This window comes from Rhodanobacter sp. PCA2, assembly GCF_013620825.1.
Classification (GTDB): Bacteria; Pseudomonadota; Gammaproteobacteria; order Xanthomonadales; family Rhodanobacteraceae; genus Rhodanobacter_A.
This window is the reverse complement of record NZ_NJIC01000010.1, coordinates 80,033-122,306: the sequence shown is the minus strand read 5'-3', so window position 1 is coordinate 122,306 and position 42,274 is coordinate 80,033. Positions and strand designations below refer to the sequence as shown.

Below are 42,274 nucleotides of genomic sequence, written 5' to 3'. Positions count from 1 at the left end.
TCGCTGAAGATGTCGGTGTAGGTGGGTTTGGCGGGTGCGCCCTTCTTCACCAGGCCGCCGCCGACGAACGCCTGCTGGGCATCACGCCCGCGATGCGCGAAGGCTCGGGGCTGGTGCGCTTCTCCAAGGAATACCCCGAGCGCTACTTCGACGTGGCGATCGCCGAGCAGCACGCGGTGACGCTGGCCGCGGGCATGGCCTGCGAAGGCGCCAAGCCGGTGGTGGCGATCTACTCCACCTTCCTGCAGCGCGCCTACGACCAGGCGATCCACGACGTGGCGCTGCAGAACCTCGACGTCACCTTCGCGATCGACCGCGCCGGCGTGGTGGGCCCGGACGGCGCCACGCATGCCGGCAGCTTCGACCTCAGCTTCCTGCGCTGCCTGCCGAACATGGTGATCATGGCGCCGGCCGACGAGAACGAATGCCGGACGATGCTCAGCACCGGCTTCCAGTACGCCGGCCCCGCCGCCGTCCGCTATCCGCGCGGCACCGGCCCCGGCGTCGCCATCCACCATGAGCTCGATACCTTGCCGATCGGCAAGGCCGAGCTGCGCCGCCGCGGCCACGGCCTCGCCCTGCTCAGCTTCGGCGCGATGCTGGCGCCCGCCGCGGTGATCGCCGGCGAGCTCGACGCCACCCTCGTCAACATGCGCTTCGTGAAGCCGCTGGACGAGGCGCTGATCGTCGAACTGGCCAGGACCCACGACGCCTTCGTCACGCTGGAGGACAACGCCGTCGCCGGCGGCGCCGGCTCCGCCGTGGCCGAATGCCTCGCCGCGCACGGCATCGTGAAACCCATCCTGCATCTCGGCCTGCCGGACGCCTACCTCGAACACGGCAGTCGCGAGGAAGTGCTCAGCATGGCCGGCCTCGACCTGCCCGGCATCCGCCGCGCGATCCACGCGCGCTTCCCGCAGTCGATCGGCAGCAGCATCGCCCACGCGAGCTGAGTTCGCCCGCTGGTCATGCAAAGCCGCCCCGCCTGCGCGGGGCGGCTTCGTTCAAGGGATCGCCCAGCGACCGCCGCTCACCCGGTCGCGCGCTTCCAGATCCTGCGCGGTGAACACCTGGACATAGCCTGCCTCGCGCAGCAGCGCACGCGCGGCTGCGCCCTGGTTCCAGCCATGCTCGAACAGCAGCCAGCCGTCGGCGTCGAGATGCCCGGGTGCGCCGGCGACGATGCGCCGGATGTCGTCGAGGCCGTCGGCGCCGGAAGCCAGCGCGGAAGCGGGCTCGAAGCGCAGGTCGCCCTGCGCGAGATGCGGATCGGCGGCCTCGATGTACGGCGGGTTGGAAACGATCAGCGCGAACCGCTGGCCCGCCAGCGGCGCCAGCCAGTCGCCCTGCGCGAAACGCAGGTTGCCGACGCCGAGCCGCTGCGCGTTGCGTCGCGCCACAGCCAGTGCATCCGCGCTCGCGTCCGTGGCCAGCACCTGCGCCTGCGGGCACTCGCTGGCGATCGCCAGCGCGATCGCGCCGCTGCCGGTGCCGAGATCGGCCACGCCTGCCGCCGCATCGCGCGTCAGCCGTTCCAGCGCCAGTTCCACCAGCAACTCGGTCTCCGGCCGCGGGATCAGCGTGGCCGGCGTCACTTCCAGCTCCAGCGTCCAGAAACCGCGGCGACCGGTGAGATAGGCCACCGGCTCGCCGGCTTCGCGCCGCGCGACCAGGGCCTCGAAGGCCGTCTGGACCTCCATATCCACGGCATCGTCCGCATGCGCGAACAGCCAGCCGCGCGACTGCCCGAGCGCATGCAGCAGCAGCGCCTCGGCATCGGCACGCTCGCCGAGACGGTTCGCGGCAGCCCTCAGCATGGCGCGCGCATCAGCCACCCGGCGACTGCTCCTTCGAGGGCGGCAGGGGCGGCACCGGGGTTCCCGCTTTCGGTTCGCGCTTGCGCCAGTAGCCGCCGTGCGTCCATGCGGCGAACGCCCACTGCAGCCAGCCGATCAGGGTGAAGGCCAGCCACAGCGCCCACGCCAGGATGGCCAGCTTGTAGAACCACAGCGAGACGCTGAGCACGCCGCCGACCGGCAGCACGCCGTTGCCCTGGTCGGCGAACCAGCGCAGGCGCCATGCGTGGGAGCCATTGCCGACCACGTGCATGTCGGGTACGCCCAGCAGCCCCTTGGGCACCGCGGCCACCAGCACGGCCAACGCCACCACGGTGAGCAGGGCCAGTCCGAGCTGCACGAGGTTGAACCGCATCGCCGGTAGCTTTTCCGCCGGCGTCCAGCGTGCGCGCAACCCGGTGAGGATCAGCCACGCCACCACCAGCGCGAACGCGCCCCAGGCGAAGGCGGAGAAGCCCAGCCCCAGCAGCAGCCAGTGGCGGAAACGCAGCGGCGTGGGCGCATAACGGGCCAGCAGCCATGCAACCAGCAGCAACACCACCAGCTGCGACCAGTACGTCACCGCCGGGCCGGTGGTCGGTCCCCACGTCCATAGCACCCAGCGGTCCTGCGGCAGATGGAGTTCGCTGCTGATGTTCGCCACCGGCGCATCCAGCGCGAACGATGGCGTGACGATGCGCGTCGCCACGCCCTGCGGCACGCGCAGCCGGATGCGGTAGTAGTGCGAGCCGGGCAGCAGCGGCAGCCCGAGCTTGCCGTTGCGCACGGCAAGGTTCACCGGCGCATCGTCGCGGCTCGCCTCCAGCAACTCCGCGCCTGCCGGCAGCGCGATCGCGTGCTCGCCGCCGCGCGTGCTGCGCGCGGTCAGCGCGAGCGTAGTTTCGGTGCTGCGTTCGCCCGTGTCGGCCTGCACGTCCACCGCATCGAACGCGAGACTGCCGCCGTCGATCGCCACCGGCTGGCTGAAACCGAGTTGCAGCGTTTCGCCGGGCAGCGGCTGGAAGCGCAGGCCGTCGTCGCTGGCGCTGGTCGGCACGCCTTGCGCATCGACGTGCCACATCGGTGCGGCGACCACCTCCCAGACTTCCGCACGCTCGCCCAGCGCCGGCGCTGTGAGCGCGAGCCTGGTGGCGTGATCGAGCCGGCTGGTCCAGCGTACCTGGCGGCTGCCGGTGTTGAAGGCGATGTCGATGCGGCCGTTCTTCACCAGCGCGCCGTCGCCCTGCGGATGCTCGCCGGGAAGCAGCGGCAGGCTGAGGCTGAAGCCGCCGTCCGCGGGCGCGATGCGCTCGACGGTGTTTTCCACCTGCCAGTCCACGCCCAGCAGCAGGCGGCGGGTCAGGCGCACGTAAGGCGGGAAATCCTGGGCGGCCAGCGCCTGCTTGCCGTTGTCGTCGACGCGCACGCGCTGCAGCGCGAGGCTGTCGCCCAGCATGCGTCCGGCATCCACGCCGTCCAGCGACCAGCCCTGCCCGCTGAACGCCACGCGTTGCGGGCGCAGGGCGAAACGCAGGCTGGCGCTGTCCGCCGCGCCGATGCGATAGCGCAGGCCGATGCGATGCACGCCGCGGTCGAGGCGAAGCACGGCGGTGTCGTCGTCGCGGGCCAGCACCGCGGGGTGGCCGTCCACGCTGGCATCCAGCCATTGCAGCGCCGCGTCGGGCTGCGGCAACGGCAACGCCACGGTGGCGCCGGCGTTCACGTCCAGCGCCACTTCCAGCGCGTCGCCGCTGGCCTTCAGTTGCGCCTGCGCCACCGCGGCGCAGTCCGGCGCGCATTTCGGCGCCTCGGTGAGGCGAGCCTTCAACTGGTCCAGCAGGCGCTGGTCGGGCAGGTTCTGTGCGTGCGAAACCGACGGCAGCAGCGCGATGGCGAGCAGCAGCGCACCTGCCGCGTTGGCACCACGCGCGGCAGGCCTGGCAACGCGCCACGGACGCAGGCTGGCGAGCAGTTTCGCCAGCAGGGCCGCCAGCAGGGCGACCATCGCCACGCGCAGCAGGCGCACCAGCCAGCGCGGTGCGATCAGCAGGCGCGTGGTCTGCTCCGCGCTCACCGGGCCGGACCAGCCGAGCTGGTAGTTGTTGCCCTGATCCCAGTTCGGCGTACCGGCGCCGGCCTGGATGGGGCTGCGGCTGTCGAAGTCGGCGAGTCCGGGGCCAGACAGTGCGTTGGCCGAGACGGCGATGGAATCCAGCTTCGCAAGCTTGGCTGCGCTCATACGCAGCGACGACGGGGCGGGAGCAGCCGCAGGTGCGGGCGCCGATGCTTGCATTGCCTTATCAGCTTCCTCTTCCTGTGCTTGCGCTTCCTGCCTCGACGGCTGGCGCAGTTGCGCTTCGGCATACAGCCCTTGCGCGAAGGTCCCGCCCTCCAACGACGGATGCAAGGCGTACTGCAACTGTCGCGCCGCAAACGGCAGCGCCCACAGCACCGCCAACGCAAACAGCGCGAGGGTGGCGCCGCGTACCACCACGCGCAGGCGTCCTTCCGGCAACGCACGCAGCAGCAGCGCCAGCAGCAGTCCTGTCGCCAGGGTCCACAACGGTGCACCGCCTTCATGGCGGCCCAACGCCAGGTACAGCGCCGCCAGCAGGGCCCAGCGCCAGCCGAGCAGGCGGCCGGCCAGCAAGGCGACCAGCGCGAGCACGAACAGGTCGAGCAGGCTCCATTGCGCGACCCAGGTATCCGGCGCGCGATCCGCACCGGGCGCCGCGACCAGGCGGTAACCGGAAGGCAGATGCAGGTTCGCATCGATGCCCTCCAGCGGCAGCTGCCAGCCGGAACTGGGGATGGCGCCGCCGTGTGCGGACAGGCGCAGGCCGGCGTCCAGATCGAGCTTGCTGGTGCGCAGTTCCACGCCGCTGCGGCCGTCGCCGCCCTTGCTGACCAGCAACGGCTTGCCGCCCTCGCTGGCGTGCTGAAGCAGCCACGGCGCGCTCGCCTCCAGCCGCTGATGATGACGCAGCTCGCCGCGCAGATGGTCGGCCGCGCGCAGGCCGCTGCCGTCGAAATCCAGCCACAATTCGCGCCGCAGGCGGATCTGGTCGCCCTTGCCGCCCTCGTTGCCGCGTGCGCCGGCAGCGATGGTCAGGCCCGTGTCGTCGTTCAAGGCGAACGCGGGCAGATCGCTCCAGTCGCCGGGCACGCCGGCCTGCGCAGCGTCGACGGCCTGCCCTTCGGCGCGGCTGCCGCGCAGCGCCGGATCGTCGCGATAGCTCCAGGTTTCCTGGCGCGGCCAGGGCGCGGCGGGCAGCTTGAGCGCCACCTTTTCCAGCGGCGCGGTGGCGCGCGCATGCAGGGTCAGCACCCAATGCCCCGAGCGCAGCTGCACGCGCAGGCGGCCGTCGTTTTCCAGCCGCGCCGGCAAGTCGCCGTCGAGCGCGGTGGCAACGAAGCCTGCAGGCAGGACCGGCCCGAGCAGGACCTCGCGCGCGCTGCCGGCCACGTCGAGCTGCAGTTGCGTCTGCAGCGTGGCGGGCAGGCCGTCGCCGAGCTCGCGGTAGACGCGCAGCGACAAGGCATCGGCGGTGCGTTGCGCGGCGGCGGCTTCGCCCAGCGTAAGTTCGTCGCCGTTGCGTTCCACGTGCGACACCGCCGCGCCGTCCAGGCTCAGCGCGACCAGGCCGATCTCCGCCGGCACGCGCAGGCGCGACGGCCGTTCCGTCCACGGCAGCGAGCCGCGCAGCTGATAGTCGCCGGGCGCCAGCCACAGCATCGGCCGATCGTCGTGCTGCAGCACCACGGCAGGCTGGTTGTTCGCCGTCACCGACTGCGGCCACGCGTGCTCGTCGCCCGGCAATGCCACCCAGCTCGGCGCGTCCACGTGCACATCGAGGCTGAAGCGCGCGCCGTCCTTGCCGGCATCCAGCGCAAGCCAGCCGGGCCATGCGCACTGGCTGCCGTCGGCGCCGGGCGCGTGGCCGGCGGGGAACGGGCAGGCATGCTGCGGCACGTCGTGCAGCACCCAGCCTTGCCAGTCGCGCAGGGGCGCCGGTACGTCCTGCGCCGGCAAGGGCGCGGCCAGCAGCAGCCAGAGGGCCAACAATCCTGTCAGTCGAGCAAGCATGCGTTTCTCTCCATGTGTCACGCGTCCGTCAAGTGTAAGGGCCTGTGCGATACATCTGCACGGTGCGTGCCGCTTTGTCGCGTCGCAACCCGAAGACCCGGGAGTGGCTTTTGCCGAAGTGAGGGGGGGGGGGGGCGACAGCCAGGGAATATCCGACTTTGCCCGTCATCCCGGCGAAGGCTGGAATGACGGGCAAGCCAGTCGATTGATCGGACCATCCCTGGCTGCCGTTGCTACCGGCTCATTCCGAAACCGCCAGCACGCATTCGTCGGCGCCGAAGCTGCGGCAGCAGACGGGAAAGATCGACAGGCCGCCCGGCGCGATGGCCGGCCCCAGCAGGCCCTCCAGGAAGCCGCCGAAGAAGCTGCAGCCCGAATGGTCGTTTTCGGCGCACAACGGGCTGTGCCTGATGTGCAGCCGGCCGCCCTGCTGGTCGATCTCGGCGAACGCATGCAGCGCAGGCACGCCGATGGAAGCGAGCGCCGCCCCCAGGCCCAGCCCGGTGTCGAGCGCGTATTCGCGTGCGAACAGCCATGCACCGACGCGCTGCCCTGCCAGTTGCAGCGAGGCTTCGCGTGCTCCGGCAGGCACGGCGCGATCCAGCGCCAGCAGGCGCGGCACGATGCGCGGGTAATCCTGCTCCAGCGCGGCAAGCGCCTGGTCGACGGCCGGCACATCCGCCGGAAGCACCGGCACGTCGATGAACGGCTCGGGCGCCGGTTCGGCAGGCAGGGCGGGCGACGGCTGGCGCGGGCGCACCACGATGAATTCCTCGAACGATTCGGGCGTGGTCGCGTCAACCGCGGCTGCGGGTGGCAGCGACGGCGGCGCGTCACCCTTGTCCACCACCGGCGTATCCGCATCGGCTGTCTCCACCGCCCCGGCGGAAACGGGTTCCGGCGGTGGCGCCGGCGGCGGCGTGTAGTCGGTGTCGATCCGGCGCGTGGCGGCGAAATGCGGCCGCGGCTCGCCGTCGACGGCAGGTTCGAGTTCGAAGCTGACGAGTCGTTCGCAACTGGCCAGCGCGGCACGCAGCGTGCGCTTCTTGAACCACGAGCCGCGCACGACCATGGACAGCAGGGTTCCGTGCGGGTCCTGCACCAGCCGCTGTCGCACCAGCGTGTAGCCGCAGGTACCGGCCAGACGGCCAACCTCGACGAGCAGGCCCTCGCGTTGCAGCGCGAGCGCCTGGATTTCCAACTCGATCATGCGTCCCCCTGTAGACGATGTCGGTGGGTTGATTGGGCGCCCATGCTACGACAACGGCCGTGGCAATGGCTTGCATCGCGGCGCGCCGGACGGACGCGCGAACGCCCGAAACGACAGGCCCCGCCGAGGCGGGGCCTGTCGCCATGCCTGCACGCAAGCGATCAGCGCGTGATCGATGCCGGGTCCTGCTTCGCGGTCAGCGCCGTGCACAGCTCGATCGACTCGGTGGTCTGTGCCAGGCCGCGGGCGATGCCGGCGGCATCATCCACGCGCGGCTTGAAGAAGGCCTGCAGGCGCTGCGCCTCGGCCGTCGAGCAGCCGCCGCCTGCGGCCAGCATCGGCAGGAAACCGCCGGCAAAGCTGCCGGTGCGCTTGATGATCTGCGTGTAGTGGCCGTTGAACCAGGTCCACATCGCATCGCGGCGGGCCAGGGTATTGCGGCCGGCGCGCAGCAGCGAGGCCATCTCGCCCACCTTGACCGGCTTGGTCAGCGCGAAGTCGCGCACCTCGTCGGTGAGCGCGGGATCGTCCACGCTCGCGAGGCCGCCGAGGATGCCGTTGCGCAGCGCCGGATCGCTGGTCTGCGGCAGTTCGGCGATCAGCGCATCCACCGCCGGCTTGCCCTGAGTCTGCACGGCCACGCCCAGCGCGTCGCCCAGCAGGTCGGGGTTGGCGGCGGCGAGATTCAGGCGGCCGTCGGCGTTCTTCTGCAGCGCGGCCTCGCCCTGCTTCAGCAGTTCCGCGCGCACCTCAGGCAGCTTGAAGTCGAGGCCGAGCGCAGCGGCGAGCGTGCTGCGCAGCAGGGAATCGTCCTCCGACTCGCCGGCCTTGCGCTGGTAGCCGAGCTGTTCGAGCTTCGGCAGGTAGGCGGCCTTCGCCCAGTCCGCGATATGCGCGCGCTGGGCGTCGGTCTTGGCGATGCGGTGATAGATCCATTCGAGCTGGCTCAGCGGCGCGGTGAACACCTGGCGCGTCTTCGATTCGGTGAGCGGCCTGAGCGCGGCCAGCACCTGGCCGGCGTCGAGGTCGCCGTGCCTGAAGCTGGCGTCGATCGCGTCGGCATAGGCGAGCTGCTCGGTATCGCCGAGTTTGGCGACCTGTTTCTCCAGCGCGGCGAGCTCGCCCTTGTCGAGGCTGAAGCGGTAGTAGCCGGCGGCGTTCGCGTTCGGCATCACCCACGTGGGCTTGCTGGCGCCGGGCAGCGCCACCGAGCCGGAGGCCTTGTCGAGCATGTCGCAGGCCACCTTGCTGGACGGCGCTCCATCCTTGCCGCTGGCGGGAGTGCCGTAGCGCACGCACACCGGAATGCCCCAGACGCGCTGGCTGTCGCCGCGGCTGCCCAGCGGCAGGTAACGGCTCTGCTTCAGCTCCAGCACGGCCTGACCGTTCTTCTGTGCCAACCTGGTCTGCACGTAGGGCACGCCGGACTGGTCGAGGAAGCTCTTGAACGCGTGCTTGAATGCATCGCCCTTGCCTGCCGCGGTGGCGATTGCGCCGACCAGGTCGTCGGCGGTGGCGTTGCCGAACTTGTGCGCCTGGATGTAGGCGCGCATGCCCTTCTGGAAGGTCTGCTCGCCCACGTAGTTCTCGAACATGCCGATCACCGCGGCACCCTTCTGGTAGGTGATGCCGTCGAACGCAGTCATGATGTCGCCGTTGCCGGTGATCGGCTGGCGGATCTCGCGCGCGCTGACCAGGCTGTCGCTGCCCATCGCACCCTGCGCGCCATGGATGCGGTCGAGGTCGGCGCGGTATTCGGGATGCACTTCCTCGGTGACCTTCTGCTGCATCCAGGTGGCGAAGGCTTCGTTGAGCCAGATGTCGTTCCACCAGGCCAGCGTCACGGTGTCGCCGGTCCACTGGTGGGCCAGCTCGTGCGCGGTGACGTTGAACGAGCCGCGCACGTTGCGCGCGGGCGAATCCTTGTCGAGCAGCAGCAGCCAGTCGCGGAAGGTGACCAGGCCCGCGTTCTCCATCGCGCCGGCGGAGAAGTCGGGCGCGGCGAGCACGTCCAGCTTGTCCCACGGATAACCGAAGCCGTAGTAGTTCTCCAGCGCGTGGATGATGCTCGGCGTCTCGGAGATCACGTGGCTCATGCGATGCGCCTCGCCGGCGGCGGCGATGCCGCGCAGCGGCAGCGGCGTGCTGCGGTAGGTGTCGGGCGCGATTTCCGAGGTCCTGGTGATGTCCCACGGGCCGACGGCGAAGGCCACGAGGTAGGTCGGCAGCGGCAGGGTCTGCGCGAAGCTCACCGTCTTCCAGCCCTTCCCGGCCGGCTGCTCGCTCACCTGCTGGGTGTTCGCCACCGCCACGTCCTTCTCGGGCAGGGTGATGGAAATGTCGAACGGAGTCTTGAAGCCGGGCTCGTCGAAGCTCGGGAACGCGAAGCGCGCGCTGATCGGCTCCATCTGCGTCATCGCGTAGGACTGGCCCTTCGCGGTGACCTTGTACAGGCCCTGCAACTGCGCGTTGAGCGGCGCGGTGTATTCGAACCGCAGCGTGATCTCGCCGGGTTGCAGCGTGCTGCCGAAATCCACGCGCACCACGCCGGCCTTCGGGTCCACGTCCACGTATTTCGCGTCGTGCGTCGCACCCTTGGCGTCGGCGACCGTCACCTTCGACACCTTCAGCTCGGCGCCGTCCAGCCACACGTGGTCGGAGGCCTGGCCGAGCTTCACCTTGATCGTGGTGGTGCCCGAGAAATCCTGTTGCGCCGGGTCCACCTTGAACGCGATCCGGTAGGACTGCGGCACCGCCCACGACGGCAGGCGCCCACGGGGCGCCTGGTCGGCGCCGGCGGCAAACGCCAGCCCGCAGCCGGCGGCCAGGGCGGTGAACAGGAGAGGGCGGATGTGGCGATGCATGTGCGGTTCCCCGGAAATCTGTACAGGAGCCAGCCACGCTAGGCGGCACATGACTTTCCACACAGTGCCATAAGGCATGTCCGGCCGCCCGCAGACCACCCTGGCCCTCCCGTCTCGGCGCGCGGGCATACAGGGTCGGCGCAGGAAATTGCTATAGTCCGACCATATGTAGCTCGTCGCCGGACCCGCCGATGTCCCAGCCCCCCAGCACCGTCCGTACCGGCACGCAGCCACTCCGCATCGCCCTGCTCGAAGACGATGCCGAACTGCGCGAACGCATCCTGGTGCCGGGCCTGCAGGACTACGGTTTCGACGTCACCGGCACCGGCACCGCCGCCGACCTGTACCGCAGCATGCTGACCCGGGCCTTCGACATCGTGGTGCTGGACATCGGCCTGCCCGGCGAGAGCGGCCTCACCGTGGCACGCCACCTGCGCGACATCTCGACCATGGGCATCGTCATGCTGACCGGCAACCACGGCAGGCGCGACCAGGTGCATGCGCTGAGCGTGGGCGCGGACGCCTACCTCTCCAAGCCCGTGGACATCGAAGTGCTGGCCGCCACCCTGCACAGCCTGGGCCGGCGGCTGGCGGGCGCCGCCGGCGCCCCGCCCCTGGCGCCGGCAGCCACCACTCCTGCCCCGGCAGCATGGCAACTGGACACCGATGGCTGGCGGCTGGCCTCGCCCAGCGGCATCCCGCTCGCGCTGACCGCTCCCGAACGCTCGCTGCTCAAGGCGCTCGTCGCGGCGGAAGGCCAGCCCGTGGCGCGCGACACGCTGATCGCCGCGCTGTGCTCGGACGTCTACGACTTCGATCCGCACCGCCTGGAAATGCTGGTGCACCGCCTGCGCCGCAAGGCGCTCGACGCCGGCACCGGCGAGCTGCCCCTGCTGACCGCCCGGGGCTTCGGCTACCTGTTCGTCAGCCGGCCCTGACCGGCATCAGCGCGACACCCGCGCCATCGCCCGCACGCGGCAGGCGGATGTGGAAGCTGGTGCCGCGCCCCGGCACGCTGTGCGCGGCAATCGTGCCGCCCGCCGCCTGCACCAGGTCGCGCACCACCGCCAGCCCCAGCCCGGTGCCGCTGCCCGTGGGCTTGGTGGTGTAGAAGGGCTCGAACATGTGCTCCTGCACCTGCGCCGACATGCCGTGGCCGGTGTCCTCCACGTCGAGCTCCACGACATCGTCCAGCAGATGGACGTGCAGGTGGAAACAGCCGCCGTCCGGCATCGCGTCGCGCGCGTTGGCCGCCATGTTCATCAGGGCCAGTTCCAGCTGGCCTCGATCCATGCGCACCCAGGCAGGCGCCTCCGCCTGCACCTCGACCTGGATATCCGCCTCGAACAGCTGGCGCAGCATCGGCTGCAGCTCGCGCAAGGCCTGCGCCGCGTCGAACAGCACCGGCTTCGGCACTTCCTGCCGGCCGAAGCTCAGCAGCTTGCGGCTGATCGCCAGCGCGCGCCGCGCGGCCAGTTCCACGCCGCCCATGGCCTCGACCAGGGCCGGCACGCCGCGATCGGCAAGTCGCTCGCGGCGCATCGCGTAACCGAGCACCACGTTCAGCACGTTGTCGAAATCGTGCGCCACGCCGCTGGCGACGCGGCCGACCACTTCCATCTTCTGCGCGTGGACGAGCTGCTGCTGCGCGCGTTCGCGTTCGGCCATCTCGCGTTCCAGCCGCTCCGTCTTGGCGATCGACTCGGCCAGGGCCTCGCGCAATGCGGTGACGGTGCGGTCGACGATGATCGCGATCAGCAGGTAGGCGCCGGTGGTGGCGATGATGATGCCCGTGGCGACCAGCGCGGGCCGCTTCTCCGGCACGAAGCCCAGCAGGTTGCTGGCCAGGCAGATCAGGTAGCCGAGCACCTGCAGGGCGGCGATCGTCCACAGCGCGCGGCGGCCCAGCACCAGGCCGCCCAACGCCAGCACCATCATCGGGAACACTTCCACCGAGACGTTCTTCACGTCGACCACGGCGTAGATGGCCACCATCGCCACCAGCGCCGTGCCCAGGAACAGCGAAACCGCCGGGCGGAAACGCCCGCGCCGGATCATCCACACCGCGACGCCCGCGGCCACGCACATCAGCAGGTCGGTGGCGGCATCGAAGGCCAGCGCCGTGCGCCCGTACCAGCGCCCGCTGAGCACGGCCCACAGATAGAGAGCCTTGTTCAACGGCACGAAGACGCAGAAGAACAGCAGCAGCACCTGCACGAAGGGCGCATTGCGGCGATCCACCGGGTCGGTGATGGGCGCGGCGCCAAGCCAGCGATGGATCGATGCCAGGACGGACTTGATCACGCCGCCCGCGCCCCCGGACCATGCTTCGCGCACGGGCGATCGGCTGTCGCCGCCGCGCCAGCCGTGCGAAACGAAACGGCCCCGGCAGACGCGCCGCGCCGCGTGGCCCCATCCGCAACAAGGGTGCGTGCCGCCCCTGAGCGGATCCCGCCTGAAAATTGCCTGCTCACCATCGAACCTCTGCGATCCCCACCCGCTTTGTCTCATTTGGCGACGCTGCAATCAAGCGTGAGATTCGGTGAGGCTCACCGATACGCACGAAACCGCGCAAGGAACAGTGCGTGACTTGCCCGCGCCACCTGGCGAATGCTCGTCCATAAGCGACGCCATGGCCCATAGCCGTCTAGGCGTCCAATCGCGATGCGCGCCACGCATGGGGATGCGGGTGCACATCGCCGTGATGCCGTCCGCATTGAGCGGCGCCACGCCATGGTCGTGCGATTACTCATCAGATGGGGAGCAATACGTGAACAAGATTTACAGCAAGGTCTGGAGCAAGTCGCTCAACGCACTGGTGGTCGCCTCCGAATTCGCCCGCGCCAACGGCAAGGCCCGCGCATCCCGCCGCCTGCGCGCATCGCTCGGCGCGCTGGGCCTGGCGACCGGCATCCTCGGCAGCGCCCACGCTGCCACCGTCGACCAACCGGCGGGCGCCCAGACGGTCGCAGCACCCGCCCCCATCGACGCCACCCCCAGCGAAACGGCCAATCCGGTTGATGGCAGCTTCGCCACCGGCAGCGGCACCGCCACCGGCGCAAACGCCACCGCCGTGGGCAAGGGCGCCACCGCCACCGGCAACGGCACCACCGCCGTGGGCGGCGCCAGCAAGGCCAGCAAGATCAGCGCCTCGGCCTTCGGCAGCAATGCCAACGCCGCCGACACCAACACCACCGCCTTGGGCGCCAACACCCAGGCGCTGGCGGCCACCGCCAGCGCGATCGGTTCCAACGCCCAGGCGCGCGCCAGGGGCGCCACCGCCGTGGGCTACGACAGCCGCGTGCTGGATACCGCCGACAATGGCACTGCAGTCGGCAACGCCAGCCGCGCCAACGCGAAGAACAGCGTGGCGCTCGGTGCAGGCAGCATCGCCGCTCGCGAGAACAGCGTGTCGGTGGGCATGGTGGGCGCCGAACGCCAGATCGCCAATGTTGCGGCGGGCACGGAAGCCACCGACGCGGTGAACAAGGAGCAGTTGGACGCAGTGGCGAATGCGACATCGGCATCGAGCCACTACTTCGCCGCCAACGGCAACGGTGACGGCAGCGACGACGCCCAGGCGCTGGGCGACTACGCCACCGCCATCGGCTCGGGCAGCTTCGCCATGGCCGCCGGCACCACCGCCGTCGGCAGCGGCGCCAACGCCATCGGCCTGTTCGCCACCGCCACCGGCTACGGCAGCGTCGCCCAGGGCGCCCACAGCGCCGCCTATGGCGAGAACGCACAGGCCACCGCCGCCAGCAGCATCGCCATCGGCTCGAACAGTTCCGCACAGGGCCCTTCCAGCATCGCGATGGGCTCCCTCAGCCAGACCCAGAGTTCCGGTGCGATCGCCATCGGCCCGTCTTCCGTCGCCGCCGGCATGGGCGCTACCGCCGTCGGCATGTTCGCCACGGCCAAGGGCTTCCAGAACACCTCCGCCTTCGGCATGGCCGCCACCGCCACCGCCTGGGAAGCCACCGCGCTCGGCGGCGGCTCCCTCGCGAGCGGCCTGTTCTCCACCGCCGTGGGCGCGGAGAGCCAGGCCACCAACCTCGGTACCGCCGTCGGCCAGAAAGCCATCGCCGGCACCGCCGGCGCCGCCTTCGGCGTGCAGGCCGTGGCCGGCGTCACCGGCATCGCGATCGGCAACAACAGCGTCAGCGACGAGGCGGGCACTGCCGTCGGCTTCAATGCGCTGGCCGGCAAGGACGCGAAGAGCGCGACCGCCGGCAAGGCATCCACCGCCGTGGGCAACGAAGCCTGGGCCACCGAGGACGGTGCCAGCGTGCTCGGCTACAACAGCTATGCGCAGGCCGTGAACGCCACCGTGCTCGGCTCCAACGCCTGGGTCACCAAGGACGCCGTGAACAGCGTCTCGCTGGGCGCCAACTCCCTTGCCGACCGCGCCAACACCGTCTCCGTCGGCGCCTCGCACGACTGGACCGATACCGCCGGCGTGGTCCACGCCGCCAACACCCGCCAGATCGCCAATGTTGCCGCCGGCACCGAGGGCACCGACGCGGTGAACGTGCAGCAGCTGCAGGATGCGGTCGGCGGCCTCGATGGCCAGATCGCGAATGCGGTCGCCTACGACGACACCGGCAAGGCCAAGGTCACGCTGGCCGGCAGCAACGGCACCACGCTGGCCAACGTCACGGCAGGCATGCTGAGCGCCACCAGCATGGAAGCGGTCAATGGCGGCCAGTTGTTCAAGCTCGCCGACGATATCGCCCAGGTGCTGGGCGGCGGCGCGAGCATGGGCGCAGCGGGCTTCCTCGGACCCGTCTACACCCTGCAGAGCGGCAGCTACTACAGCGTGGGCGACGCGCTGGGCGCGCTGGACGGCGCGATCGGCAGCCTCAGCGGCCGGCTGGACGGCATGCAGACATCGCTGACCGGTGGATCGTGGAAGCTTCCCGAGGGTATCGGCAACGGCATGGCCATCGGCAACAGCAGCGTGGCGAAGGACGGCGGCGACATCGCAATCGGCCATGGCAGCGCGGTAGATGCAGACAACAGCGTCGTGATCGGCACCGGCGCCAGCTCCACCGCGGCAGCCACCGATTCGGTCACGGTGGGCGCCTACGCCAGCAACGATGCCGCCTCCGGCGTCGCGCTCGGTTCCGGCGCCAGCGTGCAGGCCGGCGCGGACAACGCGGTGGCGCTGGGCGCGGGCTCGGTAGCCGACCGCGCCAACACGGTATCGGTGGGCGCGGGGGGCAGCGAACGCCAGATCACCAACGTGGCGGCCGGCACGCAAGGCACCGACGCAGCCAACGTGAGCCAGGTGCAGCAGGCGGTGGTCGACGCCAAGGCCTACGCCGATGCCGGCGACCAGGCGACCCTGTCATCCGCCAAGTCCTATACCGACACCAAGCTGGCCAACACCGTCAGCACGGCCGACTACAACTCGTTCAAGAGCGATGTGAACACGCGCTTCAGCGTCCTGGACACCCGGGTCAGCCGGGTCGGCGCCATGGGCAGCGCGATGTCGGGCATGGCCGGCGCGATCGCCGCGGCACCGGGCACCGACAACCGCGTGAGCGCGGCGGTCGGCGGCTACGGCGGCCAGGGCGCGCTCGCCGTGGGTTATGCGAAACGCATCCCGGGCAACGGCGCGGTGCTGGTCGGCGCCTCCATCGCGGGCGGCGGCGAGTCCAGCGGCACGATCGGCGTCAGCTTCGGCTGGTAAGGCGTCGCGCGCACCGCTCCGCAACGGAGTGGTGCGCGGGCGCGGATTCACCGGTCGCTGCGGCGTCCTTCCATTCCACCCGACACGCAGCGGGCCACCCATGGCTGGCGCACCACGCCGGCCGGACATGGATGTAGGCAGGCCACCCGGCCTTTTCTCGAACCACGATGCGGGGAGCATTGCATGAAGTCATACCGTTCCATCCAACTCGGCGCGCTCGCGGCCGCCCTGGCCCTGGCCCTACCGGTCGCCCACGCCGTCAGCAACGGGCCGCTGCCCACGCCCAAGGTCAACCTCAGCACCACGCAGGCCAACGCCAGCTACGACCGTTTCATCATCACCTACCGTGACGGCAGCGCGGAACGCGGCAACCGCAACGCCGTGGTGCAGAACCTCGGCGCAGCGATCGGCCGCACCGGCCTCGTCCACGCCTCGACGCAGAGCCGCGGCGCGCAGCCGCTCGGCGTCAGCTACAAGCGCCACCTGGCCGTGGGTTCCGAGCTCGTGCACACCTCGCGCAAGCTGAGCCAGAGCGAGGCCAGCGCGCTGATGACGCAGATCGCCGCCGACCCGGCCGTGGCCCATGTCGAGGTCGACACGATGATGCAGGCCGTGCGCGACGTCCAGGCGCCGACGCTGCTCGCTCCGACCCAACTGCTGAACGGCGCCCCGAACGATCCCTACTACGCTTCGAATCAGTGGCACTTCAACAACGCCGTCGGCGGCGCCGACGTCGAGAAAGCCTGGAAACTCGCCGACGGCAACGGCGTCGTGGTGGCGGTGCTCGATACCGGCATCACCCAGCATCCGGACCTGGACCTCTCGCTGGCCGATGCGGGCTATGACTTCATCGTCGACGCCTTCGTCTCGGGACGCGACGCCAACGGCCGCGTGCCCGGCGGCTGGGATACCGGCAACTGGACCAATTCCGAACCGTGGCAGAGCCAGTGCACCGACGCCAGCCATCCGCCCACGACCAGCAACTGGCACGGCACCCACGTGGCCGGCACGATCGCCGAACTGACCGACAACGGCCAGGGCCTTGCCGGCATCGCGCACAATGCGAAGGTGCTGCCGGTGCGCGTGCTCGGCCATTGCGGCGGCTACAACTCGGACATCGCCGACGCCATCGTGTGGGCTTCCGGCGGCCACGTCGACGGCGTACCGGACAACCAGAATCCGGCGCAGGTGATCAACATGAGCCTTGGCGGCGCCGGCGTCTGCAGCGCCAGCGACGTCACCGGCAAGGCGATCGCCGACGCGATCGGCCGCGGCACCACCGTGGTGGCAGCCGCAGGCAACAGCAATGCCGACGCGGCGAACTTCACGCCCGCCAGTTGCCCCGGCGTGATCACCGTGGGCTCGAACGGCATCACCGGCAAGCGCGCGTACTACTCCAACTACGGAACCACGGTGACGATCTCCGCTCCCGGCGGCGGCGTCTACCAGAACGACGACCCCAGCAGCGGCCAGGCCGCCAATCCGCAAGGCTTCGTGTGGTCCACGATCAACGACGGCACAAGCGTGCCCGGCAATGCGGCCTATGGCGGCATGGCCGGCACTTCGCAGGCCACGCCGCACGTGGCTGGCGTCGTCGCCATGATCCTGAGCGCCACCAAAGGTGCGAGCCTGGCCACGCCGACCCCGGCGCAGATCCGCACCCTGCTCACCACCACCGCACGGCCGTTCCCGGTCAGCATCGACAAGCCGATCGGCGTCGGCATCGTGGACACGTGGGCCGCGGTGAACAAGTCGATCGGCGGTCCGGCGCCGGTGGAGACCGTCAAGGCGCTCGCCAACGGCGTGTTGCTCGGCGGCCAGAGCGGCGGCGCAGGCGCGACCTCCCTGTACTCGCTCAACGTGCCGGCAGGTGCCCGCAATCTCAGCCTGCGCACCATGGGCGGCACCGGCGACGTGACCATCTACGTGTCCACCGACACGCCGCCGGCCATCGATGGCAGCGACGCGCTGTACAAGTCGGCGAAGCCGGGCAACAACGAGGCGGTGGTGATCGCGGCGCCGGTGGCCGGCACCTACTACATCCGTGTGGTGGGCGTGGCTGCGTACGCCAAGGTTTCCGTGCTCGGCAACTACCAGCTGTAAACCCGCACGGACGGCTGCAACAGGAAAAGCCGGGACTCCCGGCTTTTCTTTTATCATTACTCCAAGGAATGGTTATTCTCATCACCATCGATTCTGGCTATTGAAGCCGAGAGGTGCCGCGATGAACCTGCGTGACCTGCACTATCTGGTGGCCCTTGCCGAGCAGCGCCATTTCGGCCGCGCGGCGGAAGCCTGCTTCGTCAGCCAGCCCACCTTGTCCACCCAGATCAAGAAGCTGGAAGAAGAGCTGGGCGTGGCGCTGGTGGAGCGCACGCCGCGCAAGGTGCTGCTCACCGACGTGGGCCGCGAGATCGTCGCCCGCGCGCGCGACGTGCTGAACGAGGTGGAGCAGATCAAGGGCATCGCGCGACGCACGCTGGACCCCGAGTCGGGCACCGTGCGCCTGGGCATCTTTCCCACGCTGGGGCCGTACCTGCTGCCGCACGTGGTGCCGCGGGTGCGCCAGCGCTTCCCGCGGCTGGAACTGCTGCTGGTAGAGGAGAAGACCGAGGAGGTGCTGCGCCGCCTGCGCGAAGGCCGCCTCGACGCCGGCATCCTCGCCCTGCCCGTGCACGAGGACAGCCTGCACGCGGAATTCCTGTTCGAGGAACCGTTCCTGCTCGCCGTGCCGCAGTCGCATCCGCTGGCGCGGCGCCCCTCGCTGAAGCTGGCCGATCTCGGCGACCAGAGCCTGCTGCTGCTGGAAGACGGCCACTGCCTGCGCGACCAGGCGCTGGAGGTCTGCCACCTCGCCGGTGCGGGCGAGAAAAGCGGCTTCCGCGCCACCAGCCTGGAAACGCTGCGCCAGATGGTGGCCGCCGACGTCGGCATCACCCTCCTGCCCACGCTGGCGGTGAAACCGCCGGTGGCGCAGGCGCCGAACGTGCAGCTGATCGAATTCCGCGGCAGCCACCCGCCCAGCCGGCGCATCGCGATGCTGTGGCGCAAGAGCTCGGCTATGGGCGGCTTCCTCAAGCAGCTCGCCGGCGTGTTCCGCGACCTGCCGGCGGGCCTGCTCGACCCGCGCGACGTGACCGCGCCAGTCGCAATGACGGATGGGCGCGCGAAACCGCACCGCAATAGCCGGCAACGATCGGACTGATAAGTACAATCAATTTCAACGAAGGCCGGCGCGGCGCTAGTCTCCGATGGTCGCGACCGCTCTGGAGCGTGGGTGGCAGAAACCAGGCGGGCGAGGCAGAGTCGTTTTGAGGCAGGTTTCGTGGCGACTTGAAGGTCCATGGTGGTTCCATGGGCCGAAAGCCGACGCGGAGGATGCCCAAAACGACGAAGCCGCAGCCGCTTGTGTTTCTGCCACCCATGCTCCCTGGCCGCTCCCGCATTTCCCTCCCAGCCCGACGCCACGAGGTGATGTCATGAGCAAGCTGAAAGGCTCGAAGACCGAGCAGAGTCTGAAAGACGCGTTTGCCGGCGAATCCATGGCCAACCGCCGTTACCTCTACTTCGCCGCCAAGGCGGACGTGGAGGGCTACAACGACGTTTCCGCCGTGTTCCGCTCCACCGCCGAAGGCGAGACCGGCCATGCGCACGGCCATCTCGAGTACCTGGAACAGTGCGGCGACCCGGCCACCGGCCTGCCGTTCGGCGAGACCCACGCCAACCTGAAGAGCGCGATCGCCGGCGAGACCCACGAGTACACCGACATGTACCCGGGCATGGCCAGGATCGCGCGCGACGAAGGCTTCGACGAAGTCGCGGACTGGTTCGAGACCCTCGCCAAGGCCGAACGCTCGCACGCCAACCGCTTCACCAAGGCGTTGGGCGAACTGGGCTGAGCCTGGCATTCGAGTCCGCCATCCCCGCACAGGCGGGGATGGCGGCGTCTGAGCACGGCCACCCGGACAAGGACGCGATCATGTCGGAACCCGTCGACAGCAACCGCGAAGGCAATCTCGAGGCACCCACACGCCATCCGCTGGGCCAGGACGATCCCGCGTTCTGGAACCGGGCCGCGCTCGACGCGGAGCTGGAGCGCGTGTTCAACATCTGCCACGGCTGCCGCCGCTGCGTGAGCCTGTGCCACGCCTTTCCCACGCTGTTCGACCTGATCGACGAGTCGAAGACGATGGAGATCGACGGCGTCGACAAGGCCGACTATCCGAAAGTGGTCGAGCAGTGCTACCTGTGCGACCTCTGCTACCAGACCAAGTGTCCGTATACGCCGCCGCACCCGTGGAACGTGGATTTCCCCCACCTGATGCTGCGCGCCAAGGCGGTGGATTTCCGCGAACACGGCGCGCCGCTGTCCGCGAAAATCCTGTCCAACACCCGCGCCGTGGGCAAGCTCGCCTCGATCCCGGTGGTGGTGCAGGCGGTCAACGCGGCCAACCGCAACAAGGCCGCGCGCAAGCTGCTCGAGAAGACGCTCGGCGTGGACGCGGATGCGCGTGTGCCCGAATACCATGCGCCCACCGCGCGCGCTCGGCTGAAGAAACTCGACGGCGCGGGCGAAGCGCAGCCGGCCGGCCGCACGCGCGGCAAGCTGGCGATCTTCGCCACCTGCTACTGCGACCACTCCGAACCGGGCGTGGTGGAAGACCTCGCCGCGGTGCTCGCGCACAACGCGATCCCGAACCGGCTGGTCGAACAGGAAAGCTGCTGCGGCATGCCCAAGCTGGAGCTGGGCGACCTCGACACCGTGCGCAAGTACAAGGAGCGCAACATCCCGGTGCTGGCGAAGATGGCGCGCGAAGGCTGGGACTTCACCGCGGCGATCCCGTCCTGCGTGCTGATGTTCAAGCAGGAGCTGCCGCTGATGTTCCCCGACGACGCCGATGTGGCGCTGGTGCGCGAGCGCTTCTTCGATCCGTTCGAATACCTCGCCGAACGCCACAAGGCCGGCCTGCTGCGCACCGACTTCAAGGCCGCGCTGGGCAAGGTCGCCTGGCAGGTGCCCTGCCACCAGCGCGTGCAGAAGATCGGCCCCAGGACGCGCGAGATCCTGCAACTGGTGCCGGACACCGAGGTCGTCACCATCGAGCGCTGCTCCGGCCACGACGGCACCTACGGCGTGAAGCACAAGACCTACGCACTGTCGCGCAAGCTGGCCAGGCCGGTGGAAAACCGCGTGGCCCAGGCCGAGCCCGCGCACTTCACCAGCGACTGCCCGATGGCCGGCGGCCATATCGCGCACGGCCTGGGCGACAAGCCATCGGCTGAACATCCGCTCAGCCTGCTGCGCAAGGCCTACGGGATCTGACGATGGACAAGCTCGAACGCGGCGACCTGCTCAGCCTCGAAAACTACGCGCTGGAGCGCATCGAGTTCCGCGCCCGCGTGATGGCGCACAAGAAGCAGCGCACCGCGCACCTGGGCGGCCACCTCACCCTGATCTTCGAGGACCGCCTCAGCATCCAGTACCAGGTGCAGGAGATGCTGCGCATCGAGCGCATCTTCGAACCCGCCGGCATCCAGGACGAACTGGATGCCTACAACCCGCTCATCCCCGACGGCGACAACCTCAAGGCCACGCTGCTGATCGAGTACGACGACGTCGAAGAGCGCAAGCGCGAACTGGTGCGCCTGCGCAACATCGAGCACGCGATCGCGCTGACCGTGGCCGGCCACGCGCCGGCCGTCGCGGTGGCCGACGAGGACATGGAGCGCAGCAACGACGAGAAGACCGCCGCAGTGCATTTCCTGCGCTTCCCGCTGGACGCGGACCGGATCGCCGCATGGAAGGCGGGCGCGGCGGTGACGCTGGCCTGCACCTTGCCGGCGCTGCCGGTGGCGATGCCGCTGTCGCCCGAGCAGTGCCGCGTGCTGGCCACGGATTTCGACTGAATGCGGCGCCCCTGGCTGCTCGCCGCCGCCCTGCTCGTGCTGTGGGGCGGCTGGTCGTGGCTGCAAACGAGACCGCTGCATCCGCCGCCGGGCGTTCTCGCGCCGGATGAGCCCGTGCAGATGCCGCTGGACTCGCCGACGGCGACCATCCGCGTGGGCGACTTCATGCTCACTCCGCGCGCCCGCTTCGAACTCGCCGCGCGCGTGCTGTCCACCGAGCGCTACCGCTTCGACGCCGGCGCCGCGCTGGCGCCCGAGGACTTCGCGCTGGGCTGGGGGCGCATGTCCGACAGCGCCGTGCTCGCGGACATCGCGATCTCGCAATCGGCGCGCTTCTATCGCTGGAGCGTGCGGACATTCCCGATACCGGGCCGCGAGATCGAGACGCACAGCGCGAACATGCACCTGATTCCCGCCGATGTCGGCGTACGCCGTGCGCTGGGCCGCGTGCGGGTGGGCCAGGTGGTGGCGCTGGACGGCTACCTGGTGGACGCGAACCGTGCCGACGGCTGGCACTGGCGCACCTCGCTGACCCGCGCCGACACCGGCGACGGCGCCTGCGAGCTGTTCTACGTCACGTCGATCGACATGCACGGCGGCCAGGCCACCCCGGTGCCGCCCGGCCCGCCGTAGCCGTCCGGATGCCGGGCGAGGCATGGCCGGTGCGCATCCATGGCGCAATGGAACGGACCGGCCAGCGCGATCCCTGCAGTGACCGCGCCACGCCGTGCGACCCGACAGCGCCGGGCGGACGCTACGGCCGCCACGCAGGCGCACAGCCCGGCAACGGCGCGTCGCGGCAAGGCAAGCGCAGCGCTCCCGCATCGCTGCCGACCATGGTCCTTCCCCCTGATGCCCTGCCTGCGAAGGCGGTCAATAACGCAGCAGCGCGTGCAGGGGTTGGCCGTTGGTCCAGCGCTCGCGTCCGCGCAGCGCCGCCAGCTCGATGACCACGCTGGCGCCCACCAGCTCGGCGCCGAAGCGCGCGACCAGCGCCTGCGCCGCCGCGAGCGTGCCGCCGGTGGCGAGCACGTCGTCCGCCAGCAGCACGCGTTCGCCGGGCTTCAGCGCATCGCTGCGCGCCTCGATGCGGTCGCTGCCGTACTCCAGTCGATAGTCCACCGCCAGCACCGGCGGCGGCAGCTTGCCCGGCTTGCGCAGCGGCACGAAGCCCGCAGCCAGCGCCTGCGCCAGCGCCGCGCCGAAGATGAAGCCGCGCGCCTCGATGCCGCACACCGCCTGCACGCCGGCGTCCCGCCACGGCGCAGCCAGCGCGGCGATGCACTCGGCGAAACCCCGCGCATCGGCCAGCAGCGGGGTGACGTCGCGAAACAGCACGCCCGGCTTGGGGAAATCCGGTACGGCGCGGATCAGCTCGGCGAATGCGGGCATCGAAACTCCATCTTCAAGGGTCGCGGAAGCTCCGGTCGCGAGGGCGTCTCGCACACGCGGGCGGAGCCCATGGCTTCAGCAGGGCAGCAGCAGCGGACCGTCCGGCGTGTCGTCGCGCTCGAGCTCGCGCAATGCCTCGCGCGCCTCGGCCAGTTGCGCCTCGACGCCGCGCACGACGCCCTCGGCGACGTCCACGCTGGAATCCGGCACCATCACCGCGAGAAAGTCCAGCGCGGGCAACTGGCCCACGCCCCCGGTCAGGTACTCGCCGGCGATGAAGGCGGGGATCTCCGCGTGCTCCAGCGCATCCTTCACCAGATGCGCATCGAACAGGTTTTCGGCGCGGTAGACGGTGTGCATGCCTGCACGCTAGCCCCGTCGCGGGCCCGCGGCAAGCCCCAACCCGGGCCCAGTGGCGGCGTGGCGGCCTTCTGCTCTATCGTCGGGCCAGCGACGCGGCAGCGTCATGGGTGCCACAGGGGGCAGCCGGCCGATGGGGAAACGCGAGGAAGGCTTGGGGTTCGTGCGCCTGGCGCATCGCCTGCGCACGCTGGGATTCGCGCTCGGCATGCTGCCGGTGGCGGCCGTGCTGCACCAGCAGCAGGCACCGGCCTGGCTGTGGCTGCTGCTGTTCGCGAACTGCCTGCTGTGGCCGCATCTGGCGTGGTTGCACGCCGTGCGCGCCGCGCGCCCGGTGCAGCACGAGCTGTTCAACCTGGTGGCCGACTCCGCGATGCTGGGGGCATGGGTCGCCGCGATGCGCTTCAACCTGCTGCCCTGCGTGATGCTGGTTTCCATCATGACGATGGACCGCATCAGCGCCGGCGGCTGGCGGCTGGCCACCCGTGCGCTGCTGCTGCAGGCCGTCGCCTGCGCGCTGGCCGCGTGGGCCACCGGCTTCGCGTGGCAGCCGGTGAGCGACATGTTCGTGATCGTCGCCTGCGTGCCGATGATGACGATCTATCCGATCTGGCTCAGCACCGTGACGTTCCGGCTCGGCCACCGCATCCGCCAGCAGAACCGCCTGCTGGAAGAGCTCAATCGCACCGACGCGCTCACCGGCCTCGCCAATCGCGCGCACTGGCTGGACGTTGCGGCGCGCGAGATGCACCGCTACCTGCGCCACCAGCGGCCGGCCTCGCTGATCCTGCTCGATATCGACGGCTTCAAGCTGGCGAACGATCGGCATGGCCACGCCACCGGTGACGCCCTGCTGCAGGACCTCGCCACCGTGCTGCGCGAGAGCCTGCGCAGCGTGGATACCGCCGGCCGGCTGGGCGGCGACGAATTCGGCGCGGTGCTGCCGGAAACCAACCTCGCCAGCGCGTGCGAGGTGGCCGAACGGATTCGCGAACGGGTCGAACGGCTGGGCCGCGCCGAGGACTCGCACGTGCAGTCCTGCACCGTGAGCCTGGGCGTGGTGGAAGCGGGGCCCAGGCACCGGGACGTGGAGGCCTGGATCAAGCAGGCGGACATCGCGCTGTACCGGGCCAAGAGCCAGGGCCGCAACCGCGTCTGCGCCACGGCACCGGAAACCGCGGCGCACTGAAGCCGGCGCCCGGCGACACGCCGGTGGCGGCCGTCATCGCGCGTGGACGATCTCCCGGGGAAAATCGGCGGGCGTGCAGGCGTGCCCACGCCTTCGGCCTGCCGCGGGGACAGGGTAAACTCCACGGTTTCCGTTACTTTTCCGCGAGCCGCGCCCGATGTCGAGTCCTTCCAGCCCCGCCGAGTCCACCACCGCCGCCCCTGCGGCCGACGGCCCGCGCGACTTCATCCGCCAGATCGTCCGCGAGGACCTGGCCGCGGGCAAGCACGTCGCCATCCATACCCGCTTTCCGCCGGAACCGAACGGCTACCTGCACATCGGCCACGCCAAGGCGATCTGCCTGAGCTTCGGCATCGCCCGCGAGTTCAACGGCTGGTGCAACCTGCGCCTGGACGACACCAATCCCGGCAGGGAAGACCCGGAATTCGTCCAGGGCATCAAGGACGACGTGAACTGGCTGGGTTACGGCTGGCACGAACTGCGCCACGCCTCGGACTATTTCGACGTGTTCTACCGCGCCGCGCTCAAGCTGATCGAGGACGACCTGGCCTACGTGGACGACCTCAGCGCCGACGAGATGCGCGAATACCGCGGCACGCTCACCGAGCCGGGCCGCAACTCGCCGCACCGCGACCGCACGGTGGCGGAGAACCTCGACCTGTTCAAGCGCATGCGCGCAGGCGAGTTCGCCGATGGCAGCCGCACGCTGCGCGCGAAGATGGACATGGCCGCGGGCAACATCAACCTGCGCGACCCGGCGCTGTACCGCATCCGCAAGGTGACCCACCAGAACACCGGCGACGCGTGGCCGATCTACCCGATGTACGACTACGCGCACGCGCTTTCCGACGCGATGGAAGGCATCACCCATTCGCTGTGCACGCTGGAGTTCGAGGACCACCGCCCGCTGTACGACTGGTGCGTGGACAAGGTGGACCTGCCGAATCATCCCGAGCTGTGGCAGTCGGTGGTCGCCGCCGGGCTGGAAGCGAAACCGGCCAAGCCGCGGCAGATCGAGTTCTCGCGCCTCAACCTCAGCTACTGCATCACCAGCAAGCGCAAGCTCGCGCAACTGGTCGCCGAAGGCCACGTGGAGGGCTGGGACGATCCGCGCATGAACACCCTGCGCGGCCTGCGCCGGCGCGGCTTCACCCCGGCCGGCATCCGCCTGCTGATCGAGCGCGTGGGCGTCTCCAAGCAGAACAGCGTGATCGACTACGCGATCCTCGAGAACTGCGTGCGCGAGGATCTCGACGCCACGGCGCCGCGGCGCATGGCCGTGCTCGACCCGCTGAAGCTCACCCTCGTCAATCTTCCGGAAGGCCACACGGAGACGCTGGTCTTCGCGAATCATCCCAAGGACGAAAGCTTCGGCACGCGCGAGCTGCCGTTCGCGCGCGAGCTGTGGATCGAACGCGAAGACTTCGCCGAGGTGCCGCCCAAGGGCTGGAAGCGCCTGGTGCCGGGCGGCGAGGTGCGCCTGCGCGGCGTGGGCATCGTGAAGTGCGAGGAGGTGCTGAAGGACGGCGCCGGCATCGTCACGGAACTGCGTTGCACGCTGGACCCCGAATCCCGCAGCGGCCTGCCGGGCGCCGACCGCAAGGTCAAGGGCACCATCCACTGGGTCGGCGTGCCGCACGCGGTGGCCGCCGAGGTGCGCCTGTACGACCGCCTGTTCGACGTGGCCGCGCCGGACGCCGAGGACGACGGCCAGCCGTGGACCGCGCACATCAACCCCGACGCCAAGCGCGTGGTGCAGGGCTGGGTCGAGCCGGCCGCCGCACGGGCGGAACCGGAGCAGCGCTGCCAGTTCGAACGCCTGGGCTACTTCGTGGCGGACCGCGCCGACCATCGCGCCGAGGCGCCGGTGTTCAACCGCGTGGTGACGCTGCGCGACACCTGGTCGAAGCAGGGCTGAGGCGGCATGTTCCTGCCGCTGCAGATCCACCTCACCCTGCCGCCGTGGATCGGCGAGGTGGTCGACGACAGCCGCCGCTACGCCAGCGACGAGGAACGCGTGGGCCTCGCTATCGCGCTGTCCAGCCGCAACATCGATTCCGGTCCGGGCGGCCCGTTCGGCGCCGCGGTGTTCAACGCGGACGGCCGCGTGGTGTCGGTGGGCGTGAACCGCGTGGTGCCGCAGACCTGCTCGGTGGCGCATGCCGAGATGATGGCCTACATGATCGCCCAGCAACGCCTCGCCAGCTTCCGCATCAACGCCGGCGGCGGTCGCTACACGCTCGCCACCAGCGCCCAGCCCTGCTGCCAGTGCTTCGGCGCCACGGTGTGGGCCGGCGTCGACGAACTGCTGATCGGCGCGCGCGCCGAGGACGTCGAGGAGCTCACCGAGTTCGACGAAGGCCCGCTGCCCGCCGACTGGGTCGGCGAACTCGCGCGCCGCGGCATCGCCGTGCGCCGCGACATCCTGCGCGACCAGGCGCGCGCCGTGCTCGCCGCCTACGGCGCCCGCGGCGCCTCGTATTGAAACGCCTGCGCGCCGCGCTGCCGCTGGTCCTGCTGCTGCTCGCCGGGATCGTGCTGTACGCGTCCGGCTCGCTGGACCGGCTGGGTCCGCAGCACCTGGTCACCCATCAGGAGGAACTGCACGCGCACATCGCCGCGCACCCCTGGGTGAGCCGGCTGGCCTACATCGGCCTGCTCGCGGCGGCGATGTCCACCGGCATCCCCGGCACCATCGTGATCATCCTCGCCGGCGGCTTCGCGTTCGGCGTGGTGGAAGGCACGCTGTGCTCGTCGGTAGGCCTGACGCTGGGTTCGCTGATCCTGTACCTGGCCAGCCGCTACGCGTTCAGCGCCGGCACGCGGCCGCCACCGCCGTTCGCGGCCCGGCTGCACCACGGCTTCGAACGCCACCCGGTGAGCTACACGTTCTTCCTGCGCTTCGTGCCGGTGATGCCGTTCGGCGCGGTCACCATCGGGCTGGCCTGGCTGCGCTGCCCGCTGTGGCTGTTCCTGGGCGCCAGCTGGCTGGGCGGCACGGTGTCGCTGGTGTTCGAATCCTCGATCGGCGCCGGCCTGGGCGAGGCGCTGGGCCACGATGGCCGGTTCGGCGCGGGGCTGTTCCTGCATCCCTCGGTGCTGCTTCCGATGGGTGGGCTGGCCCTGCTTGCGCTGCTGCCGCTGCTGATCGAGCGCATCACCCGGCGCTGGCGGCAAGCCCCGCCGCCCGAGCCGCCGGGCTGAGCGCCCACAGCGTTTGCTAATCATCCGGCGCGCATGCTTGCAGGGACCCCTGTCGCCCTTCCCGCCGGAGCCAATGATGAAATCCTTCGCCTCCCTGCTGTTCCTCGTCGCCGGCGGCGCCGTCGCGGCGACGGCCGCCGCCGCGACGCAGTACGCCGTGCTGCAACGCCATCCGCTGGGCGGCAGCGGCGGCTGGGACTACCTCACCATCGACGCGGCCACGCATCATCTGCTGATCGCCCGCAACGACCGCGTGATGGTGGTCGACACCCGCGACGGCAAGCCGGCCGGCGAGATCTCCGGGATGCAGCACATCCACGGCATCGCGCTGCTGCCCAGTCAACGGCGCGGCTACGTCAGCGACGGCGCCGCCAACAGCGTGCGCGAGATCGACCTGGACACGCTGAAGGAACTGCGCAACATCCCGATCGGCGGACAGGGACCCGACGCCATCGTGTTCGATCCGGCCAGCGGCCACGTGCTGACCATGAACGGCCACAGCGGCAACGCCAGCGTGGTCGATCCGGCCAGCCACAAGGCCATCGCCGACATCGCCCTGCCCGGCCGCCCCGAGTTCGCGGTCAGCGACGGCCGCGGCCACGTGTTCGTCAATCTTGAGGACAAGAGCGAACTGGCGCGCATCGACACCAGGGCGGACAAGGTCGACGCGGTGTGGAAGCTGGCGCCCTGCGACGCGCCCAGCGGCCTCGCCCTGGACCCGCAGACCCGCCGCCTGTTCTCGGTCTGCGACAACCAGCTGATGGTGGTCACCGATGCCGACAACGGCCACCAGGTCGCCGCCGTGGCGATCGGCAAGGGCCCCGACGCGGCCGCCTTCGATCCCGCCACGCACCTGGTCTACAGCTCCAACCACGACGGCACGCTGACCATCGTGCACGAGGACGATGCCGATCATTACCGCGTGGAGGCGAACGTGCCCACCCAGGTCGGCGCCCGCACCATGGCGCTGGACGAGGCCTCCCACCACGTCTGGCTGGTCGCCGCCGCCCCGGCGCCGCGCCACGCGCCAGTGAAGGAATTCACCGCGCTGGTGGTGGGAGCGCATTGAAGCGTTGCGATCGTTCTCGATCGCGATGATCAAATGGGCGGCCATCCATGGCCGCCCTCTTGGATAAAGAAAAAGAGCGCCCATGGGGCGCTCTGGAAATTCTGGTGGGCCGTGACGGATTCGAACCGTCGACCAATAGATTAAAAGTCTACTGCTCTACCGACTGAGCTAACGGCCCGCACTCGGGACAAGCGGGTGATTTTATGGGCTGGTCGTTGCAGGCACAAGCAAACCGGCCCTAGGCATAGCGCGTGGGATCGGGCAGGCCGGCTGCGTGGAAGCCCTGCGCGCGCAGGCGGCAGGCGTCGCAGTGGCCGCAGGCGCGACCCTGGTCGTCGGCCTGGTAGCAGCTCACCGTGGCCGCGAAATCCACGCCCAGCCGGGCGCCCTCGCGCGCGATGTCGGCCTTGCTCATCGCCATCAGCGGCGCGTGGATGCGGATGCCCGCGCCTTCCACGCCCGCCTTGGTGGCGACGTTGGCCAGCCGCTCGTAGGCCTCGATGAAGGCGGGGCGGCAGTCGGGATAACCGGAATAGTCCACCGCGTTGACGCCGCACCAGATGTCGCTGGAACCCAGCACCTCGGCCCAGCCCAGCGCGATCGACAGCATGATGGTGTTGCGCGCGGGCACGTAGGTCACCGGGATGTGGCCGTCGCCGTCGTGCGCGCCGTCGTCCAGCGGCACCGCGATGTCGGCGGTGAGCGCCGAGCCGCCGATGCTGCGCAGGTCCACGTGCACGGTCTTGTGCTCGACCGCGCCCAGCATTTTCGACACGCGTTCGGACGCTTCCAGTTCGGAACCGTGGCGTTGGCCGTAGGCCACGCTGAGCGCGTGCACCTGGTAGCCCTGCTCGCGGGCGATGGCCACGGTGACGGCCGAATCCATGCCGCCGGAGACGAGCACGACGGCCTTGCGTTGCGATGTTTCAGACATGGGTTTCATCCACCGGAGTACGGCCGGTCACCGGCCGGAAAGCGCTCGCGGCGACACAGGCCACGGCGCGGATTTGCTGAAAAGCGCAGTCTTCGATCGTCGCCTCCGGGCACGAACGCATCGCCCGGGCCTATCGCCCCGGCGCGTCGTTCCACAGCAGCTTGTGCAACTGCAGCTGGAAGCGCACAGGCAACTTGTCGGCGATGATCCACTCGGCCAGCTCGCGCGGCTCGACCTTGCCCCAGACCGGCGAGAACAGCACCATGCAGCGCCGCTCCAGCGCGTGTTCCGCGACCACGCCGCGCGCCCACTCGTAGTCGGCGCGGCTGGCGATCACGACCTTCACCTGGTCGTGCGGCAGCAGATGGTCGAGGTTCGACCACAGGTTGCGCGCGCTTTCGCCGGAGTCCGGCGCCTTCAGGTCCATCACCTTGCGCACGCGGGGATCGACCGCGGCCACGTCCAGCGCCCCGGAGGTTTCCAGCGAGACCTCGTGGCCGGCATCGCACAGGCGTTGCAGCAGGGCCAGGCAGCGCTTCTGCGCCAGCGGCTCGCCGCCGGTGACACAGACGTGCCGCGCGCCGTGGCTGGCCACCTCGGCGAGGATGTCGTCGATCGCGCGCCATTCGCCGCCGTGGAACGAATACGTGGTGTCGCACCACACGCAGCGCAGCGGACAGCCGGTGAGGCGCACGAACACGGTGCGCCAGCCGATCGCGTCGGCCTCGCCCTGGATCGAATGGAAGATCTCGGTGATGCGCAGCCGCTGGTCGGCCGCCGGGAGCGCGGCGTCGGCCGCGCTGGAGCTGGTCACGCTCACCGCACGGCCCTCAACCCGCCGTGGTCTGGATGCGGCGCAGCCGCTCCTTCGCCAGACCGGCAGCCTTGGAGCTGGGGTATTTGCTCACCACGGACTGCAGCGTGGCCTTCGCGGCGGGTACTTCCTTCAGCTCGTACTGGCAGTAGCCGACCTTGAGCAGCGCGTCGGGCGCCTTCTCGCTCTGCGGGAACTGGCCCAGCAGGTGCTGGAACGCGTCCAGCGCCACCTTGTAGTTGGTGGTCACGTAGTAGGACTCGCCCAGCCAGTAGAACGCGTTGGAAACCAGCGGGTGGTCCGGATACTTCTCGATGAACTGGCGGAACTCGCGCGAGGCGCCCACGTAGTCGCCGCCGCGCAGCGTCTTGAACGCCGCGTCGTAGGCGGCCTGGGCCGCGGCGTTGTCGGCGGCGGAAAGCGGCTTGCCGGCCTTGGCCGGCGGGGTTGCGGCAGCCGTGCCGTTCGCTGCGGCGCTGCCCGCGGCGGCCGCGACGGCGGCGCCCGCAGTGCCCGTGGCGGCAGGATTGCCGTTGCCTGAAGCGGCGGGCGCAGCACCCGCCTTGGCGGCGGCCTCGAGGCGTCCCATGCGGGAGTCGAGGTCGATGTATTGATCCTTGCTCTTGTCCTGGAGCTCTTGCAGCTGGTGCTGCAATTCCTCGATACGGCCCTCCATCTGCTGCAGCTGCGACTGCATCTGCTGCATCTGGTTGAGCAACTGCATGCTGCTCTGGTCCTTGTTCTGCGCCCGTTGCTCGAGCTGCGCGACGCGGTCGGCGAGGCTGAGGCGCGAGTCCTGGGCGAACGCCGGCAGCACGAACAGCATGGCGGACGCGAATGCGCCCGCCATGCCTATCCTGGCTGCAAGTTTGCTGACCAGCATTTTCATCGCTTACTCGGCCGTGTAGACGATCTCGACGCGGCGGTTCTTGCTCCAGCAATCCTCGTTGTGCTCGCGGCACACCGGCTTTTCCTTGCCGTAGGAGATCACGCTGACCTGGCTGGCGGAGCCGCCATTGGCCTGCAGCGCGCTGGACACGGCGTTCGCACGACGCTCGCCCAGGCCCAGGTTGTATTCCTTGGAGCCGCGCTCGTCGGTGTTGCCTTCCAGGCGCATCTGGGCCATCGGGCGGTCCTGCAGGTACTTGGCGTGGCAAGCCATGATCTGCTGGAACTCCGGCTTGATCTCGGTCTTGTCGAAGTCGAAGTACACGACGCGCTGACGCAGGCAGGCATCGGTGTTCAGGTCGGCAGGGGTGTACTTGCCGCTGGTGGAGGGGACTTCGGTCTGGGCCTGCTGCTCCGGCTGGGCGGGCTGCGGCTTGACTTCCTGCTTCTTGGAACAGGCGGCCGCGCCAACGCAAAGCAGGGCGACCAGAGCGACGCGAACGGTCTTATTCATGGTGACGATCCTTCAAACGTGTTGAGTTCCGGCATACAGTGACGGACTGGTTACGGGACAAGTCGCCGGTGGGCCGGCTGTTCTTTATTCTGATGTAGCAAAATCACTAGCAAAATCAACGGCAAGTGGTGCACGCCTTCAATGGCTGACCCTGGCGCGCGAAGGCGTTGCGGCCGGCGAAACATGCCGGACGCGGTCCTCGCGGGCCGCTCCCGGCATCCGGCTGCCGCACGCGAATGCGACAGCACGAAAACTCACTGCTGTCGGTACGGTCCCCATGCAGGATCGCTCACGCTGCCGTTGGCTAGCGCGAGACGCTGGCGCACCATGCCGTCGGCCGAAGTGGCATACAGCACGCCGCGCGGACCTTCAGTGGCTCCGTACAGCAACATGCTGGCGTTCGGCGCCCAGCTGGGGCCGAAATCCAGCGGCCCTGGCGAGAGGTAATGCACCTGCCCGCCCAGGCCCAGATCCATGACCGCGATACGATACACGTTCCCGCTGCTCTGCACCATGGCGAGCTCCTTGCCGTCGTAGCTGATGTCGGCGTTGGAGTTGCTCTGGCCCTGGAAGCTGACGCGGGTGGCGCCGCCGCCGCTGGCGGAGGTCTTGTAGATCTGGGCACGGCCCGAGCGGTCGGAGGTGAAGTAGATGGACTGGCCGTCCGGCGCCCATACCGCCTCGGTGTCGATCGCGAGGTTGTTGGTCAGCCGGGTCTCCTGGCGCGAGCCCAGGTCGAGCACGTACAGCTCGAGGTTGCCCACGTAGGAAAGCGCCACCGCCAGCTTGCGGCCGTCCGGCGACCACGCCGGGGCGCCGTTGATGCCTTTCTTGTGCGATTCCACCAGCTGGCGCGCGCCGGTGGTGAGGTCCTGCACGTAGATCTGCGAGTTGCCGCTCTCGAAGGAGACGTAGGCGATCTTCCTGCCGTCCGGCGACCACGCCGGCGACATCAGCGACTCGTGCGAGCGCGCCACCACCTGCGGGTTGTATCCGTCGGAATCGGCCACCACCAGCGAGTAGCTGGTGTTGTTGCCCAGGCCGACCTGGGTGATGTAGGCGATGCGGGTCCAGAACGCGCCGCGCACGCCGGTGATCTTCTGGTAGATGGCGTCGGCGATCTGGTGCGCCACGCCGCGCAGGTCGCCCGCCGGGGCGGTGTAGGACTGCGCCAGCAGGCTCTGCTGCTTGTTCACGTCCCACAGCTCGTAGTTGATCTTCAGCATGCCGCCGCCGGCTTCGCTGATGCTGCCCACGGTGACGAAGTCCTGCTTGAGCAGGCGCCAGGTGGGGAAGCGGATGTCCGCACCCCTGGCCGGGAACTCCACGATGTCGCTCTTGGCCAGCGAGCGGAACTTGCCGCTGCGGTTGAGATCGTTGCGGATCACGTCGGCCACGTCGGTGGGCAGCGGGGCCACGCCGGGCTGGGCGAACGGCACCACCGCGATCGGGGTGGCGGTCTTCACGCCGCCGACGATCTGGATGTCCAGCCCCGAGGACTGGGCCGCCGCCGGGCCGGCGAACAAGGCGGCCGCAAGCAGGAGGATGAGGGCGTACAGCGGACTCGGTTTGCGCATCGGGCTATCCCTGCGGCGTGAAGGTAAAGGTCAGATTGCGCTGGAACACGTTCTCGAAACCCTTGTACGGCAAGGTCTTGGTGCGCAGGACGGCATTTTCCACCGAGCGCCGTCCGGCCTCGTCGTACGGACAACTGGAATCGACCGTGGCGCTCATCACGTCACCGCCCGGCAACTGCACGATATGCACCTTGCATGGAGCATTCGGCATGTTATCCGGCCTTAACCAATTCGGCGTGACCGCATTCTGAATGGCCGCCGCATATTCGTCGGCGAGGTTGCTGTTCTGGGCGTTGTTGCCGGTCTGCCGCTGGGCGGCATTGGGCAGGTCGGCCTGGCCGTTCTCCTGGGCGTTCTTGAGGTCGGCCAGCTGCTGCTTGGCCTGCTTGGCCTTGCTGTCGGCGCGCTTGGTCTGCGCGGAGGCGGCGTCCATCTTCGCGAACAGGTCGTCGATCTTCTTCAACTCTTCCTGCTTCTTCTTCGCGGCGGCCTGGGCGTCCAGCTCCGCCTGGCGCTGGCGCTGCTTCTCCTCCTGCAGCTTCTTCTCTTCGGCCTGCTGCACGCCCTGCTCCACCACGCGCTCCTGGTCCTTGATGTCCGGATGCACGGGCGGCGGCGGCAGCGGCGCCACCTTGGGCTTCACCTCGGGCGGCGGCGTGGGCGGCGGCACCGCCGGCGGGGGCGGCACGGTGTCCGGGATCGGCTTGGCCTTCACCGCCTTGGGCGGCGGGCTGCCGGTGGGGCCGATCAGGGTGGCCTCGATCACCGGCCCCTGCAGTTGCAGCGGGCGCGAGCAGGCGATCGGGTTCATCCACGCCGGCAGGTGCAGCGCGTTGAAGAACGCCTCGTAGCTGGCGCACGGCAGCACCGCGAGGAACAGGAACGCCACGATGCCGAGATGCAGCAGGGCGGACATCACCACCGCCCGCGGGATCGCCTTACGGTCGTCCATGGGACCCCTGACCCGGGCTGGAACCGTCGCCGGGCGTGCTCATCAGGCCGACCTTGTCGACCCCCGCCTGCTGCAGGCTCGCCAGCACCTTGTACACGCCGCCGTAGTTGCCGCCGCTGTCGCCGGCCACCAGCACGCTGAGCTGGGGATTGGCGTCCCTGAAAGCCTTGACCTTGGCCTGCAGCCCGGCGTCGTCCACGGACTCCGGCTTGCCGCTGCCCAGCACGAGGGAAAGCTGGCCGTCCTTCGACACCTGCACGATCAGGTTGTCCTTCTTGGCCTGCAGCGCCTTGGCGTTGGCCTGGGGCAGGTTCACGTCGACGTTCGAGTTCAGCATCGGCGTGGTGACCATGAAGATGATGAGCAGCACCAGCATCACGTCGATGTAGGGCACGACGTTGATCTCGGATTTCAGCTTGTAGCGCCGTTGGCGCTTCGCGTTGCGCATGGCAGGGCTCCGCTCAGGCCGCGTCGTCGGACTGGATCTGCCGCTGCAGCACGGAGGAGAACTCCTCCTGGAACACGTCGTAGCGCGAGGCGATGCGCTCCACCTTGGTGGCGTAGCGGTTGTAGGCCCACTGCGCGGGGATCGCCGCGAACAGGCCCATCGCGGTGGCGATCAGCGCCTCGGAGATGTGCGGCGCGACCACGGCGATGGTGACGTCCTTCATGTCGCCCAGGCCCTGGAACGCACCCATGATGCCCCACACCGTGCCGAACAGGCCCACGTAGGGGCTGATCGAACCGACGTTGGCGAGGAATTCCAGGTTGCGCTCGAGCAGGCCGATCTCGCGGGTGCCGGCCACCTGCATCGCGCGCTCGGAACCCTCGATGGCGCTGCGCGCGTCCTGCGTCTTGCGCTGGCGCTGGCGGGCGAACTCGCGGAAGCCCGACTCGAAGATGTTCTCCATGCCGCCCTCGGCGCCGCGGTGGCTCACCTCGCGGAACAGCTGGGCCAGGTCGCCGCCGGACCAGAAGCGCTCCTCGAAGCTCTCCGCGTTTTCCAGCGCCGCCTTGGTCTGGCCGTACTTGCGGATGATGATGACCCACGACATGAAGGAGAACACCAGCAGGATCAGCAGCACGCCCTTCACCGGCAGGCTGGAGTTGGCGATCAGGTCGAAAACATTGAGTCCGCCGTTCATTGGCTTGGGGTACTCCGCACGGGCAGTGGGGTCAGGGGGCAGGTTCTGGGATCAGGTCGGCGGGTATCGCCACGGCCCGCATGCGTCGGGTATCCACGCAGGCCACGCGCACCTCGGCGCGAAGCAGGCAGGCACCGTCGGCGCGGGCTATCGTCTGGCCGAAAAGGATACTGGCTGCGCGCCTTTCCTTGACAGCCACCGTTACCGTCAGTTCATCGTCCAGCAGGGCTGCGCGCAGGAAATCCAGTCGCATCTCGCGCACCAGGAAGGCCAGTCCGGTGGCGTCCTTGAACGCCATCTGGCCGATGCCGAGCGCGCGCAGCCACTCGCTGCGGGCACGCTCCAGGAAACGCAGGTAGCTGGCGTGGTAGACCACGCCGCCGGCGTCGGTGTCCTCCCAGTACACGCGCACCGGCCAGCTGAAGGGCTCGCGCTCAGCCATCGAGGGAGTCCCCCGCGAACAGGTCGGACGGCTGCGGCTGGCGCGGCGGCGGGTTCAGGCCGAGGTGGCGCCAGGCCCGCGCGCTGGCCATGCGGCCGCGCGCGGTGCGCACCAGGAAGCCCTGCTGGATCAGGTAGGGCTCGACCACGTCCTCCAGCGTGCCGCGGTCCTCGCTGAGCGCGGCGGCCAGCGATTCCACGCCCACCGGGCCGCCGTCGAAGTTCTCGACGATGGTGCCCAGCAGGCGGCGGTCCAGCTCGTCGAGGCCGTCGGGGTCGATCTTCAGCATGTCCAGCGCCGCCTGCGCCGCGGCGAGGGTGATCTGGCCGTTCGCGCGCACCTCGGCGTAGTCGCGCACGCGGCGCAGCAGGCGGTTGGCGATGCGCGGCGTGCCGCGCGAGCGGCGCGCGATTTCCTGCGCGCCGTCGATCTCGCAGGCGATGCCGAGGATCTTCGCGGCGCGGCGCACGATCGCGGTGAGCTCGTCGGTCGTGTAGAACTCCAGCCGCTGCACGATGCCGAAGCGGTCGCGCAACGGGGCCGTGAGCATCCCGGCGCGCGTGGTGGCGCCGATCAGGGTGAACGGCGGCAGGTCGAGCTTGATCGAGCGCGCGGCCGGCCCTTCCCCGATCATGATGTCGATCTGGAAATCCTCCATCGCCGGATAGAGGACTTCCTCCACCGCGGGCGAGAGCCGGTGGATCTCGTCCACGAACAGCACGTCGTTGGGCTGCAGGTTGGTGAGCAGCGCGGCGAGGTCGCCCGCGCGTTCCAGCACCGGGCCGGAGGTGGAGCGCAGGTTCACGCCCAGCTCGTTGGAGATCACGTGGCTGAGCGTGGTCTTGCCGAGGCCGGGCGGGCCGAAGATCAGCACGTGGTCCAGCGCGCCGCCGCGCCTGCGCGCCGCCTCGATGTAGATCTCCAGCTGCTCGCGCACCGCCTGCTGGCCCAGGTATTCGGCGAAACGGCGCGGGCGTATCGTCGCCTCCAGCGCCTCGTCGTCGAGCTGGGAGACGGGGGTGATCAGGCGGGGATCGGTCATGAGGGCAATTATGGCGGTTTGGGCCCGTGGATGGGACTGGCGCCGGGAGCGGCACCCGCCGGCCGGTCGCCAAGCGACCGGCCGGCGTGCGGGCGATGCAGGGACCGCCAGCTAGATTTCCACCTGCGCGCCGAGTTCTATGAGGCGGTTGCCGGGAATCTGGAAATACGCGGTGGCCGGCAGCGCGTTGCGCGCCATGAACACGAACAGCTTGTCGCGCCACAGCGCCATGCCGGGACGGCGCTTGTCGGCCACGATGTTCTCGCGCGACAGGAAGAACGTGGTGTCCATCATGTCGAACGGCAGGCCTGCGCGGGCGCACTGCCCCAGCGCCAGCGGCACGTTCGGGTCCTCGGCGAAACCGAAGCGCAGCTCCAGTCGGTAGAACTCGTTGCCCAGCGCATCGATGCGCAGGCGTTCCTCCGCATCGGCCACCGGCGACTCCAGCACGTCCACCGTCAGCAGCACGTTGCGCTCGTGCAGCACCTTGTTGTGCTTGAGGTTGTGCAGCAGCGCATGCGGCACCGCGTGCTTGTTCGCGGTGAGGAACACCGCCGTGCCCGGCACGCGCAGCGGCGGGTGCTCGTGCATGGCCTCGATGAACGGCGCCAGCGCCAGGCCGCCCCGCCTGATCTCGCGCACCACCAGCTCGCGGCCGCGGCGCCAGGTGGTCATCCAGGTGAACACGGCCAGGCCCAGCACCAGCGGGAACCAGCCGCCGTACTCGACCTTGATCAGGTTGGCGCTGAAGAACGACAGGTCGATCGCCAGGAACAGCACGCCCGCCGCGATCACCACCGGCAGCTTCCAGCCCCACTGCCGGCGCGCCACGATCAGCGCCAGCACCGTGGTGATGCTCATGGTGCCGGTCACCGCGATGCCGTAGGCCGCGCCCAGGCGCTCGGAGCTGCCGAAATGCAGCACCGCGAACAACACCATCAGCAGCAGGAAGCCGTTGACCCACGGCACGAAGATCTGCCCGGACATCTCGCGCGAGGTGTGCACCACCGGCATGCGCATCGAATAGCCCAGCGAGATCGCCTCGCGGGTCATCGAGAACGCACCGGAGATCACCGCCTGCGAGGCGATCACCGCCGCCGCGGTGGCCAGCACGATCATCGGATACAGCAGCGCCGTGGGCGCCAGCTTGAAGAACGGATTGTCGATCGCCTCCGGATGCATCAGCAGCAGGGCGCCCTGGCCGAAGTAGTTCAGCACCAGCGCCGGCAGCACGAAGCTGAACCAGGCCACGCGTATCGGCTTCTTGCCGAAGTGCCCCATGTCCGCGTACAGCGCCTCGGCGCCGGTCAGCGCCAGCACCACGCCGCCCAGCGCGATGAACGCCTGCAGGCCGTGGCTGTAGAAGAACTTCACGCCGTACCAGGGGTTGAGCGCCAGCAGCACCTGCGGATGGCGCACGATCATCTGCAGGCCCAGCAGCGCGATCACCACGAACCACACCACCATCACCGGCCCGAACAACCTGCCGACCCGGTCGGTGCCGTAGCGCTGCAGCAGGAACAGGAAGATCATGACCACCACGGTGATCGGCACCACCCACTTGCCCAGTTCCGGCGCGATCACCTTCAGGCCCTCCACCGCGCCCAGCGTGGTGACCGCCGGCGTGATCACGCCGTCGCCGTAGAACAACGCCGCGCCGAAGATGCCCAGCGTCACCAGCACCCAGCGCAGTTTCGGCTGGTCGCGCAGGCAGCGTTGCGCCAGCGCCATCAGCGCCATGATGCCGCCCTCGCCCTTGTTGTCGGCGCGCATGATGAACACCACGTACTTCAGCGACACCACCAGGATCTGCGCCCAGAAGATCAGCGACAGCACGCCGTAGACGCTGGCCGGCGTGGGATGCATGCCGTCGTGGCTGAGCGTGATCTGCAGCGTGTACAGCGGGCTGGTGCCGATGTCGCCGTAGACCACGCCGATGGCGCCCAGCACCAGGGCGGTCAGCCGCGGCGGGAGCGAGGCATCCTGGGGCGATGCGTTGGAAGTCATGGCGTGGGGGGGGCCTGGTGGGATTCGGTCAGATCTCGACCTGCGCGCCCAGTTCGATCAGCCGGTTGCCCGGAATCTGGAAGAACGCCGTCGCCGGCAGCGCGTTGCGGGTGAGGAAGGCGAACAGCTTGTCGCGCCAGAGCACCATGCCGGGCCGGTCCTTGTCGGCCACGACGTTCTCGCGCGAGAGGAAGAAGGTGGTGTCCATCATGTCGAACGGCAGGCCCAGGCGGGCGCACTGCGCCAGCGCCAGCGGCACGTTCGGGTCCTCGGCGAAGCCGAAGCGCAGTTCAAGGGTGTGGAAATCGCCGCCCAGGTTCTCGATGCGGATGCGTTCCCCGGCATCGGCCAGCGGCGTCTCCAGCACGTCCACCGTCAGCAGCACGTTGCGCTCGTGCAGCACCTTGTTGTGCTTCAGGTTGTGCAGCAGCGCGTGCGGCACCGTCTTCTGGTTCGCGGTGAGGAACACCGCCGTGCCCGGCACGCGCAGCGGCGGATGCTTGGCCATGGCCTCGATGAACGGCAGCAGCGCGAGGCCGCCCTGCTTGATCTCGCGCAGCAGCAGCTCGCGGCCGCGGTGCCAGGTGGTCATCATCACGAACATCGCCAGGCCCAGCACCAGCGGGAACCAGCCGCCGTCGGGGATCTTCAGCGTGTTCGCGCCGAAGTAGCTGAGGTCGATGCACAGGAACACCAGCGCGACGACGATCACCAGCGCGCGGTTCCAGTGCCACATGCGGCGCGCCACGATCATGGTCAGCGTGGTGTCGATCGCCATCGTGCCGGTCACCGCGATGCCGTAGGCGCCGGCCAGCGCGTTGGACGAGCCGAAGCTGATCACCGTGGCGATCACCGTCACCATCAGCGAACGGTTCACCCACGGCAGGAAGATCTGCCCGATCGCCTCGCGCGAGGTGTGCACCACCTGCATGCGCGGGATGAAGCCTAGCTGGATCGCCTGCCGGGTCACCGTGAACGCGCCGGAGATCACCGCCTGCGAAGCGATCACCGTGGCCAGCGTGGCCAGGCCGATCATCGGGTACAGCGCCCAATCCGGCACCGAGTGGTAGAACGGGTTCGCGATCGTCTCGGGATGCTGCAGCAGCAGGCCGCCCTGGCCGTAGTAGTTCAGCAGCAGCGCCGGCATCACGAAGAAGAACCATGCGGCGCGGATCGGGAAGCGTCCGAAGTGGCCCATGTCGGTGTACAGCGCCTCGGCGCCGGTCACGCACAGCACCACCGAGCCCAGCGCGAGGATCGAGGTCTTGCCGTGGGTCATGAAGAACTGCACGGCATGCCAGGGATTGAGCGCCCACAGCACTTCCGGCGCCCGCACGATGTTCCACGCCCCGATCGCGCCCAGCGCCAGGAACCACAGCACCATCACCGGTCCGAACACCGCCCCGACCCTGGCCGTGCCGTGGCGCTGCAACCCGAACAGCAGCAGCAGCACCGCCACCGTGATCGGCACCACCCAGTGCTTCAGTTGCGGCGCGGCCACCTGCAGGCCTTCCACCGCGGACAGCACCGAGATCGACGGCGTGATCACGCCGTCGCCGATGAACAGCGCCGCACCCAGCAGCGCCATCAGCACCACCAGCTTGCGCATGCGCGAGGAACTGCCCACCGCGCGCTGCGCCAGCGTCATCAAGGCCATGATGCCGCCTTCGCCCTTGTTGTCGGCGCGCATCACCAGGCTCACGTACTTCACCGCCACCACCAGGATCAGCGACCAGGTGACCATCGACAGGATGCCGAGCACCGTGCTCGGATGCGGGTGCAGGCCATGCTCGGGCAGGAAGGTCTCGTGCATGGTGTACAGCGGGCTGGTGCCGATGTCGCCGAACACCACGCCGACCGCGCCGAGGATCAGCGCCCTCTTGCTGCCGTGCGAGGGGTCCTCCTCGCCGGTGCCTGCGGCGGGCCGATCTCCCCTGGCTGCCGCGCTCATGGGGATGCCGGCCATCTAGCCACCCAGCGCGGCGCGCAGCGCCTTGCGGATGATGGCCTCGGCGCTGTCGCCGTCGGCGGCGGCCTTCTGCACCAGCCGCGCGACTTCGGCCGGCTTGTAGCCCAGCTGCTGCAGCGCCACGGTGGCCTCGCCGGCCGCATCCACCGGCATGCCCGGCGACGCGCCGCCGGGCAGCGCGACGGCGATGCCGTCCACGCGGTCGCGCAGCTCCACCACGATGCGCTCGGCGGTCTTCTTGCCGATGCCGGGGATCTTGGTCAGGGCCACCACGTCGCCGGCGTGCACCAGCCGCGCGAAGTCGGCGGTGGACACGCCGGAGAGCACCGCCAGCGCGATCTTCGCACCTATGCCGGAGACCTTCTGCAGGTTGCGGAACAGCGCGCGCTCGGCTTCCTGCAGGAAACCGTACAGCGCCACGCTGTCTTCCTTCTGCGCGTAATGGGTGAGCAGGATCACTTCCTTGCCCAGGCCCGGCAGGTCGTAGATGGTGGACATCGGCGCTTCCAGCTCGTAGCCGACGCCGCCCACTTCCACCAGCAGCCACGGCGGCTGCTTCGAGACCAGCACACCGCGCAGACGGCCGATCATCGGCGCCGCCTCCAGGCCGTGCGTGGTATGCCCACGCGTTCGAGGCTGGAGCGGGTGTGCGCATGCGCGACCGCGATCGCCAGCGCATCGGCGGCATCGGCCTGCAGCGGTCCCTTCAGGCCCAGCAGGACGGCGATCATGTGCTGCACCTGGGCCTTGTCGCCGCGCCCGCTGCCCACCACCGCCTGCTTCACTTCCGTCGCCGCATATTCGTGCACTGCGATTCCCCGGCTCACCACCGCGCAAATCGCGGCACCCCTTGCCTGGCCCAGCTTCAATGCCGAGTCGGCATTGCGCGCCATGAACACGCGCTCGATGCCGCACTCGTCCGGCCGATGGGCGGCAATGATGTCATTCAACTCGTCAAAAATGCGTTTCAGGCGCAGCGGGAAGCTGGCCTCGCCCGCCACCGCCAACGCGCCATGGAACACGTGCGCGAGCCTGCCCGCGGCATCGACGTCGATGATGCCCACGCCGGTACGCTGGCTGCCGGGGTCGATGCCCAGGATGCGACGGGATCCGGGATTCGGGATTGGGGATGGGGGATTCGGTCTGAGTACGGAGCCGGTGTGGCTGCGTGCTCCGGG

35 protein-coding genes and 1 tRNA gene are annotated in these 42,274 nt (G+C 69.5%); 14 read left to right on the top strand and 22 right to left on the bottom strand.

The annotated features are described in order from the left end of the window. On the top strand, positions 1-953 hold a 953-nt coding region (locus PCA_RS17520), incomplete at its 5' end, for a transketolase C-terminal domain-containing protein (RefSeq protein WP_304624772.1). Positions 954-1,004: 51 nt separating this feature from the next. On the opposite strand, the gene prmC is transcribed toward PCA_RS17520, so the two are convergent. From prmC to PCA_RS04215, 4 genes are all read right to left on the bottom strand, one after another. Then, positions 1,005-1,817, bottom strand: coding sequence for a peptide chain release factor N(5)-glutamine methyltransferase (prmC, locus tag PCA_RS04230; protein WP_181301311.1), 813 nt, complete (start codon positions 1,815-1,817; stop codon positions 1,005-1,007). Between the two features lie 10 nt (positions 1,818-1,827). Further along, entirely contained in the window at positions 1,828-5,922 is a 4,095-nt protein-coding gene (locus PCA_RS04225; RefSeq protein WP_181301309.1) for a hypothetical protein, read from the bottom strand. A 241-nt stretch (positions 5,923-6,163) separates the two neighbouring features. Further along, positions 6,164-7,132: a hypothetical protein gene (locus PCA_RS04220; RefSeq protein ID WP_181301307.1), complete on the bottom strand. Its 969-nt coding sequence runs from the start codon at positions 7,130-7,132 to the stop codon at positions 6,164-6,166. 161 nt (positions 7,133-7,293) lie between these two features. Next, positions 7,294-9,996, bottom strand: coding sequence for a M1 family metallopeptidase (locus tag PCA_RS04215; RefSeq protein ID WP_181301306.1), 2,703 nt, complete (start codon positions 9,994-9,996; stop codon positions 7,294-7,296). Between the two features lie 191 nt (positions 9,997-10,187). Between PCA_RS04215 and PCA_RS04210 the strand changes: the two genes are divergently transcribed. Then, a complete protein-coding gene (locus PCA_RS04210; protein WP_181301304.1) occupies positions 10,188-10,934 on the top strand; it encodes a response regulator transcription factor in 747 nt (248 codons plus the stop codon). Here the strand turns inward: PCA_RS04210 and PCA_RS17775 are convergent. Further along, positions 10,921-12,300, bottom strand: coding sequence for a HAMP domain-containing sensor histidine kinase (locus tag PCA_RS17775; protein WP_181301302.1), 1,380 nt, complete (start codon positions 12,298-12,300; stop codon positions 10,921-10,923). The two genes, PCA_RS04210 and PCA_RS17775, sit on opposite strands and share 14 nt — an antisense overlap. A gap of 466 nt (positions 12,301-12,766) precedes the next feature. Between PCA_RS17775 and PCA_RS17510 the strand changes: the two genes are divergently transcribed. The 7 genes from PCA_RS17510 (at position 12,767) to PCA_RS04170 (ending at position 22,231) form a co-directional block, all read left to right on the top strand. Beyond that, positions 12,767-15,691 (top strand): ESPR-type extended signal peptide-containing protein, encoded by a 2,925-nt coding sequence (locus PCA_RS17510; RefSeq protein WP_181301300.1) that lies wholly within the window; start codon positions 12,767-12,769, stop codon positions 15,689-15,691. A gap of 183 nt (positions 15,692-15,874) precedes the next feature. After that, positions 15,875-17,794, top strand: coding sequence for a S8 family peptidase (locus PCA_RS04195; protein WP_181301298.1), 1,920 nt, complete (start codon positions 15,875-15,877; stop codon positions 17,792-17,794). Positions 17,795-17,915: 121 nt separating this feature from the next. Next, a complete protein-coding gene (gene oxyR, locus PCA_RS04190; RefSeq protein WP_181301296.1) occupies positions 17,916-18,896 on the top strand; it encodes a DNA-binding transcriptional regulator OxyR in 981 nt (326 codons plus the stop codon). A gap of 274 nt (positions 18,897-19,170) precedes the next feature. Further along, a complete protein-coding gene (locus tag PCA_RS04185; RefSeq protein ID WP_181301295.1) occupies positions 19,171-19,590 on the top strand; it encodes a rubrerythrin family protein in 420 nt (139 codons plus the stop codon). Between the two features lie 80 nt (positions 19,591-19,670). Beyond that, positions 19,671-21,014, top strand: a complete 1,344-nt coding sequence (locus PCA_RS04180; protein ID WP_181301293.1) for a heterodisulfide reductase-related iron-sulfur binding cluster — start codon at positions 19,671-19,673, stop codon at positions 21,012-21,014. 2 nt (positions 21,015-21,016) lie between these two features. Beyond that, the gene (locus tag PCA_RS04175; protein WP_181301291.1) at positions 21,017-21,598 is read left to right on the top strand and encodes a DUF3501 family protein; all 582 of its coding nucleotides are present in this window, start codon (positions 21,017-21,019) and stop codon (positions 21,596-21,598) included. Then, a complete protein-coding gene (locus PCA_RS04170; protein WP_181301289.1) occupies positions 21,599-22,231 on the top strand; it encodes a hypothetical protein in 633 nt (210 codons plus the stop codon). Between the two features lie 240 nt (positions 22,232-22,471). Here PCA_RS04170 and PCA_RS04165 read toward each other — a convergent pair whose 3' ends face one another. Both PCA_RS04165 and PCA_RS04160 read right to left on the bottom strand, forming a co-directional pair. Further along, positions 22,472-22,990: an adenine phosphoribosyltransferase gene (locus PCA_RS04165; RefSeq protein ID WP_181301288.1), complete on the bottom strand. Its 519-nt coding sequence runs from the start codon at positions 22,988-22,990 to the stop codon at positions 22,472-22,474. A 75-nt stretch (positions 22,991-23,065) separates the two neighbouring features. Further along, positions 23,066-23,350, bottom strand: a complete 285-nt coding sequence (locus PCA_RS04160; RefSeq protein WP_181301286.1) for a DUF2007 domain-containing protein — start codon at positions 23,348-23,350, stop codon at positions 23,066-23,068. A 163-nt stretch (positions 23,351-23,513) separates the two neighbouring features. On the opposite strand from PCA_RS04160, the gene PCA_RS04155 reads away from it, so the two are divergent. The 5 genes from PCA_RS04155 (at position 23,514) to PCA_RS04135 (ending at position 28,812) form a co-directional block, all read left to right on the top strand. Then, positions 23,514-24,539: a diguanylate cyclase gene (locus PCA_RS04155; protein WP_343204404.1), complete on the top strand. Its 1,026-nt coding sequence runs from the start codon at positions 23,514-23,516 to the stop codon at positions 24,537-24,539. Between the two features lie 157 nt (positions 24,540-24,696). Then, positions 24,697-26,457 carry a glutamine--tRNA ligase/YqeY domain fusion protein gene (locus tag PCA_RS04150; RefSeq protein ID WP_181301278.1) on the top strand — a complete coding sequence of 587 codons (1,761 nt, stop codon included), beginning with the start codon at positions 24,697-24,699 and terminating at the stop codon, positions 26,455-26,457. 6 nt (positions 26,458-26,463) lie between these two features. After that, positions 26,464-27,024: a nucleoside deaminase gene (locus PCA_RS04145; RefSeq protein WP_181301276.1), complete on the top strand. Its 561-nt coding sequence runs from the start codon at positions 26,464-26,466 to the stop codon at positions 27,022-27,024. Further along, on the top strand, positions 27,021-27,743 hold the full coding sequence (locus tag PCA_RS04140; protein WP_181301274.1) for a VTT domain-containing protein: 723 nt from the start codon (positions 27,021-27,023) through the stop codon (positions 27,741-27,743). The genes PCA_RS04145 and PCA_RS04140 overlap by 4 nt, the downstream gene beginning before the upstream one ends. Positions 27,744-27,819: 76 nt before the next feature. Then, positions 27,820-28,812 carry a YncE family protein gene (locus PCA_RS04135; protein ID WP_255436645.1) on the top strand — a complete coding sequence of 331 codons (993 nt, stop codon included), beginning with the start codon at positions 27,820-27,822 and terminating at the stop codon, positions 28,810-28,812. A 102-nt stretch (positions 28,813-28,914) separates the two neighbouring features. Here PCA_RS04135 and PCA_RS04130 read toward each other — a convergent pair. The 15 genes from PCA_RS04130 to ruvC form a co-directional block, all read right to left on the bottom strand. Further along, positions 28,915-28,990: transfer RNA gene (locus PCA_RS04130), tRNA-Lys, on the bottom strand. Between the two features lie 60 nt (positions 28,991-29,050). Beyond that, positions 29,051-29,746, bottom strand: a complete 696-nt coding sequence (queC, locus tag PCA_RS04125; RefSeq protein WP_181301272.1) for a 7-cyano-7-deazaguanine synthase QueC — start codon at positions 29,744-29,746, stop codon at positions 29,051-29,053. A gap of 130 nt (positions 29,747-29,876) precedes the next feature. After that, positions 29,877-30,560: a 7-carboxy-7-deazaguanine synthase QueE gene (gene queE, locus PCA_RS04120; protein WP_181301330.1), complete on the bottom strand. Its 684-nt coding sequence runs from the start codon at positions 30,558-30,560 to the stop codon at positions 29,877-29,879. A gap of 16 nt (positions 30,561-30,576) precedes the next feature. Continuing rightward, positions 30,577-31,410 carry a tol-pal system protein YbgF gene (ybgF, locus tag PCA_RS04115; RefSeq protein ID WP_181301265.1) on the bottom strand — a complete coding sequence of 278 codons (834 nt, stop codon included), beginning with the start codon at positions 31,408-31,410 and terminating at the stop codon, positions 30,577-30,579. Positions 31,411-31,452: 42 nt separating this feature from the next. Further along, complete coding sequence (gene pal, locus PCA_RS04110; protein WP_181301263.1) at positions 31,453-31,962, bottom strand: peptidoglycan-associated lipoprotein Pal; 510 nt, start codon at positions 31,960-31,962, stop codon at positions 31,453-31,455. Between the two features lie 254 nt (positions 31,963-32,216). Then, positions 32,217-33,539, bottom strand: a complete 1,323-nt coding sequence (gene tolB, locus PCA_RS04105) for a Tol-Pal system beta propeller repeat protein TolB (protein WP_181301261.1) — start codon at positions 33,537-33,539, stop codon at positions 32,217-32,219. A gap of 4 nt (positions 33,540-33,543) precedes the next feature. Then, positions 33,544-34,491, bottom strand: a complete 948-nt coding sequence (tolA, locus tag PCA_RS04100; protein ID WP_181301259.1) for a cell envelope integrity protein TolA — start codon at positions 34,489-34,491, stop codon at positions 33,544-33,546. After that, a complete protein-coding gene (gene tolR, locus PCA_RS04095) occupies positions 34,478-34,939 on the bottom strand; it encodes a protein TolR (RefSeq protein WP_181301257.1) in 462 nt (153 codons plus the stop codon). The genes tolA and tolR overlap by 14 nt, the downstream gene beginning before the upstream one ends. 13 nt (positions 34,940-34,952) lie before the next feature. Further along, the gene (tolQ, locus tag PCA_RS04090) at positions 34,953-35,636 is read right to left on the bottom strand and encodes a protein TolQ (RefSeq protein ID WP_181301255.1); all 684 of its coding nucleotides are present in this window, start codon (positions 35,634-35,636) and stop codon (positions 34,953-34,955) included. Between the two features lie 31 nt (positions 35,637-35,667). Further along, positions 35,668-36,078, bottom strand: a complete 411-nt coding sequence (gene ybgC / locus PCA_RS04085) for a tol-pal system-associated acyl-CoA thioesterase (protein WP_181301253.1) — start codon at positions 36,076-36,078, stop codon at positions 35,668-35,670. After that, positions 36,071-37,120 carry a Holliday junction branch migration DNA helicase RuvB gene (gene ruvB / locus PCA_RS04080; RefSeq protein WP_181301251.1) on the bottom strand — a complete coding sequence of 350 codons (1,050 nt, stop codon included), beginning with the start codon at positions 37,118-37,120 and terminating at the stop codon, positions 36,071-36,073. The genes ybgC and ruvB overlap by 8 nt, the downstream gene beginning before the upstream one ends. Positions 37,121-37,231: 111 nt before the next feature. After that, positions 37,232-39,127, bottom strand: a complete 1,896-nt coding sequence (locus PCA_RS04075; protein WP_181301249.1) for a potassium transporter Kup — start codon at positions 39,125-39,127, stop codon at positions 37,232-37,234. 28 nt (positions 39,128-39,155) lie between these two features. Then, positions 39,156-41,078, bottom strand: coding sequence for a potassium transporter Kup (locus PCA_RS04070; protein WP_181301247.1), 1,923 nt, complete (start codon positions 41,076-41,078; stop codon positions 39,156-39,158). Between the two features lie 15 nt (positions 41,079-41,093). Then, positions 41,094-41,687, bottom strand: a complete 594-nt coding sequence (ruvA, locus tag PCA_RS04065) for a Holliday junction branch migration protein RuvA (protein WP_181301245.1) — start codon at positions 41,685-41,687, stop codon at positions 41,094-41,096. Further along, positions 41,684-42,220 (bottom strand): crossover junction endodeoxyribonuclease RuvC, encoded by a 537-nt coding sequence (ruvC, locus tag PCA_RS04060; RefSeq protein ID WP_181301328.1) that lies wholly within the window; start codon positions 42,218-42,220, stop codon positions 41,684-41,686. Before ruvC ends, ruvA begins: the two co-directional genes overlap by 4 nt. Positions 42,221-42,274: the final 54 nt, after the last annotated feature.

Coding starts and splice junctions, on each gene's coding strand:
- ruvA (WP_181301245.1), bottom strand. CDS start 41,687: ATGATCGGCCGTCTGCGCGGTGTGCTGGTCTCGAAGCAGCCGCCGTGG.
- PCA_RS04135 (WP_255436645.1), top strand. CDS start 27,820: ATGAAATCCTTCGCCTCCCTGCTGTTCCTCGTCGCCGGCGGCGCCGTC.
- PCA_RS04195 (WP_181301298.1), top strand. CDS start 15,875: ATGAAGTCATACCGTTCCATCCAACTCGGCGCGCTCGCGGCCGCCCTG.
- PCA_RS04210 (WP_181301304.1), top strand. CDS start 10,188: ATGTCCCAGCCCCCCAGCACCGTCCGTACCGGCACGCAGCCACTCCGC.
- PCA_RS04160 (WP_181301286.1), bottom strand. CDS start 23,350: ATGCACACCGTCTACCGCGCCGAAAACCTGTTCGATGCGCATCTGGTG.
- PCA_RS04220 (WP_181301307.1), bottom strand. CDS start 7,132: ATGATCGAGTTGGAAATCCAGGCGCTCGCGCTGCAACGCGAGGGCCTG.
- tolR (WP_181301257.1), bottom strand. CDS start 34,939: ATGCGCAACGCGAAGCGCCAACGGCGCTACAAGCTGAAATCCGAGATC.
- PCA_RS04215 (WP_181301306.1), bottom strand. CDS start 9,996: ATGCATCGCCACATCCGCCCTCTCCTGTTCACCGCCCTGGCCGCCGGC.
- ruvB (WP_181301251.1), bottom strand. CDS start 37,120: ATGACCGATCCCCGCCTGATCACCCCCGTCTCCCAGCTCGACGACGAG.
- PCA_RS04180 (WP_181301293.1), top strand. CDS start 19,671: ATGTCGGAACCCGTCGACAGCAACCGCGAAGGCAATCTCGAGGCACCC.
- ybgF (WP_181301265.1), bottom strand. CDS start 31,410: ATGGCGGGCGCATTCGCGTCCGCCATGCTGTTCGTGCTGCCGGCGTTC.
- pal (WP_181301263.1), bottom strand. CDS start 31,962: ATGAATAAGACCGTTCGCGTCGCTCTGGTCGCCCTGCTTTGCGTTGGC.
- PCA_RS04185 (WP_181301295.1), top strand. CDS start 19,171: ATGAGCAAGCTGAAAGGCTCGAAGACCGAGCAGAGTCTGAAAGACGCG.
- PCA_RS04170 (WP_181301289.1), top strand. CDS start 21,599: ATGCGGCGCCCCTGGCTGCTCGCCGCCGCCCTGCTCGTGCTGTGGGGC.
- tolQ (WP_181301255.1), bottom strand. CDS start 35,636: ATGAACGGCGGACTCAATGTTTTCGACCTGATCGCCAACTCCAGCCTG.
- PCA_RS04145 (WP_181301276.1), top strand. CDS start 26,464: ATGTTCCTGCCGCTGCAGATCCACCTCACCCTGCCGCCGTGGATCGGC.
- PCA_RS04070 (WP_181301247.1), bottom strand. CDS start 41,078: ATGAGCGCGGCAGCCAGGGGAGATCGGCCCGCCGCAGGCACCGGCGAG.
- PCA_RS04225 (WP_181301309.1), bottom strand. CDS start 5,922: ATGCTTGCTCGACTGACAGGATTGTTGGCCCTCTGGCTGCTGCTGGCC.
- prmC (WP_181301311.1), bottom strand. CDS start 1,817: ATGCTGAGGGCTGCCGCGAACCGTCTCGGCGAGCGTGCCGATGCCGAG.
- oxyR (WP_181301296.1), top strand. CDS start 17,916: ATGAACCTGCGTGACCTGCACTATCTGGTGGCCCTTGCCGAGCAGCGC.
- tolB (WP_181301261.1), bottom strand. CDS start 33,539: ATGCGCAAACCGAGTCCGCTGTACGCCCTCATCCTCCTGCTTGCGGCC.
- PCA_RS04075 (WP_181301249.1), bottom strand. CDS start 39,127: ATGACTTCCAACGCATCGCCCCAGGATGCCTCGCTCCCGCCGCGGCTG.
- tolA (WP_181301259.1), bottom strand. CDS start 34,491: ATGGACGACCGTAAGGCGATCCCGCGGGCGGTGGTGATGTCCGCCCTG.
- PCA_RS04175 (WP_181301291.1), top strand. CDS start 21,017: ATGGACAAGCTCGAACGCGGCGACCTGCTCAGCCTCGAAAACTACGCG.
- ybgC (WP_181301253.1), bottom strand. CDS start 36,078: ATGGCTGAGCGCGAGCCCTTCAGCTGGCCGGTGCGCGTGTACTGGGAG.
- PCA_RS04150 (WP_181301278.1), top strand. CDS start 24,697: ATGTCGAGTCCTTCCAGCCCCGCCGAGTCCACCACCGCCGCCCCTGCG.
- PCA_RS04165 (WP_181301288.1), bottom strand. CDS start 22,990: ATGCCCGCATTCGCCGAGCTGATCCGCGCCGTACCGGATTTCCCCAAG.
- queC (WP_181301272.1), bottom strand. CDS start 29,746: ATGTCTGAAACATCGCAACGCAAGGCCGTCGTGCTCGTCTCCGGCGGC.